A 56,995-nucleotide genomic window follows, 5' to 3' on the forward strand; every position below is an offset into this window, starting at 1 on the left:
CGGTAACCGCACCCGCAACACCCCAACCGACTGACGAGAGCCCCTTAGCCGAGCGCTAAGGGGCTCTCGTGCATCCCGACGGAGGACCCATGAGCGCAACGCTGCGCGACCCAACCTGTCTGCGGCCGACGTGCCGCTTCACCCCCATGCCGACGTTCACGGGGGGCGGAGAGCTGGACTTCTTCGCCTACTGTTCCCGCTCCTGCAAGGAGTGGTGCGAGGCAGCCGTGTCCGTCGCGCAGTCGGATTACTCACCCGTCATCGAGCGTCGCGCGCACCGCCTTGACGTCCTGTCGACGCTGCTGGACCTGCGGGAGCAGCCCGGAGAACTGGAGGACTTGACGGGGGGTGGGGAGTGACTGCCATCGTCGGTCAAGCCGGCGTTGACGTTGTTCCATACACCCGTGACTTTCACCCGCGGCTGAAGGCGGCGCTCCTCCCGGTCGCGGACCGTGTGGGGCGCGACGTCGGTGAACGCATGGGCGACGCCATCAGCCGCAACATCGTCCTCGCCATCCCGGACGCGATCCGTACCGGTGGGCGAGCAGGGGTAGTCGCAGCGGGACGGTCCGGTGACGATGCTGGAGGAGCGTTCTCCCGCAGCCTTCGCGCAAAGTTGGAGCTTGCTTTCAAGAGCATGCCCAAGCTTGACGTCCGCCTCGGTGATGAAGGCGTTGACGCCGAACTAGCGCGCCTTCGCGCAAAGTTGGAGCAACTGAGCGGCAAACGCATCGGCATTGACGTTGATGCCGGGGCGGCGCGCTCGGAAGTCCTCCGGATCGAGGAGCAGCTTCGCCGGCTCGGCGCTGAACACCCGAACGTGCAGGTTCGCGCCGACACAGCCGCCGCACGAGCGGCGCTCGTCGCGATCCGAGAAGAGATCGACAGCGTCGACCGGAAGCGGATCAACGTTCCCGCCCACGTCGATGCCTCGCAGGCCAGTTCGGCGCTGATGTCGCTCGGTATCCAGGTAGCCGCACTGACGGCCATCCCGCTGGGCCCGGTGCTCGCCGCAGGGCTGGGCGCTGTCGCTTCCATGGCTGTTGCAGCCGGGGCCGGCGTAGGTGCGGTAGCGCTGGCCGCCATTCCCGCCGTGAAGCAAGTCACGAGCGTGATTCAGCTCAAGACCGCCGCGGAAGACGAGGCGGCACGGGCGACGGACAACAGCGCCTCGTCGTCGACTGTTGCAGCATCGAAGGCGCTCCAACTAGCGGGCGCTCAAGCTACGTTGGCCACGGCTCACCGCAACGCCGCGAAAGCGATCGAGTCCGCAGAACGCGCTGTCGTACAGGCTCAGCGCGCGGTAGCCGACGCCGCCGAGCAGTCCGCAGAGCGACGCCAGCAGGCTGCGGAGGCCGTCAAGCGTGCGGAACAGAGCCTCGTCGACGCTCAGCGTTTGGCACGTCAGGCCGAGCAGGATCTCACCGCTGCACGGGCCGACGCCGCACAGCAGCTGAAGGCTCTGAACGATCAGCTCACAGACGGTGCCCTGGACCAGCGCGAGGCAACTCTCCGCGTCCAGCAGGCTCAGGAGGATCTGAACGCCACGCTGGCGGACCCTAAGGCCACTCAGCTTCAGAAGGAGTCCGCGCGCCTCACCCTGGATCGCGCAAGGCAGTCGGCCAAGGAGCAGGCGCAGAACTACTCTGACTTGCAGAAGTCCGCGGCCAAGCAGCAGAAGGCCGGCGTCGATGGCTCGGACGCCGTTCGTAGCGCGACGGTGCGTGTCAGTGACGCTCAGCACGACGTAGCTACGCAGACAGAGGCCGTCGCGAAGGCGCAGGATGCGGCGGCCAAGACGGCCCGTGACGGTGCGCAGTCCGTCACCGATGCACAGGAAAAGGTCGCTGACGCCGTACGGTCTGCGGCCGATGCGCAGGTCTCTGCGTCAGAGTCCGTGGCCAACGCGCAGCGCGGCTTGGCGTCCGCTCAACTCACGTCGTCGACGGCTACGACCACCGCACGCACAAAGGCCGATGAGTACCGTGAGGCACTTGCGAACCTGACTCCAGCCGGCAGAGACCTCTTCGACGCCATCGCAGGATCTGACGGACTCACCTCCGCCTTCAAGACATGGCAGACGTCGCTACAACCCGCGGTCCTTCCCCTCTTCACGACGGCCGTCGAAGGTGCGACGAACTCACTCCCGGGACTGACGCCGATCGTACTGGCCGCAGCTTCCGCAATTGGAGTCCTTCAGGCGAAGGCGAGCGGGGAACTCAAGACGCCGTTTTGGCGTGATTTCAAGGACGACATCACGAATAGCGTGAAGCCTGCCATTGTTGGAATGGGAACAGCGCTTGGCAACGTCCTAAAGGGTGCCGCAGGCGTTATCGATGCCTTCCTGCCGCATATGGACGGGATAGCGACGAAGTCGGACGGAATCACCGCTCGGTTCGCAAAGTGGGGCACGTCCCTTAAGGGAAGTCCAGGCTTCGAGAAATTTCTCGCGTACGTCAAGGAAACCTCTCCCGGATTGGCCCACTTCATCGGGCAAATTCTGATGGCCGCTCTGGACGTATCAAAGGCCGTAGCACCCCTATCGACGACGATGATGGCGATCGTTGGGCCCGTTTTCGCCGCGATCAGTAAGGTTGCGACGGAGAACCCCGGCGTTGTACAGGCGTTGTGGGGACTCTGGGCGGCACAGAAAGCCGTTGCCCTCGGAATGGTCGCGTTCTCCGCAGCGATGACCGTCTATCAATCGGTGATGCTGCTCTCCGCCATAGCAACGGCGGGATTCGGGACCGTTCTCAACGCAACGGGAATCCTCCCGATCATCCGAGCCGTGGTAATCGTCGTCGGACTGCTCGCCGCGGGTCTCATCCTCGCTTACCAGCATTGCGACTGGTTCCGTGTAGCTGTCGACGGCACGTGGGCCGCTCTGAAGGCCGGAACTCTGGGTCTCTGGGACAACGCACTGAAGCCCACATTCGATGGAATCTGGGCCGCCATGCAGGCTGTCGGGGCCGTCGCAGTCTGGCTTTGGGAAAAGGCCATCAAGCCGTCTTTCGACTTCATCGCGGAGGCGACTCAGCTCCTGTTCACGGCCCTTGTCACAGTCCTCCTCCTGCCCGCCTACCTGGCTTTTCAGGCTCTGGGAGACATCGGAACGTGGCTGTGGGAAAAGGCTATCAGCCCCGCATTCACGTCCATCGGTGAAGCAGCTAGCGCGCTGTGGACCGGAATCATCAGTCCTGTCTTCGGATGGATCGGTGATAGCGCGACGTCGCTGTACGACAACGCGATCAAGCCCGCCATGAAGAACTCCAAGGATTCGCTCGATACGCTGGGCACGGCGGCAAAGTGGTTGTGGAACCACATCATTAGCCCGGTCTTCGGGTGGATCGGTGAAGCTGCATCGACGCTGTATAACCGAGGCATAAAGCCGCCGTTCGACAACATCAAGGCCGCGATGGGGCTCGTTGTCGACGCGTTCAAGACCGCCAAGAAGAACATCAAAACTGCCTGGGACGGCGTCAAGGGCGTTGTCAAAGAACCTGTCCGAATCATCATCGATCGCGTCTACAACAGGGGCATCGTGCCGTTGTGGAACCACGTTGCGGCAATTACTGGCGCCTCAGATCTGAAGCCTATGGACCTAAAGGGCTTCGCAACCGGCGGCATCATGTCCGGGTATTCCCCGGGCCGTGACGATCGTGTTGTAGCCGTCGGTGGCGGTGAGGCGATCATGCGGCCGGAATGGACGCGTGCGATTGGCGCCGATAAGATCAACTCGTGGAATGCTGCTGCCCGCTCAGGCGGCGTCAGTGGGGTTCAGCGTGCGATCTCCAACGGAATGCCAGCGTTCAAGAACGGCGGAATTATCGACTGGGTCAAGGACAAGGCATCCGGAGCGGTGGATTTCCTGAATCCTGCACACCTCTTTGACAAGGCGAAGAGCTTCATCGGTAAGCAGATGAAGGGGTTGCTCACCAATCCTTGGGCGAAGTCCATCACGAAGATTCCGGGACAGATGCTCAGCAGCCTGAAGGATAGGGCGCTGGACCTCATCGGATTCGGAGGCGGCGGAGGCGGCAACGGCACCTGGGCCAAGCCAGTCAATGTCCCGTACGGTACGAGATTCGGCGCCTCCGGCTCCATGTGGTCGTCCGGACATCACACCGGGCTCGACTTCCCGGCGGCCCTGGGCGTGCCTGTCAAGGCTGTAGCTGAAGGCCGCGTCTCCATGGCGACGTCCGGCGGCCCGTACGGGAACCACGTCATGATCAACCATGGTGGCGGTCTCTCGTCGCTGTACGCGCACATGAGCCGCATCCTGACGACGGTCGGCACTGCTGTGAAGCAGGGCCAGGTCATCGGCAAGGTGGGCGCGACGGGCAACGTCACCGGCCCTCACCTCCATCTGGAGGCGCGGCTCAGGGGCAAGGCCATTGACCCCATGGGCTACCTGGAGAACGGCGCCGGTAGCGGCGGAAGCGGCGTGCAGCGCTGGCGCGGAGTGGTCAGCCAGGCACTTCGCCTGACAGGCAACCCGTCGTCCTACGCTGACGTGACACTCCAGCGCATGAACCAGGAGTCGGGCGGTGACCCCCGCGCGGTCAACAACTGGGACTCCAACGCGAGGGCGGGCTACCCGAGCACCGGATTGATGCAGGTCATCCGGCCGACGTTCCAGCACTACGCCGGCTCCATGAGCAAGACGGGACCGTTCCTGCACGGGGTCTCGATTGACCCCCTGGCGAACGTCTACTCCTCCATGCGCTACGCGAAGGCGGCCTACGGCAACTTGGGCAAGGCGTACGGGCGGCCAGGCGGCTACGCCAACGGCGGTTACCCGCCCGTCGGTCAGTTCTCCATGGTCGGTGAGAACGGTCCGGAGCTGGCGTATTTCAGCTCCCCGTCCCAGGTCATCAGCAACACGGACACGCGGGCAATGTTCCGCGAGGCCGCAGGCCAAAGGGGCGGCGGAACATCAGTGCCCAACATTCAGGTGATCTCCAAGACCTACCTGGACGGCCGTGAGGTCTCCGGCGTGATCGATCAGCGGATCGAGTTGTACGACGCCGACACCGGGCGGGCACTCGTCGCCGGCCGCTACGTCTGACGCACCCTCTACGGCCCCACTGGCGACATGCCGACGGGGCCGTCACACACTTCCCAACTCGCCCTGCACGAAGCCGACATGGATCCGTACAGGGCTTCCCCGTACACCACCAGGAGGACATCGCCATGGACTACACGCAGCCCGCCAAGAGCCTGCCCACGTCGTGCCTGCGCTGTGGTGCTGAGGTGGAACAGAAGCCTGGCCCCGGCAAGATCAAGCGCTACTGCTCAGCCTGGCACGGCAAGGCGTACCGTCAGCACGCTCGTGCGATGGGCTTTCCCGTCTGAAGTCAGGCCGCAAGCTCCCGTGCGGTTGCCGTTAGCCAGGCGGGGGCATCGCGGTCTATGGCGCGCAACGTCTGTGTGAGACGCGCTCTACTGCGCGTCGATGCGACGGTGTCCAGCATAGGAGTCATGCTAGACAGCAGCGTGTCACAGTCTCTCCATGCCTTGGCGGCCGTCAGCGCCGTCAGCTCTGCCACGCTGTAGTACAGATCCCCACGCCCTCCGGACTGAACGAGGCTCCTGGCCTTCTGAAGGTGCGGCACGGCGGCTGCGTGGTCTCCGAGTGATAGCAGGACTTCCCCATGGTGCCCGATCACTTCAGCCTCGTTCACCCACCATGTCCACTCCGGATCGCGGGCGGTGATCGAGTCTTGCAGTGCGCCAAGGGAGGTGCGCACCTCGGTGAGACTTCGCTGCCGGTGTCCTGCCTGCGCCAGCGCGCGCGCTCGGCGTACACGCGCGATCAGCGCCACCCGGGGAGGAACGCCGGGCTGGGACAGCAGATCGTCAGCAATCCGGAGAGCCTCCCCGGTTCGTCCCGTCTGGACATCCTGCATGGCGATCATGTCCAGTGCGAACCACGTACGGGGGCGATCTCCAGCCTGACGAGCCAGCATCTGTGACTCCATGAACGCCTGCCGTGCCTCATCAGTGCGGTGAGCGTCGAAGAGAATCCAGCCGGCCACTTGAGCGATCTCTCCGACGGCCGACAGGTGCCACATGGTTGGATCCGTCAGACGGTCTAGTTTCCGCTGTTCGGCGCGCCACACCTGGACCGCCGCATCAGCAATGTGCGCCCCGCCGTATCGATTATCGTGCTCCAGCAAATGAGCTACGGCCCCTTTGACGTACGTGGTCTCAGCCATGTCGGTGGGGGGCACGTCTGGCTCGGCCGGACCCAGTAGCGCATCTAAGGACTCGACTAGCTGCGGGGAGGGCGCTTGCTTACCCGACAGCACACGCGACAGGTAAGCGTGATCGTAGCTGAGCGCCTTAGCCGCAGCGCGAATAGACAGCCCGCGGCGACTTAGCGCCTCGCGGACACCGGCCACGAACTCCCCATCTTGCATAGCTCCAGGATAGTCGCAGTCACCGGTTAGTCACCGTCCAGTCACCACATGGGAGCGCATGCCTGAGTAAAGCTCGATGTCAGACGACACGGCTGATGTGGAGGAGCGGGTATGGACATCACAATGATGACGGGACCGGTCTTTCTGACGGACCCTGCGACGCAGTTGCCAGAGCCGATCCCGAACTTCGGATGCGACATTTGCGCGGCTCTGGGACGGCAGCGAGAAGAGGCCCGTAACGCAGGGGACTTGTCGACCGTCACGGACTGCAACGTCGAGATCACCAGGCACCCTCGCGGAGAGTCGGCGGTCCGGCAGCCCCACGGGAAGACGTCGGCCTGATGAGACCCCGGATGATACTTCGCAGCCTCGTGCACCGGATCGTCGCTCATCCCGACATCGCGCCGACGTACGCAGCCCGCTGCACCAACTGTGGGTGGACCGCCGAGCCGTCGACGGACGGGGAGCGCGTCGACGTGGAATGCATCGAGCACGCCGGCCGAAGCAACCACCGGCAGTTCACACGGACCGTGACGGGCAGCGCCTTCGTCGTCCGTGAGAGCGAACCAGGCTCCGCACCCCTGCCCGGGACGCCCGCAGCGTCCTCCGGTACGTAGGTGCGGCCTCCGCGCACTCGTCGGCGTGCGCGAAAGAGGGGGCAGGGTCATCCCACCCGACGGCCCTGCCTCCTCCTCATAGACCCGCGCGTCAGGGGCGTCACCTCCGTCGCGCGGAGGGCGGCCGGGGCTGGTCCTCCCCGTGAGGTCGACAGCCGGCCCCGGTCCGTCCTGTAGCCCCGTTCCCCGTCGATGGAAGACGGAGGACGGGGCGCTTTGCTGGTCAGAGACGTGAGTTAGAGTCATGACAGGGTGCGCAAACTACGTACATCAAGAACATGGTGACCGGCGCCGCCCAGCTCGACGGGGCGATCCTCGTCGTCTCCGCGCTCGAAGGGATCATGCCGCAGACCGCCGAGCACGTGCTGCTCGCCCGCCAGGTGGGCGTCGACCACATCGTCGTCGCCCTGAACAAGGCGGACGCGGGTGACCCCGAGCTGGCCGACCTGGTCGAGCTGGAGGTGCGCGAGCTGCTGTCCGCGCACGGCTACGGCGGCGACACCGTGCCCGTCGTGCGGGTCTCCGGCCTGCGGGCGCTGGAGGGCGACCCGCGCTGGACGGGGGCGGTCGAGGCGTTGCTCGACGCCGTCGACACCTATGTACCGATGCCGGTGCGCTACACCGACGCGCCGTTCCTGCTGCCGGTGGAGAACGTCCTGACCATCACCGGCCGGGGCACGGTCGTCACCGGCGCGGTGGAGCGCGGGACCGTCCGCGTCGGTGACCGTGTGTCGGTGCTCGGCGCGGACATCGAGACGGTCGTCACCGGTCTGGAGACCTTCGGCAAGCCGATGGAGTCCGCGGAGGCCGGCGACAACGTCGCGCTGCTCCTGCGCGGGGTCGAGCGGGACCGGGTGCGCCGCGGGCACGTCGTCGCGGCGCCGGGCAGCGTGACCCCGAGCCGGCGCTTCACCGCGCAGGTGTACGTCCTGTCGGGGCGGGAGGGCGGCCGGACCACCCCGGTCGCCACCGGCTACCGGCCGCAGTTCTACATCCGCACCGCGGACGTCGTCGGCGACGTCGACCTCGGCGCGGTGGCGGTGGCGCGCCCCGGTGAGACGGTCACCATGACCGTCGAGCTGGGCCGGGACATACCGCTGGAGACCGGCCTCGGCTTCGCCATCCGCGAGGGCGGCCGCACGATCGGGGCCGGTACGGTCACCGGCCTGCTCTGAGCCCGGAGCCGTAACGCCGCACGGCCCGGTCCGTCTCCCGAACCCGTGGGAGACGGACCGGGCACCGGGCGCAGCGGTCATGAACAGCCGTCCGGGCACCGCACAATGGGGAAGTGAACGAGTCGATACCGGTCATCCGCGACGTGGATATGGGCACCGCCAGACTGCTCCCCGACGTGGACCGGGAGCGGGCCTGGCTGCTGACCGTCGACGGGGCACCCCAGTCGTACGTCGACCTGGACGCTCCGGAACACCTGGAGTTCGAGTACACGAGACGGCTCGCCCACGTCGTGGACCGCGTCGCGGAACCGGGCGCACCGCTCGACGTGCTGCACCTCGGCGGCGGCGCCCTCACCCTGCCCCGCTACGTCGCGGCGACCCGCCCCGGATCCCGGCAGGACGTCGCGGAGGCCGACCGGGGCCTGCTCGCTCTGGTGGCCGAGCACCTGCCGCTGCCGGACGGCAGTGGAATCACCGTGCACGGCACGGACGCCCGTGAACACCTGGAGGCGACCCCGCCCGGCTCCGTGGACGTCCTGGTCGCGGATGTCTTCGGCGGCTCGCGGGTGCCCGCCCACCTGACCACCCTGCCCTACGCGCGGGCCGCGGCACGTGCGCTGCGGGCCGACGGGGTCTACGCCGCCAACCTCGCCGACGGGGCGCCGTTCGACTTCCTGCGCCCGCAGCTGGCCACCTTCGCGGCCGTCTTCGAGGAGCTGGCGATCATCGCGGAGCCGGCCGTCCTGCGCGGCCGGCGCTTCGGCAACGTCGTCCTGATCGCCTCCCGCACCCCGTTCGACACGGCCGCGCTGATCCGCCGTTGCGCCGCCGACGCGTTCCCCGCCCGCGTCGAGTACGGCGCCGCCGTGGCCGCGCTCGTCAGGGGCGCCGCGCCGGTCGGTGACGAAGAGGCGGTCGACTCACCCGAGCCGCCCGACGGCTCCTTCGGCATCGGCTGACGCCGGGGCGCCCTTCGCCACCACCTCGGTGGGGGAGCTTCTGCGCGTCAGGTTGCGCACGTCCGGTACGAAGAGCACGGCGCCGGTGACCAGGACGACCAGCGCCGCGCAGCCCCACAGCGCCTGGCTGCGCCCGACCAGCGACTCCACCGGACCGGCGAGCGCGGTGGCGAGCGGCACCATGGCCACGGAGCCGAACCAGTCGTACGCCGAGACCCGCGACAGCTTCTCCTCCGGAACCTCCTGATGCAGGGCCGTCATCCAGGACACGCCGAACACCTCGATGGCGGCGCCGCTGACGAACATCACCGCGCAGAGCCCGGCTACCGGGAGAGGCACGGCGAGCCCCGCCGAGGGCAGGGCCAGCGGGAAGACGCAGAGCGTCCCGGCCAGCAGCAGCCGGCGCGGCTTCCACCGCATCATCAGCACCGCCCCGCCCAGGGTGCCGACGCCGAACGCGGCGAGCGCGAGGCCCCAGGGGCGGGCGCCGCCGAGTTCGTCCCTGGCGACCAGTGGCCCGTACACCGCCTCCGCGGCCCCGACCGCGGCGACGACCACGGAGAACTGCGCCACGACGGCCCAGAGCCAGGTGCGGCCGACGAACTCCTGCCAGCCGTCCCGGAGATCGGCGAGCAGCCCGCCGCCGGGTTCGCGCGCGGGGATGTGGCTCACGTCGAGGAAGGAGCGCAGGGCTCCGGCCACCGCGAAGGCGGCGGCGTCGATGGCCAGTACCCAGCCGGGGTCCATCGCGGCGATCATGGCGCCGCCGAGCGCCGCACCGCCGATGGCGGCGCCCTGCATGGACATCCGGAAGAGGGCGAAGGCACGGCTCGCCTGTTCGGCGCTGACCGTGGACATCAGCATGCCCTCGGCGGCCGGGTTGAAGAAGGCCTGCCCGGTGCCGCAGAGCGCGGTGAGCACCATCATCTGCCACAGCCGGGCGTCACCGGCCAGGACCAGCCAGGCGAAGACGGCCTGTGACACGCAGTTGAGGGTGTTGGCCGCCACCATCACGCGGTGGCGCGGCAGCCGGTCCGCGACCGCCCCGCCGATCAGCAGGAAGAGGACCAGCGGCGCGGTCCTGGCGGCGGCCACCAGTCCCACGTCGCCGGCGTCGCCGCCCGACTCCAGAACCGCGAACGCCGCCGCGATCAGCGCGCCGTTGGTGCCCAGGCCCGTGATGATCGCGGCGGCGGTCAGCAGCCGGTAGTTGCGGCCCGCCCGGGAGGGGCGGTCCGATGGGGGTGCGAGGTCGGCGGCTGTCACCAGGGGACTATCGCTGGCTTGACCCCGTGGTGCCAAATGGATTGCCGCGGAGCGTCAGGACTCGGTGATCTTCACCAGGCGCACGGTGCTCAGGATCTTCATGATCGTCGTGTCCGGCAGCTCGTCCGGGACGGAGTCGGCACCGTACAGAACCCAGGAGGAGAACGCCCCGTTGCTGTTCTTGAAGGTGAAGGCGATGGACTTGCCGTCCGTGTCGCACTTCTTCTTCTTGGTGACGTGGGGCGCCTTGGCAGTCACCAGGCTGCCGGTCAGACCCGACTTGGTGGTGTACTGCTTCGGCTTGCTGATCTTGATGGTGCTCTTCGGCATGTGCTGCGCATAGGCGGCCCATGCCCAGGTGCCCGCCTCGTTCCTGGCGTTCACATCGGCGTCCGTGGCACCTTCGGCGCCGCGGGTGCCGGTTCCGGCCAGGCTGCTGTTCTCCTTGATGCCGTCGTGGTCGGAGTCGTCGACGCACCACTTGCTCTTGTAGTCGGCGGGCGCCGTGAAGCCGATCAGCGGTGAGCCGTCACCCTTCTTGTCGTCCTCGAAGAAGGAGGACGTGGTGGGGGACGAGACCTCCCAGTCGCCGGGCACGTCGAACTGCGTGCCCCACTTCGGGTTGGTCACCACCTTCCAGCCGGCGATGAGCGGCTTGGCGTCGTCTTCGGCACCGCGCGGGTTCTCCTCCGGCGACGACGCGGACCCGGAGGGCTTGGCGGGCGCGGACGACTTCTTGTCGTCGGCGACGTTCTTGCCGTCCTTGCCGTCGTCCTTCTTGTTCATCACGACGACACCGGTGACCACCGCGGCCGCGACGACCGCGATCGCCGCGACGATGGCGACGACGGTCGTCTTCTTCTTGTCGTTGCCGGGCTGAGGCGGACCGGGCGGGCCGGGAACCGAGTGCTGCGGAACGGTCGGCTGCTGGTACGGGTTGCCCTGCGGGTAGCCCGGCTGACCCTGCTGCTGTCCCGGCTGCCCCTGCTGCGGGTAGCCGTACCCGGGCTGCGGCCCGGACGCGCCGGGCTGCTGGTATCCCGGCTGCTGGTAGGGATTCGGCTGCTGGTAACCCGGCTGCTGATACGGGTTCTGGTTCTGGTCCTGCGGGTTTTGCTCGCCCCCGGGCGGCTGCTGTCCTGGCCACATGGCGAGTAACGATAGAGGTGCGCCGCTCGGGCGGCTACGGCCGCCCCCGTGAGCGGACGGTGAAGGACGTGACCGGGTGCGGACCCGGTGATCCCCTGGGCATGGCCAAACATGCCTACCGGCCGGTAACATCGGGCCCATGAGCGCTGAACAGATGACCGCGGGCGAGATGCTCGCCGCGACGGTTCCGATGGTCCGGACCCTCAACCTCGAATTCCTGGAGTCCACCGCGGAACGCGCGGTGGTCCGTCTGCCGGACCAGACGGACTTCCACAACCACGTCGGCGGACCGCACGCCGGAGCCATGTTCACGCTGGCGGAATCGGCGAGCGGCGCGATAGTCATCGCCGCGTTCGGGGACCAGCTGACGCGCGCCGTCCCGCTCGCGGTGAAGGCGGAGATCGGCTACCAGAAGCTGGCCATGGGCGATGTCACCGCGACCGCCACCCTCGGCAGGCCGGCGGCCGAAGTCGTCGCCGAACTGGACGCGGGCAAGCGGCCCGAGTTTCCCGTGGCCATCCGGATCCAGCGCGCGGACGGCGCGGTGACCGGCGAGATGACGGTGGTCTGGACCCTGCGCCCCAACGCCTGAGTCCGGCCGGCCCGGCAGGGGCTGCCTCCCGCCCGCAAGGGGTGCGGGGGCGGCCCTTCGCGCTGTCGGCGCCGCCGGGGCGGCCGGTAGGGTTACCTCCGTGCGCCGAGGGAGCTGTCCGGCGGCCGACAGGACATCACTACGGAGGAACCGGCGTTGCACATCCAGGAGTGGCTGGAGAACGTCCCCGCGATCAGCGTCTACCTCCTGGTGGGCATCGTCATCGGCGTGGAGAGCCTCGGCATCCCGTTGCCCGGTGAGGTCGTCCTGGTCAGCGCGGCTCTGCTGGCCGCGGGACACGACGGCATCAACCCGTGGATTCTGGGTGCCTGCGCGACGGCCGGGGCGGTGATCGGTGACTCGATCGGCTATGCCATCGGCCGCAAGGGCGGACGTCCGATGCTGGCCTGGCTCGGCGGGAAGTTCCCCCGTCACTTCGGCGAGAGCCAGATAGCCACGGCGGAACGCTCGTTCCAGAAGTGGGGCATGTGGGCGGTCTTCTTCGGCCGCTTCGTCGCACTGCTGCGCATCTTCGCGGGACCGCTCGCCGGTGTCCTGCACATGCCGTACTGGAAGTTCCTGATCGCCAACGTGCTCGGCGGGATCATCTGGGCGGGCGGCACCACGGCCGTCATCTACTCGGTGGGTGTCGTCGCGGAGGACTGGCTCAAGCGGTTCTCGTACCTCGGACTCGCGATCGCGGTCCTGATCGGACTCGGCTCGATGCTGGTCGTCAGGAACCGGGCCAAGAAGGCGGCCGCACGGTCCGCCGCGCAGCCCGCGCCCGAACCGGACACCGTACCGGCGGCCGACTGACACCCGCGCGGATTCTGGCCGGCCCGAGTCCCCCCGCAGGTTGTCCGCGCGGCGTCCGGCCGGTCTCCCCGTGCTCAGTTCTTGAACGCCTCGCGGTGTGCCTTCGCCAGCTCCACGTAGCCGACCGCGTTGAACTTCACGCCGTCGAGCTCCTCCTGGGTCAGCTGCCGCTTGACCTTGGCGGGCACCCCCGCGACCAGCGAGCCCGGCGGCACCCGCATCCCCTGCGGGACCAGTGCCTGGGCGGCGACCAGCGAACCGGTGCCGATGTGCGCACCGTTCAGGACGATGGCCCCCATGCCGATCAGCACGTCGTCCTCGACGGTGCAGCCGTGGAGCACCGCGTTGTGCCCGACGGAGACGCGCTCGCCGACCGTGACCGGGAAACCGGGATCGACGTGGACGCTGCAGTTGTCCTGGATGTTGGAACCGGCGCCGATGACGATCGGGCCGCAGTCCGCCCGCAGCACCGCGTGGTACCAGACGCTGGAACCGGCCGCCATGGTGACCTCACCGATCACGACCGACGTCGGTGCGGTGAAGGCGGACGGGTCGATGTCCGGCTCCTGACCTCCGATTGCGGTGATCAACGCCTGTTCTGCCATCGCGCGTTCCTCCGTGCTCCGGTGCTGTGGGTCGCGGTCGTCCGGCCGGGAGCCGTCCGGTTCCGCCGGGGAAACGGTATGCGACGGGTACGAGGCCCTGCGGCCGGGTGGGGTGAAGATCACAGGCCGGTGCGGATACCGGTCCCGGGCGCCCCGACTACCGTGTGCGGGTGCCGAAGAACAGAGACACGGTCTCCTCCCTGACCGCCTGGCGGCGGCGCGCCCTGTCAGGGGCCGTCCACCGCTGCTGGCGCTGGGTCCGGGAGGCGGGCGCGGTCACGGCCACGCACCCCGGCGGGCTGCGGTTCGGCCGGATCGGCGAGGGCACCCGGCTCGCCTTCCCGCAGGGCACGGTGTTCGGGGAGCGGTGGATCGAGCTCGGCAACCACTGCGTCATCGGCGAACAGGTCACCCTCACGGCGGGCCTCATGCCCGATCTGGACCTCGGCGCCGATCCGATCCTGACCCTGGGCAACGGAGTGGTGCTGGGCCGGGGCAGCCATGTGGTCGCGGACACCACGGTGACGATCGGCTCCGACACCTACTGCGGGCCGTACGTCTACATCACCTCGACCAACCACAGCTACGACGATCCGCAGCAGCCGGTCGGCCGGCAGTGGCCGCGGATGGAACCGGTCGCCATCGGCCCCGGCTGCTGGATCGGCACCGGAGCGGTGATCCTCCCGGGCGCCCGGCTCGGCCGCAACGTGGTCGTGGCGGCCGGCGCGGTGGTCCGGGGCGAGGTGCCCGACCACGCGGTGGTGGCCGGTGCCCCCGCCCGTGTCGTACGCAACTGGGACCCGGACAACGGCTGGCAGCCGCCGCTGCGCACGCCGGCTCCGGTGCCGATCCCGGAGGGCGTGACGCCCGAACAGCTGCTGGCCGTGGCGGAGCTCGACGAGAACTGAGGGCGGTCCACCACACCGTAGTGCGGTATTTTCGACTCCGGCATCCAGAATATTGGACGGAACGTGACTGATCTCGACCAGCTGACCCAGTCCCTCGCGCGCAACCTCAAACGCTGGCGCGCGGAGCGGGGCTTCACCCTGGATGCCCTCGCCACCCGCGCCGGGGTCAGTCGCGGCATGATCATCCAGATCGAGCAGGCCCGCACCAACCCGAGCGTCGGCACCACGGTCAAGCTCGCCGACGCGCTCGGCGTCGCCATCACCACGCTGCTCGACCACGAACAGGGCTCCCCGGTCCGGCTGGTCCCCGCGGACCAGGCCGTACGCATGTGGTCCACGGAGGCCGGGAGCGCCACCACCCTGCTGGTGGGCACCGAGGCCCGGGGCCCGCTGGAACTCTGGCACTGGCGGCTGACGCCCGGTGACGGCAGCACGTCCGACCCGCACCCCGAGGGCACCGTCGAACTGCTCCACGTCACGACGGGCGAACTCACCCTGGTCGTCGACGGCACCCCGTACACCGTCCCCGCCGGAACCTCCGCCACCTTCGAGGCGCACCACCGCCACACCTACCGCAACGACGGCTCCGAGCCCGTCGAGGTCACCATGGCCGTGTCCGTCCCGCCCGTCAGATGAGACGTCCAACCGGGCCGGTGCGCGCGGCTGTTAGCGTGGCGGGCATGCGCGCACCCATCGGCTCCTTCGAGGATGCCTGCCCCGCGGCCGAACGCCTCGAACTGCTCACCGCCCCGGTGGCCGCAGCGGTCCGGGAGGGCTGGGGCGGGTTCCCCGCCGAGCAGATCATCCACGTCGACACGGACCCCGAGATCGCTGACACGGCGGCGTTTGTCGAGCACCACGGGGCCGATCTACTGAACTGCTCGGCCAACTGTGTCGTCGTGGCCGCAAAGCGCGGGGGAGAGGTCACCCTGGCCGCCTGCCTGGTGCTGTCCCACTCCCGCGTCGATGTGAACGGAGTCGTCCGCCGGCACCTCGACGCCCGCAAGGTGCGGTTCGCCCCGATGGACACGGCGGTCGGAGACACAGGAATGGAGTACGGCGGCATCACACCCGTCGGACTCCCGGCCCACTGGCCCCTGTTGATCGATCCCGCCGTCGTGGACCAGGAGTGGGTACTGATCGGCAGCGGCAGCCGACGGGGCAAGCTGATCATGCCGGGCAAGGCGCTGGCGGCGCTGCCGGGCGCCGTCGTCGTCCCGGGTCTGGGCATCGGCGGCTGATGCCGCGGCCGGCCCACTCTTCTTGATGGGAGCTCCCGCCGTCCGGTAACAGAGGGCCTACGACACGGCGTCCGACGTCGGCGCGAGGACGCGGCCGCGGTGTACCGGCAACCACTCCATGGCGAAGGCGACCGCTGCCGGGAAGCGGAACAGCCGGCCCGTCGCGGAGCCCACCGCGGCGGTGCGGACGGCGGTACCCCGCTCGGAGCGTGCGAAGTCCTCGCCCAGTCGCGCGAAGTCCCCGTCGTCCAGGGCCACGTCCTCGTACTCCCACCACCGGCGCTCGCCGCCGTCCCGCACCACACAGCGATAGGTGCGCCGGGGCGGCGAGGGCACGCGGTACTCCGCGAGGTGGAACGCGGTGCAGGAGCCGAATCCGGTGCCGAGCAGCAGGACCTGCGCCCGCAGTTCGTGGAGGCGGGCCAGCGGGGAGTCCTCACCGAGATGGCAGTCCGGGCGGTGGTCCGCCACCACGTGTCCGGCCAGCGGGCCCAGCGCGGCGAAGGAGGTCTGCGGATGCGCGCTGCGAACGGAGCCGGGGGAGCGCCGCACCGCTTCCGAGAGCCGGCCCATCGAAGGGGCCGCGGTGCTCACCGGGTCGAACGCGGGCATCGCCGCCCGTACCTCCTCCCGCTCCCGCTCACCGAGACCGTGGACCCGGGCGCGGTACTGCGGGGAGGTGTCGGAGTTCTCCGGAGTGAAGGACGGGACCACCAGCGTGCCCTCCGGACCCAGCGCCTCCCGCAGCGCGGCGCCGACCGCGTCCGCACCACCGTCGACCGCACCCACCGCGCTCAGTGACGCGTGCACCATCAGCACGCCGCCCCGCTCGACGCCTAGCGCGGCGAGCTGACGGGACAGGCGGGCCCGGCTGTGGGGGACGGCGGACACGCTCGTGGCGCAGGCGGTACTCACAGCGGGCCATCCTCCCAGCCCGGAGCGGAGCGTGATACCCCGCACATATGGACGCCGGGTGGTCTCAGCCGTCCAGCGCGGGGATCTCGATCGCAGGGCAGCGGTCCATGACCATGTCGAGCCCGGCGGCCCGGGTGCGCTCGTACGCCTTCTCGTCGATCACTCCCAGCTGGAACCAGACCGCGGAGGCGCCGATCGCGACCGCCTCGTCCGCCACCGCGCCGGCCAGCTCGCTGTTGACGAAGACGTCCACCACATCGACCGGGAAGGGGATCTCGGCCAGCGAGGCGTAGCCGTCCTCGCCGTGCACCCGCTCCGCCCTGGGATGGACGGGCACCACCCGCTTGCCGAAGCGCTGGAGCACCTCGGCCACCCCGTAGGCCGCGCGCGAGCGGTTGTCGGACAGCCCCACCACGGCCCAGGTGTCGCCCGTCCCGGTCAGAATCCTTCGGATCGTCTCCGTGTCTGCGTACATGATCCACACAACGGACGGCCGCCCCCGACCATTCCCGGGGCTGCGCATAGGCTGGCCGGATGCAGGAGCAGTACCGGACAGTCGCCCGCGCGGGCGTGCACGAGACCGAGATCAACCGGTCGCGCTTCATCTGCGCGCTCGCCCCCGCCGCCACCGAGCAGGAGGCCCAGGACTTCGTCGCCCGCGTCCGCAAGGAACACCCGGCGGCCAACCACAACTGCTTCGCCTACGTGATCGGCGCCGACGCCTCCGTACAGAAGGCAAGCGACGACGGCGAGCCGGGCGGCACCGCCGGGGTGCCGATGCTCCAGATGCTGACCCGCCGCGAGATGCGGTACGTCGTCGCGGTCGTCACCCGCTATTTCGGCGGAGTGAAGCTCGGCGCCGGCGGGCTGATCCGGGCGTACGGGGGAGTGGTCGGTGAGGCCCTCGACGCGCTGGGGACCCTCACCCGGCAGCGGTTCCGGATCGCGACGGTCACCGTGGACCACCAGCGGGCCGGGCGGCTGGAGAACGAACTGCGGGCCACCGGACGCAGTGTGCGCGAGGTCCGGTACGCGGAGGCGGTGACCATCGAGATCGGGCTGCCGGACGCCGATGTGGAGGAGTTCCGCCGCTGGCTGGCCGACGCGACGGCGGGCGAGGCGCAGCTGGAGCTGGGCGAAGAGGCTTACGGGGACGCCTGAGTACTGTGGTGCGGGCGCGGGGACGCGCCGGTGTGACGATCACCGGCCGCGGGGTCCGGGCCGCTCCGCATCGCGAGGGACGCGGCCGCACGGGTGGAGGAAACGGAACATGCAGGTCGGAGCCGGGTCTTGAAGATTTTGCACACATCGGACTGGCACCTGGGGCGCTCCTTCCACCGGGTGTCACTGCTCGAAGCCCAGGCCGCCTACCTCGACCACCTGGTGGCGACGGTCCGCGACCACGAGGTCGATGCCGTGCTCGTGGCGGGTGATGTGTACGACAGGGCGGTGCCGCCGCTCTCCGCCGTCCAGCTCTTCGACGACGCGCTGCACCGGCTCGCGGAGGCGGGTGTGCCCACCGTGATGATCTCCGGGAACCACGACTCGGCCCGCAGGCTCGGCGTCGGCGCCGGTCTCATCGGACGCGCCGGCATCCATCTGCGCACCGACCCCGCGCACTGCGCCACCCCCGTCGTCATCCCGGACGCGCACGGCGACGTGGCGTTCTACGGGCTCCCGTATCTGGAGCCCGCCCTCGTCAAGGACGAGTTCCGGGCGGAGCGGGCCGGGCACGAGGCCGTGCTGAGCGCTGCCATGGACCGGGTCCGCGCCAACCTCGCGGCACGGCCGGACACCACCCGGTCCGTCGTCCTCGCCCACGCCTTCGTCGCGGGCGGCGAGCCGAGCGACAGCGAACGCGACATCACCGTGGGCGGCGTGGCGGCCGTCCCCGCCGGGGTCTTCGACGGCGTCGACTACGTGGCACTGGGGCACCTTCACGGCTGCCAGACCGTCTCCGAGCGGGTCCGCTACTCCGGCTCCCCGCTCGCGTACTCCTTCTCCGAGTCCGGCCACCGCAAGACGATGTGGCTGATCGAGCTGGACGGCGCGGGCGCTGTCACCGCCGAACGGATCGACTGCCCGGTGCCCCGCCCGCTCGCCAGGCTCACCGGCCGGCTCGACACCCTCCTCGACGACCCCGCCCTCGAACGGCACGAGCACTCCTGGGTGGAGGCCACCCTCACCGATCCGGTCCGCCCCTCCGAGCCGATGGCCCGCCTCGTCGAGCGGTTCCCGCACACGCTCGCCCTCGCCTTCGAACCGGAACGGGACCCGGAGGACCCGCGGACCTCCTACGCCGAGCGGCTGCGGGGACGCGACGACCAGAGCATCGCGGAGGACTTCGTGGCGCATGTGCGCGGTGGATCCGGCATCGACGAGTCGGAGCGGACCGTGCTGCGCGGCGCCTTCGACCACGTACGCGTCGACGACAGTGTGCGCGAGGTGAACCGGTGAGGCTCCACCGACTCGGCATCACGGCCTTCGGACCGTTCGGCGCCACTCAGGAGATCGACTTCGACGCACTCTCCGCAGCCGGGATCTTCCTGCTGCACGGACCGACCGGCGCCGGCAAGACCTCGGTCCTGGACGCCGTCTGCTACGGCCTCTACGGCGCCGTGCCCGGCGCCCGGCAGAGCCCCGGAACCTCGCTGCGCAGCGACCACGCCCCGGCGGACCTGCCGACCGAGATCCGGCTCGAACTCACCGTCGGCGGACGCCGGCTGGAGATCACCCGGAGCCCCGCCCAGCCCCGCCCCAAGAAGAAGGGCGACGGCTACACCACGGAGAAGGCGCAGAGCCGGCTGCGCGAGTACGTCCCCGAAGGGGGATGGCGGGCGCTGAGCCGCTCCAGCCAGGAGATCGGTGAGGAGATCACCCAGCTCATCGGGATGAGCCGGGACCAGTTCTGTCAGGTGGTCCTGCTGCCGCAGGGCGACTTCGCCCGCTTCCTGCGCGCCGACGCCGAGGCGCGCGGGAAACTGCTCGGACGACTCTTCGACACCCGCCGTTTCGCCGCGGTCGAGGAGCACCTCGCTGAGCTGCGCCGGGCCGCCGGGACCCAGGTCAGAGCCGGGGACGAACGGATCCTGGCGGTCGCCCAGCGGATCGCCCAGGCGGCCGGGCCCGCCGCCGAGGAGCACCCGCTGCCCGGCATCCAGCCCGGCGAACCGGGGCTCGCGGACGCCGTACTGGAGTGGGCGGCCACGGCCCGCAGCGGCGCCCGGGAACGGCTCGACATCGCTGGCTGCGTCCTGTCCGCGGCCGAGGCCCGCCAGTCGGCCGCCCGGCAGACCCTGGACGCCGAACGCGAACTGGCCGGGCTCCAGCAGCGGTACGCGGAGACCCGGCGGCGCGCCACCGAGGTGGAGGCCGGCCGGGACGAGCACGACCAGGCACAGGAGCTGCTGCGCCGCGCCCGCAAGGCGGATCTCGTCGCCCCCGCGCTGGAGCTCCGCGAGGAGGCCGGGCGGGCGCACCGGCGGGCGGGCGCGGCCCGCGACCGCTCCCGGGCCGCTCTGCCCGGCGAGCTGGCAGACGCGGGCGCGGAGCAGCTGACCGCGCTGGAACGACGGCTTCGGGAGGAACTCGGCGCGCTGGACGCCGCCCGTCGCGCCGAGCGGCGCAGCGCCGAGATCGACAGCGAACGGGCCGCGCTGGAACGGCAGGCCGGGGCGGACGACGAACTGATCCGGGACGCCCAGGGCTGGCTGGCCGGCTGGGAGGCCACCCGGCAGCGTCTGCACGCCCGCATCGAGGCGGCCCAGGAAGCGGCGACCCGCGCCGAACTGCTGGCCGGCCGGCTGGACCCGGCCCGCCGACGGCTCGACGCGGCCAGGCGCCGCGACACGCTGGCCGCTCAGGCATCGGACGCGGAGGACCGCCTGACCGCGGCTCGGGAGGACGCCCTCACCACCGGCGAGACCTGGCTGGGCCTGCGCGAACGGCGGCTGCGCGACATCGCGGCCGAGCTCGCCCGGGAACTGATCGAGGGCGAGGCCTGCCCGGTCTGCGGATCGGCCGGCCACCCGGAGCCCGCACGGGCCGGGGACGGACACGTCGACCAGGCCACGGAGGACGCCGCGCAGGCCGCCCACCGCCGCGCCGAGCAGGCGCGCACCGAGGCGGAACACGCGCTCGCAGCCGTACGCGAGCGGTACGCGGCCGCGCGCGCGGAGGCCGCGGACACCCCGGACGGGCAGGCCGCGGCCGGTGGCGGCGAGGCGGGGGACGGCCCGTCCGCAGCCTCGGAGCCGACCGTCGGAGCGCTCACCGAACTCGTGGACACCCTGACCAGGGAACACGCGGAGGCCTACCGGACCGCCACCGGGACGCACGCGGCGCGCGAGGCCCTCGCGGCCGCCGAACGCGAGCAGGAGCAACGGGCCGGAGACCGGCAGCAAGCCGAACGCCGGGCCGCCGCCCGCACCTCCAGGCGCGAGGGACTCGACGCGGAACAGGCGGCCCTGGCGGAGGTGCTGGCCCAGGCGCGCGGCGGCTCCGGCAGCGTCACCGAGCACGCCGCGCTCCTGCAGCGCCGGGTCGCCCTGCTCGTCGAGGCGGCCGAGGCACTGCGTGAGGAGGAGAGCGCGGCCGCCCGGCTCAAGGAGGCCGACGACCGGCTCGCGGACGCGGCGTTCCGGGCCGGCTTCGACACTCCGCGGGACGCCGCCGCGACGATGCTCCCCGACTCCCGGCAGCGGGCGCTCCAGCACCGGATCGACGCCTGGCAGGCCGAGTCCGCAGCCGTCACCGACCGGCTTGCGGAGGCCGACGCCCGCACCGCCGCCGGCCGGCCCCCGGCCGACCCCGGCGCCGCGCAGTCGCTGTACGACAGGGCCGAGCGGCTGCTGCGGGACGGGGCTGGTGCCCACACCGCCGCCCGGGAGCGCTGCGCCGAACTCGGCCGGCTGTCCCGGCGCGCGGCGGACGAGGTGCGGGCCCAGGGACCGGTGCGTGAGGAGTACGAGCGCATCGCGCGGCTCGCCGGTCTCACCGCCGGCACCTCGGCGGACAACGAACGCAAGATGCGGCTGGAGTCCTATGTACTGGCGGCCCGCCTCGAACAGGTGGCCGCGGCCGCCACGGCCCGGCTGCGGCGGATGTCGTCCGGCCGCTACACCCTGGTCCACTCCGACGCCCGGACCGGCGGCCGCAGGGCCGGTCTCGGACTGCACGTCATCGACGCCTGGACCGGCCGGGAGCGCGACACGGCCACGCTCTCCGGCGGCGAGACGTTCTTCGCCTCGCTCGCCCTGGCACTCGGCCTCGCGGACGTGGTCACCGACGAGGCCGGCGGCGTACGCCTGGACACCCTCTTCATCGACGAGGGATTCGGCAGCCTGGACGACCAGACGCTCGACGAGGTGCTCGACGTGCTGGACTCGCTGCGGGAGCGGGACCGCAGCGTCGGCATCGTCAGCCATGTCGCGGACCTGCGCCGGCGCATTCCGGCCCAGCTCGAAGTGGTGAAGGAGCGCCACGGATCCGCGGTACGCCACCGGGCGGCGGACGGAGTCAGCGGCTGACCGCCCGGCGCGGCAGCGGCGAGGAGTAGACGACGCTCGTGGTGACGGACCCCAGGGTGCCGATCCTGCCCGAAACCGCTTCCAGATGGCTCATGGAGCGGGCCGTCACCTTCAGCACGAAGCAGTCGTCGCCGGTGACATGGTGGGCCTCCAGGATTTCCGGCGTGGCGGCGACGAGATCGTGGAACGGCTTGTAGTTGCCGTTGGGATAGCGAAGCCGGACGAAGGCGAGGATCGGCAGTCCGAGCCGGTCCGGATCGACCACCGCCGCGTACCCGCTGATGATCCCGGCCTCCTCCAGCCTGCGGACGCGCTCGGTCACGGCGCTCGACGACATCGCGACCGTCCGGGCGATGTCGGCGAAGGTGGCGCGCCCCTCGCGCTGGAGGACATCGAGGATGCGCCAGTCGGTGTCGTCCGGGGAATAGTCGGTCATACCCAGAGGGAACAGGGAAACGCCCGGCAGATCAAGCCGGGTGCCGGGGATCTCCTCTTCCGGCGGGGCGCCGCCGGTCATAGATTTTCGACCATGACTCCACCGCCCGCCATCACCGCGGAAAACCCGGTACTCCGGGTTCCGCCCGCCGCTCCGGCCGAGGCAGCCGCCTACTTCGGCGCCTCGCTCGCCTTCCACGCCGACGTCTCCGATGTCGCCGCCGCACTGGCGGCCGACGGGGACCCCGGCTTCGTACTCCTCGACTCCCGCTCCACCACGGCCTGGGACCAGGGGCACATTCCCGGCGCGGTCCACCTGCCGACGCCGCTCATCGCCGGGCAGGCGCCCGGACTGCTCGATCCGGCCGTCCCCGTGGTCACCTACTGCTGGGGTCCCGGCTGCGACGGCGCGGCCCGTGCCGCGCTCGCCCTCGCCGGACTCGGCTACCGGGTCAAGGAGATGCTCGGCGGCTTCGAGTACTGGGTGCGCGAGGGCTTCGCGTTCGAGACCCGGCAGGGACCCGGGCGGCGCGCCGCCGACCCGCTCACCGCACCGGCCGGCTCCGGGGACTGCGGCTGCTGACGACGGCGGGCCGGGCCCGGATCCGTACCCGGGTCCGGCCCGCCAACCAGGTCAGAGCCTGGAGAGCTCGTCGACCAGGTCGTCCAGACCAAGCGGCCCCTGCGAAAGGGCCGCCATGTGCCAGGACTTGAGGTCGAAGGCGTCCCCGTGCGCCGCGCGGGCGTTCTCCCGGCCGAGCAGCCAGGCGCGTTCACCCAGCTTGTAGCCGATGGCCTGCCCCGGCATCGAGAGGTAGCGGGTCAGCTCGCTCTCCACGAAATCGGCGGGCCGGCCGCTGTGGTTGCCGAAGAAATCCTGGGCCAGCTCGGGCGTCCACCGCTCGCCGGGGTGGAACGGGGAGTCGGCCGGGATCTCCAGCTCCAGGTGCATGCCGATGTCCACGATCACCCGGCAGGCGCGCATCATCTGCGCGTCCAGGTAGCCGAGGCGGCGCTCCGCGTCGGGCAGGAAGCCCAGTTCGTCCATCAGCCGCTCCGCGTACAGCGCCCAGCCCTCGGCGTTGGCGCTGACGATGCCGATGGACGCCTGGTAGCGCGAGAGGCTCTGAGCGACGTGCGCCCACTGGGCGAGCTGGAGGTGATGACCGGGAACGCCCTCGTGGTACCAGGTGGAGACCAGGTCGTACACCGGGAAGCGGGTCTCGCCCATGGTCGGCAGCCAGGTGCGGCCGGGGCGGGAGAAGTCCTCGGACGGACCCGTGTAGTACGGCGCGGCGGCGCCGCCGGGCGGAGCGATCCGGGACTCCACCTTGCGGACCCGCTCGGCGAGTTCGAAGTGCGTGCCGTCCAGGGCCTCGATCGCCTCGTCCATCAGCCCCTGCAGCCAGGCCTGGACCTCGTCGACGCCCTCGATGTGCTTGCCGTGCACGTCGAGATGGGCCAGCGCCTCCCAGGGGCCCGCGCCGGGCAGCACCTTCTCGGCCTCGGTCCGCATCTCCGCGAGCAGCCGGTGGTACTCGGACCAGCCGTACGCGTACGCCTCGTCGAGATCGAGGTCGGTGCCGTTGAAGTAGCGCGACCAGCGGGCGTACCGCTCGCGGCCCACCACCTCGGGCGCGCCCTCGACGGCGGGGGCGTATACCTCGCGCATCCACTGCCGCAGCTCCTCCAGAGCCCGCGTGGCCTGCCGGGCTCCGTCGTCGAGGCCGTCGCGCAGCGCCGCCGGACCCGCGGCGGCGAAGTCCTCGAAGAACCCCGTGGTGCCGTCCCCGATCCACTCGTCGAGCTGGCCGATGAAGGTGGCCGTGGCGCGCGGACCGCCGTAGAGCTTGCGCTCCAGACCGAGCGCGAGGGACTCGCGGTAGCCGGCCAGCGCGGCCGGAACGGCGCGGAGCCGGTCGACGACCGCCGCCCAGTCCTCGTCCGACTCGGTGGGTGTCACCGTGAACACCTCACGGACCGAGTGCGCGGGGGAGTGCAGGTTGGAGACGGCGCGCAGCGCCTCATCGGCCTCATGGACCGCGAGTTCGGCCGTCAGCCGCTCACGGAGGAGACGGCCGCAACGCCGTTCGGCGTCGTCGGCCGCACCTGGCAGCTGTTCCGCACGGTCGAGCCGGGCGAGTGTGGTGCGGGCCAGCGCGGCCAGCTCTTCCTGGCCGGCGGGGGAGAAGTCGGGAAGGCGGCGCGAGCTTTCCGCGACACCCAGAAAAGTGCCGGAAATCGGGTCGAGCCGGATGAACGCGTCGACGTAGGCGTCGGCGACCTGGCGGGGCAGCGCGCTGCTAGGAGTGTCTGACATGTGGACATCCTCATACGGAGAGGGGCTCCCCGTCACCATCAACCGGGCTCCGGGGCCTGACCCGTACCTGCCCCGGCCGTGATGGCGGCGGGCGGCAGCAGCGGTCCGCACTCCCATTGCTGGAAGATCAACCGGGTCTCCACCCGGGCCACTTCGCGGCGCGAGGTGAACTCGTCCAGCACCAGTCGTTGCAGGTCGGCGGTATCGGCGACAGCCACATGGACCAGGTAGTCATCCGGACCGGTCAGGTGGAACAGGGCCCGGGACTCGGGCAGCGTCCTGATCCGTTCGACGAACGGGCCGATGAGCTCCCTGCGGTGCGGCCGCACCTGTACGGACAGCAGCGCTTCCAGTCCGCGTCCCATTCTGGCCGGGTCCAGTCGCAGCTGATGGCCGAGAATGACGCCCGTGCGGCGCATCCGGGCGACCCGGTCCAGGCACGTCGAGGGGGCGACCCCGACCTCGGCCGCGAGATCGCGGTAGGTGGTCCGTGCATCGTTCTGCAAGAGGCGCAGAATGTGCAGATCCACCGTGTCCAGGGCGATGGAATCGGTCATCTGCCGAACGTAACACGGCTCTTGGTGCCGATTTCCCGGCAGCTGTTCAGAGTGGTGACATGGACACCGAATCCTCGATGGCGCCCTCGACGACAACCCGGTCCAGGGCGCTGGCCACCGAAGCCGTACACGCCGGACGCGACGATCTCGCGGCTCTCGGCCTGCACGCCCCGCCGATCGACCTGTCCACCACCTACCCCTCGTACGACTCCAGGGCGGAGGCGGAGCGGATCGACGCCTTCGCCGCCACCGGCGCCCGGCTCGACGGGCCGCCGGTCTACGCCCGGCTCGACAACCCGACCACCGCCCGCTTCGAGACGGCCCTGGCCCGGCTCGAAGGGACCGCGAGCGCCGTGGCGTTCGCCAGCGGGATGGCCGCGCTCACCGCCGTCCTGCTGGCCCGCGCGAGCATCGGACTCCGCCATGTGGTGGCCGTCCGCCCGCTGTACGGCTGCAGCGACCATCTGCTCGGCGCCGGGCTGCTCGGCACCGAGGTGACCTGGACCGATCCGGCGGGCATCGCCGACGCGATCCGCCCCGACACGGGCCTGGTGATGGTGGAGACACCGGCCAACCCGACGCTCGGCGAAGTGGATGTCCGGGCGGTCGCGCACTCCTGCGGCTCCGTGCCGCTGCTCGTCGACAACACCTTCGCGACCCCGGTCCTCCAGCGGCCCGTCGAGCACGGGGCGCAGATCGTGCTGCACAGTGCGACGAAGTACCTGGGCGGTCACGGGGACGTGATGGGCGGAGTCGTCGCCTGTGACGAGGAGTTCGCCGCCCGGCTGCGCCAGGTGCGCTTCGCCACCGGCGGGGTGCTGCATCCGATGGCCGGATACCTGCTGCTGCGCGGTCTCTCCACGCTGCCGGTCCGGGTGCGCGCCGCGTCCGCGAGTGCCGCCGAACTCTCCCGCAGGCTGGCCGCCGACCCGCGGATCTCCCGCGTCCACTACCCGGAAGTGGGCGGTGCGATGGTGTCCTTCGAGGTCTTCGGGGACCCGCACCGGGTCATCTCCTCGGTACGGCTCATCACGCCCGCCGTCAGCCTCGGCAGCGTGGACAGCCTGATCCAGCACCCCGCCTCGATCAGCCACCGCATTGTGGATGAAGGAGACCGGCGGGCCGCGGGGGTGGGCGACCGGCTGCTGCGCATGTCGGTCGGCCTGGAGGACGTCGAGGACCTCTGGGCCGATCTCTGCCAGGCGCTCAGCAGCGGGGAGCCCGTGGTACGTCAGGGATTCAGTGACGTGCCCGCAGGTGCGGGGGCAGCGGCAGGGACCGTTCCGGAGCCGAGCTCAGCCGGGCGGTGATCACCAGCGTGCCTTCCTCGATCTGGTAGTCGAGCGGCAGCGAGAGCGCGCGCATGGCGGCGACCATGCCGGTGTTGGACGCCTGGGTGACGGCGTAGACGCTCTCGCAGCCGGCCTCGACGGCGAGCGCGACCAGCCGGGCGAGCAGCTCGGAGCCGATGCCCCGGCGCTGCCAGTCGTCCTCTACGAGGAGGGCGACCTCCGTCTCGTCGCCGTCCCAGAGCAGATGGCCGAGGGCGACCAGCCGCCCGGAGGCCGTCTGCACGGCGAGGGTGCGGCCGAAGCGGGGGCTCAGCAGGTGGTCCAGGTAGCGGTCGGCGTCGCGGACCGGGCCGTGGTAGCGCAGCCGCAGTGTCTGCTCGGTGCAGCGGTCGTGCATGGCGCGGGCCGCTTCGAGGTCGGCCCGGTCCGCCCGGCGCACGGTGATCTCGTTGCCCTCGGGGAGGGTGAGCACGTGCTCGCTGCGCGGGACCCGGGGGCCGAGCCGGGCATCCAGCTCGACCAGGGCGCGGGCCCTGGCGAACTCGGTGGGGGTGAACGGGAGATAGGGGCGCTCCACCGTGATGGCTCCGCCCGACGGGTCGCGCAGTCGCATCACCGTCTCCTCCAGCACCCCTTCGACGGGCGCGGTCTCCCCGGTGGCACGCCCGGTGACCGAGACGGCGGGCAGCGAGTGGATGGTGCACCGGCCCAGCAGCTGCCGCAGGGCGAGCGGGAGTTCGGCGGCGTCCAGTGCGGTACGGGTGGCGAGGCCGAGCACCCGGGTCGGAGCGTCCACCAGGTCATGGGCGTCGGCGCGCTCGATCCAGGTGGAATTGCCGCCGGCGGCGGAGATCGCCCGGGTCAGCCGCGAAGCCGGCAGTTCGGCGGGGGCGCGCAGCAGGAACTCGTCGACCGTGCCCTGGGCCAGTGGGTGCGTCTGCAGGGTCAGGATGTCGATCCGGTGCTGGGCCAGCACGATGCAGAGGGCGGCCAGACTGCCGGGCGCGTCCCTGACCGTGGTGCGCATCCGCCACAGCGTCGTCTCGGTGGTCTCGGTGGTCTCGGTGGACTCGATGGTCTCGGTGCCCGATGCTGCCTCGGATGCCGGTCCTGATACCGGGCCCGGGTTCAGGTGGACGGCCGCCGCGGCCGGCCGCGGGGCGGCGTCGTGGCCGGCCACCCCGTCGGTATCCGGCGGCGGCGCGTGGCTGTGCCGCCGGGCCCACCAGGTGTGGAACGCGGCGGTCGCGGTCAGCGCCAGGGCCGAGGCGATGAGCAGATACGGCCCGTCCGGCTGGTGCCCGATCAGGTTGGCGATCGCGTCGGCCACGGCGACCGCGGTGAACAGGGCGGCGAGTTCGATGAGATCCCGACGCCAGTGGTGCGGGCGGCGGGCGCTCTTGGCGGATGTCACATCAGTCATGTCTTCACTGTGACGGAGCGGTGTTGCCTGATCACGAACGCCTTGTGACCGATGGGTTAAGTGTGGATCTAGTCGCCTTTCGTCGGTTTTTGGTCGGCCGGCCGGGGCGTTCGAGTCACGCCCCGGCCGGTGCTCAGGCCGACTCCGACCGGTCCCAGACGGCCTGGAGCCGCGCCGCCTGCCGTACCAGTTGCGTCGATCCGCCGCGTGCGGCGGTGGAGGCGAGACCGGCTATCGGTCCGGTCTCCTGCGCACCGCAGCGTTCCGCGCACTGCGCGGCCACAGCCAGCAGATCGCTCAGCCCCCGGGGCGCCCGCTCGCGGGGCAGCAGCGCGGACAGCACCGGCACCAGCACCGCGAACACGGTCCGACAGGCGCCGGTGTCGGCCGCGGCCGCCGCCGAACTCGCCAGCCGTCCGGGTTTCACCAGCTCCCGGTCGATGAGTACGGTCAGCTCCCCGCCCAGGAGCGCCGCATCGAGCCGCCCCCGTGCGGCGAGGACCAGCAGGGCGTCCACGGCCGACAGCCGGTCCTCCGGATAGCGGGCTCCGAGCCCGTACCCCAGCGCGAGATGGATGGCGCTGCCGACGGGCGCTCCGGTCTCGACGAGGGCCGGCAGGGGCGACGCGCCGCCGCGCTGGTCCTCGGCACATGTGGCGACGAAGGGCAGCAGCCACGCCGCCAGCGTCTCGCTGTCCTCGGGCAGCACGGCCGTCCACTGCGGGGAGCCGCTGCCCCAGTGGTAGCAGGTCTGCGATCCGGGGGAGTGCGGGCGCCCGAGCCAGTGGAAGGCGCGGGGAAACTCCTGCTGGATGACCAGGCGCTCCCTGGTGGCCAGCAGGACGCGCCGGGCTCCGGCCGCGGACTGCCGCAACCAGCCCCGCTCCGCGGGCGCTTCGGTCTCCACAGGCCGGCGGAGCACCGGCGCCACGGGATCGTCGGCCCGGATCCAGGCGGCCAGCCGGTCACCCTCCGCGGTACCGAGCCCGGCGGCCCGGCCGGCGGCCTCGTCACCACCCGTGCGCCGGACGCGCAGCAGGGCCTGCGCGAAGTCCGCAGGTCCGGGCTCGATCCCCAGCTCCCGGTACCGGTGGAGCCTGTCGACCAGCTCCACCGGGTCCAGGGAGCCGGTGTGCCAGGTCGGGGTGGCCAGCAGGAAGGGCAGCTCTCCGGCCCGTATCGCGGCAGCGGCCTCCCACAGCCGCGCGTACGTCACCCCGTTGAGGGCGGCGTGGAAGCAGGTGGCCGCTCCCGCCGACCGGGCCCGGCCCTCGGCAAAGGCCTGTTCCGGGACCTGTCCGAGCAGCGACGCCACGACCACGTGCGGGCCGTCATGATTCCTGATGAACCGCCAGTCGATCTCGTCCTGTTCACCCGACGATGCCCACCACATCCCGGCGAGCGCCGGGCGCAGGGCTTCGACCAGGGCAGCCCGGTCCGTGTGGGCACAGCGGATCAGGCCGTCCAGGGCCCGCTCGAACGCGGGGACCTCCCGCGACCCGGACCGCACCAGGGCCACCACTTCCTCGACGAGCTCTGCGGTGTTCTCCGTGGCCGGGGCGAGGCGTTGGGGGACGGGAGCCGGTGGCAGGATCTCCTCGTAGGCGTCGGCTTCCTGTCCGTCGTCGAGCAGATCACCGAACAGGGTGACGGCTGCCGAGCGGTGTGACGGACCGAGCTGTGCTGCCATGTCCGCCAGTGCCCGGTGAATGGCGGGCGGGGTTGAAGCCAGATGGCGTGCGATGAGCTTGAGCGCCCGTTCCTGGATCCCGATGTCCGGGTGGCCGAAGGCCTCGCCCACCACGGGCAGCAGCTGTCCGGCAGCCGACGGGTCGCGGCGCAGGACCTTTCCCAGCAGCACCAGCTGGGCGCGGACCAGCTTCTTCTCCGTGCGGAAGAGCACCGGACCTGAGGCGTCGGCCAGCTGGGCTACGGACAGCAGGCCGTGGCCGTCCAGCCGGGCGAGCACCTCCTGCGCGTGTCCGGCCACCGGCGAGGGACCGTCCGCGGCCATGGCGATCCAGTCGGCGGCCCGTTCCGCCTCCTCCTGCGAGGTGGGTTCGAGACCGCGCAGCAGCAGTAGACAGAAGCGCAGGTCGGAGCTCTTCCCGCCACGCAGCAGGCGGGTGGTGCAGCGCTCCAGGAGGAGGGTCCGGTCGAGCAGACCCTCCGCGGTGAGGGTGGCCAGTGCGGACGGCCAGCTGTCGTCCGGGTCCGGGTAACCGGCCCAGGTCACGGGAGCGGGCAGCTCCGGCAGGTCCAGGAGATGCGGCGCGAGGACGCCGAGGTGCGGTTCGGCGCGCAGGACACCGGTCAGTGGCGGGTGCGGTCGTCGCTGCCACCGTGCGGAGTTGATCCGCTCGGCCCAGCCGCGGACGATGCCGTCGGAGGCAGGGAGCGGGCAGTCCGCCATCCGCACCAGTTCGACGACGAGCCGGTACTCCGCCTCGGAATCGACGGAGCGGGCGGCCAGCCGGTGGGCGAGATCGGCGAGCCAGACCGGTTCACGATCGGCCAGCGCTTTCAGTACCCACGGATAGGGCGAATGCTCCCACTCGCGCAGTTCCCGGGCACCGATCCAGGCCGCACAGCCCGCCGCCCCGGTGTGGCAGCCGGCGCCCGCGACCAGCACGGCCTTCAGCGTTCTGGTGCGCTCGCGCCCGTCCCGGTCCCGGGCTTCCTTGCGCACCGCCTTCAACTCGGCCAGCGCCAGCCTGCGTTCGGCCCGGTCCAGCGGGGCCACCAGGCCGGGCACGTCCCGATGGCGGCCTTCGCGCACGGCCGTGAGCAGCTCCTTCATCGCGCACCTGCGACGACCGTCGTGCCCCGGCCGGTCATCCGGACCGCGAGCGCGTGTTTGCAGGGACCACGCCGGCCCCGGTAGTCGGCCCACCATTGGCAGGTGCAGCTCAGTGCGCCGCCGTCGCTCCGGCGGACCTGGTAGCGCTGGTCGCCGGAGGTCACGGACGCCAGATCGCCGTCCAGGACGACCGCGCCGGCCTCGGCCAGCCGCCGCGCGGCCACCAGGCGCGGGTTGTGCCGCTCGGCCCGGTCCGCGTCGTACGGCAGCTCGCGGTGGAAGTAGGCCGCGTCCGCGAGGTCGTAGCCCACGCGGCCCGCCGTTCCCAGCCGGACGAGCGCCGCCCGCACCCGATCCACCGGCAGGCCCGACTGCTCGGCCAGCTCTGCGGGGTCGATCCGGGGCTCCCAGGCCAGCAGTACGGAGATCAGCTCGGCGTCCGCCGCGGCGTCGTCGGTGGCGAGTGCCTCCAGTACGCCGCCCTCACCGGAGAAACCGCGAGAGGCGTCCGGCGACAGCGTCAGCGTGAGCCGCATGCCTGGGAGCACCACCTCCCAGGCACTCGCGGTCGCCGCGCCTTCCGCCGCCGGTCCGTACACCCGCAGCGCCGTCGCGTGCCGAAGAACGCGCTGGAGCGCGACCAGCCGCTCCGGGCCCGGCAGGCAGACGGCCCCCGCCACCGGCCGCGTCGTCGGCCGCAGGGTCTTCCCGGCGGGAATCACCCACTGGGCGCCCCGCGAAGCCCTGCCCGGGGATCGGGGCAGCGACCGCAGGAACCGGACGGCTTCCGCAGCGGGGAGCTCGGCCCGGAGATCGAAGGCGGCGGAGGCCACCTGAGCCTCGGCGAAACCCCGCAGCCACCGGTCCGGCAGCGGAACCTTCTTCTCCACGACACGGCCCTCCAGCGTGGTGACCGCCAGCTCCTGAGGCCCCACCCGCAGATGCAGCGGATCGTCGCCCGCTATCCGTGAAAGCGCCTCGCGCAGCGGATTGTTCACATCGACATTGGTCGTGCCGTGTCCCGTCTCCGCCCCGTCCAGTCCGTCCCGCAGCACGTCCAGGCGGGCGTACACCCCGCAGCAGCCGGAGAACGACTCAAAGCGCAGCCGGTCGCCGTTTCCCGTCACCACAGGGTCCAGCGAGGACATCAGCGTCCGCTGGTAGTAGCGCGCGGCCGCCACGTCCGCCACCGCGAGCAGCCCGCGGGCCGCGATCCGGGGCGAGGTGAGGAAACCCTCGAAGAACCGGGGATGCGGCTCGGCGCCGCGCGGCGTGAGACCACCCGCCGTCTCCAGACCGAGCAACTGCCCGGCCTGCGAGGACTTGAGAACGGACGGACGTGAGTAGGCCAGCGCCTGTACGGATCGGGTCATGAACAAAACGGTAGGACCCACCACTGACAACGGACCCGGAGCGAGACCGGAGGGCACGGTTCCGGAGCTGCCGGCCGGCAGCCGGACGGATGGATGAGCGCGAGGCGAACGGCCCATTCCGGATTCCCCTCAGCACAGCCCCTGCTGAGCCTGCGCCAGCAGCCGTACCCCCCGCGCGATGTCCACCGGTGCCAGTTGCGCGTAACCCAGCACCAGGCTCACCGAACGGTCCGCCGGACGCACGGTTCCGCAGTCGCTCATCAGCCGCAGCGCGATTCCGGCCTCGGCGGCGCGGGCGGCGAAACCGGCCTCGGGACCGTACCGTTCGGGCAGCCGGGCGATGATGTGAAGCCCCGCGGCGATACCGCTCACCTCGGTACCGGGGAAGTGCTCGGCCAGCGCGGCGGTCAGGGTGTCGCGGCGCGCCCGGTAGGCGCGCTGGCAGCGCCGCAGCTGACGGTCATAGCCGCCCCGGGTGATGAAATCGGCGAGAACCGCCTGGTCGACGGCAGGATTACCCAGATCCATCGTGCGCTTGCGGTCGACGATCTCGTCCGTCATCGAAGCCGGTGCCAGCAGCCAGCCCAGCCGCAGGCCGGGTGCCAGCGATTTGCTCACGGACCCGGTGTACACGACATGTTCCGGATCCAGCCCCTGCAGCGCTCCGACGGGCGCCCGGTCGTAGCGGAAGTCACCGTCGTAGTCGTCCTCCATGATCACCCCGTCCACGTCCCTCGCCCAGTCCAGGAGCCGGCTCCGGCGGGCGGCGGAGTACGCGATTCCGGTGGGGAACTGGTGGGCCGGAGTGGTCATCACGGCACGTACCCCGGAGCGCGTCAGCGGCTCCGTGGCCAGTCCTTCGTCATCGAGCGGCAGCGGGGCCGTGGCAAGGCCCGTCGAGGCGAAGAGCGTGGCGTGTTCGGGGCTCCCCGGATCCTCGACACCGACCGTGCGCAACCCGCGTTCGCGCAGTACGAACCCGAGCAGCGTCGTCGCTTGCGCCACCCCCGAACAGACCAGCAGGCGCTCCGGATCGGCCACCACCCCGCGACGCCTCGCCAGCAGAGCGGCCAGCGCGACCCGCAGCTCGGGCAGTCCACGAGGATCGGGATAGCCCAGGGCGCTGTGCGGCAGCCTGCCGAGCACCGAACGGTGAGCGGCGGCCCAGGCACTGCGCGGAAAGAGCGAGAGGTCGGGCGTACCGGGCCGGAAGTCGACGAGGGTGCCGGGGCCGCGCGGCGCGAGATCGCGGGCCCGGTCCGCGGCGGCCCGCACCGAACCGCTCACCCAGGTACCCGCCCCGCGCCCGCTGTGCAGGTAGCTCTCGGCGGTCAGCTGCTCGTACGCCTCGGTGACCAGACCCCGTGAGACGCCGAGATCGGCCGCGAGCTCACGACTGGACGGAAGCCGGGTCCCCGGCGTCAGACGGCCGGAGCGGACGGCGTCGCGCAACGCCGACTGGAGGGCGCGACCACGACCGCGGGCCGGGGCGGACGCCGCCGGAAGCAGCAGCTCCCAGGCGGCGGAGACCGGTTCCCGTCCACCCTCGCCCCCGCTGCCGTCGCTGTCCGGTCCTGGATTGGTCCCCGAAGACGTCATGGAAGTGGACCTTAAACCGGACCGCCGCGCTCCCTAGCGTTGGCACCATGAATTCGACAAGTCTGCGCGGCGCACTGCTCGCCGCCTTCGCCTGCACCCTCGTGGGTGCCTCCTTCACCGCCAACAGCGTCCTCGGCGACTACCCGTACGCGGGCGGCCAGGCGCTGCGCTACGGACTGGCGGGCCTGCTGCTCCTGCCTCTTCTGCGACGGGGCGGGGCGCCCCCGCCCACGGCCACGCTGCGCACGCTCAGCGGCCGCCAGTGGGCGCGACTGGGCCTGCTCGCGGCGGTCGGAATGGTGGGCTTCAACCTGGCCGTCCTGACCGCGGAGCGGAGTGCGGAACCCGCTGTTCCGGGCGTCTTCGTCGGGTGCGCCCCGATCGTCGTGGCGGTGCTCGTGCCGCTGCTGGACGGGCGCCGGCCGACGCGCCCCGTGATCTACGCGGCGGGGCTGGTCGCCGCGGGAGCCTTCACCGTGCAGGGCTGGGGCCGTACCGACCTGGCCGGCATCCTCTGCTCCGTCGGCGCGCTGGCCGGTGAGGTGGGCTTCGCGGTCATCGCCGTACCCGTCCTGCGGCCGCTCGGTCCACGGCTGCTGTCCGCCACGGTCTGTGTGATCGCCGCGGTCGAGTCGGTCGTACTGGGTCTGCTGCTGGACGGCGGAGGCTTCCTGCCGATGCCCACGGGCGGTGAGGCGGTGGCGCTCCTCTGGCAGGCCGCCGTCGTCACGGTCATCGGGTTCGTCTGCTGGTACATGGGCCTGCAGCGCATCGGTGCCGAGCGCGCCACGCTCTTCTGCGGGCTGGTCCCGGTCTCCGCCGCGCTCACCGCCCCCCTGGTCGGCACCGGCTCCTACGGTGTCGCGCAGGCCGCCGGCAGCTGCCTGGTCGGGCTGGGCGTGGCCTTCGGCTCCGGTGTCCTGAACCGGCGGAAGGCCGTGCCCGTCCCGGACTCAGCGGCTGGTGTCGAGAACGACCCGCGCCACAAGAGCGGGGTCGTCGCTCATCGGGACATGCCCGCAGCCGGGCAGCCGGACCAGCCGGGCACCGGGAACGGTGTGCTTGGCCCGGATCCCCTGGCGGCGCAGGAGCAGCCGGTCGCCGCTGCCCCACGCGATGGTCACCGGCAGCCCCGGCACGTCGTCGGTGAACATGACATCGCGGCCGGCGGCCAGGGTCTGGTGGAAGCCGGCAGCCTCGCGCAGGGCGACCGTCTCCCGTACCGCAGCCTCAGGTGAACGGCGGCCGGGCCGGGCGTAGATGGTGCTGGTCAGCACCGCCCGGCCGGCCGGTGTGCGGGAGAGCCGCTCCATGAGCGGCAGTGGTAGGGAACCGGCGGCCAGCCGCATGGCGCGCAACGTGCCGAACGCGTAGCGCCGCTCGCGCTCGGTCCAGAACCCGGCGGGCGAGAGCGCCGTCACCGAGCGCACGCGCTTCTCGCGCCCCAACTCCAGCGCCAGCAGCCCGCCGAGCGAGTTGCCCGCGACATGGGGGCGGTCCAGGCCCAGCTCCTCGCAGAAGGCGCGCAGCAGTGACGCCACGGTCGTCAGGTCGTACGGGAGACCGTCGGGCAGCGCGGGCGAGGCGCCGAAGCCCGGCAGGTCGACGGCGATGACGTCCCGTTCCACGGCGAGAACGGGGATCACCGGGTCCCAGGCCTGGCGGTGGTGACCGATGCCGTGGAGAAGCAGCAGCGGTTCCCCGGCACCTGTGCGCTCGTACGCGAGGGACACCGGCCGGGGCCCGCCGGGTGTACCGACGGTGAACGAGGCCATGGTTGCCATGGGGATACTCCCGGATGCTCCGGCACGGCTCGGCCGCACCTGCCGACGACTTAGACAAGTCGTCAACAACAATTACCGTCAGGTAGCTTGGAGTTCAAGAGGTCCTCACGATTCGAACTGGACACCGCGCGGCCCGTCGGCTGGGATGGGGCGGTGACAACCGACATCGTGACCGACGTCTTTGAAGAGCACAGACCCGTGCTCACCGGGGTCGCCTACCGCATGCTCGGCCGGATCGCCGACGCGGAGGACGTGGTCCAGGAGGCGTGGCTCCGCTGGTCGTCCGTGGTGCGGGAGGACGTCCGCGAGCCACGCGCCTTCCTGGTGCGGACCGTTACCAGGCTGGCCATCGACCGCTTGCGTCAGCTCCGGTCGCGGCGCGAGGCGTACGTGGGGCCCTGGCTGCCCGAACCCCTCGTCACCGACTTCGGTCCCGCGGTGCCCGATACGGTGGAGCGGGCCGTACTCGCCGACTCCGTCTCCGTCGCGGTGCTCGTCGTCCTCGAATCGCTGTCCCCGCTGGAGCGCGCCGTCTTCGTGCTGCGCGAGGCCTTCGGCTTTCCGTACGGCGAGATCGCCACGGCACTTGACCGGACAGAGGCGGCAGTCCGCCAGCTCGCCGGGCGGGCCCGACGCCATGTGGAGGAGCGCAAACCGCGCTACGACGTCGACCCCGTCCAGCGCCGCGACCTGACGGAGCGATTCCTCGCGGCGGCCGCAGGCGGAGACATCGATGCGCTGCTCGCGCTCCTCGCGCCGGACGTACGCCTCGTCGGTGACAGCGGCGGGAAGTCGAAGGCGCCGCTTCGGATCCTGGAGAGCGCGGACAAGGTCAGCCGCTTCCTCCTCGCCATCGGGCAGGAACCGGTCCCGGACCTGGAGATCCGGAGCCTTGAGTTGAACGGCGGGCCGGCGCTGCTGGTCCTCATCGGCGGCAACCCCGATTCCACCATGCAGGTGGATGTACGGGACGGACTTGTCCAGTGCGTGTATATCGTTCGAAACCCTGACAAACTCACGTCTTTCGCCGGATCATAACCGGCTCTATCGCGGCTGCCTCTGTGTGAAGTCGTCGCCCGGGCGCTGCCGTCGGCCGCCAGTGCGCAGAACGCTCCCGAAGCCCCACGGACCTGCTCGGACGTGGGGCTTTGTGCTGCGTACGGCGCACCGGTCCGCGAACGCCCTGTGAACGCTCTGCGACAGCGACCCGTTTCACAGGGTTACCGGCTAAGGATTGGTCTTGACCAAGGGGGTGCGTCGTCCTATGGTCGCAACGTTAAGACAGGAACCTTTAATAAATAACGTCGCGGAAAAGCCGCCCGCTGGGCGATTGCGGAGGACAAGGGTGGGGACCACGCAGCTGGAATCGGTACCGGAGCCGAAGTACTGGCACCTGAAGACCGTGCTCAGTGAGGCACTCGACTCGGACTTTGCGGTGGGGGAGATCCTCCCCAACGAGCGGGACCTCGCCGCCCGGTTCGGCGTCGCCCGAGCCACGCTCCGGCAGGCGCTGGAGCAGCTCGAACTCGAAGGCAGACTGCAGCGCCGGCGGGGGGTCGGGACCACGGTCGCGCCGCCGCGCGTGGGTGTGGCCGTCTCCACCGCTCAGCACGACTGGAGCGGAGGCGGCGCGGGCGAGGCGTGGCAGCCGGTGGACTGCCGGACCGCGACCGCCCCCGCGGCGGTGGCCGATGTGCTCGACGTGGCAGGCGACGAGCTCGTCCACGTCGTGCGACGGATCCGCGTCTCGCACGGGCAGGCCGTCGCGGCGGAGCTGCTGTACGTGCCGTCGTCCTCCGTTCCCGAGCTCTCCGCGATAGACGCACCGTCCGGCTCCGCCAGGGCCCGTGGTGTCGTGCGTGAACTGCACCGGCTCGGGCTCGACGGGCAGGACCGCTCGGTGGAGCTCGGCTCGGCCCGCGCGGACGATGCCAAGGAGCTCGACCGGCTTCCGGGGGCCCCCGTCCTCGTCGTCACCACCCGCTACCTCGCCGCAGGCGGCACGGCGGCCGTTTCCATCGCCACCTACCGGGCCGACACCTGCCGGCTCACCTTCGGTGACTCGGGCGACGTGGAGATCAGCCACCACGAGCAGGAGCGCCAGGCCTCCTGACCGGCTGCCTCCCGGCGCGCCCGCCGGGACTCGCGCCCTACGGCCCGTCGCGTTCAGCGGCGGGCCGTCACCGTTCCCTCGACCGCGAACAACTGCTCTTCCACGTGGTCGAGCGCCAGCCGCAGCGCCCCCGTCGCCACAGCCGCCTCGCCGAGCAATGACAGCGCCACCCGTGGGGGCCGCAGACAGTAGCGGGCCAGCTCACCGCGGAGCGGGTTGAGCACCCCGTCCAGACCGGCCGCCCACCCTCCGACGACCACCAGCTCAGGATCGAGCGCCAGCACCAGCGCGGCGACATCGTGGACCAGCCGCTGGATGAAGCGCTCGACCGCCGCCTGCGCCTGCTCGTCACCGTGCCGCGCCTTCGCGAACACCGCAGCCACCGCATGCTCGTCAAGCGGGTCCAGAGGAGTGTCCGTCGTGGACAGCAGCCGCTCCGGTGTGACGTCACGGCCGAGCAGATGCAGCGCGCCGATCTCGCCCGCCGCACCGCCGAAGCCGCGGTGCAGTCGTCCGCCGATCAGCGACCCCGCTCCAGGACTCAGCCCCGCCAGCACGAACACGATGTCGTCGGACTCGGTGGCCGCGCCCTTCCAGTGCTCCGCGACCGCCGCGGCGTTCGCATCGTTCTCCACGAGCACAGGGCAGCGGAAGGACCGCCGCAGCCGCTCACCGAGGGCCAGCCCGGTCCAGCCCGGAAGCGCGGTGCCCAGCCTGACCGTGCCGTCGGCCTCCACGATGCCGGGGCTGCCGACCCCGACCGCCCGCAGGCTGCTGCGGGCCACGCCGGTCCGCCGCAGGACTTCGGCGACCACGGCCCGCACCTTGTCGAGGCGGTCGTCGGCACAGGCGGTCTCGGACACCGCACGTGAGCCGGCGCCGATGATCCGGCCGTCCAGGCCCGACAGCAGCGCCGAGACCCGGTGCGGGCCGATCTCGATGCCCAGCAGGTGCCCGGCCTCGGCCCGGAACCGGAAACGCCGGGCCGGGCGTCCCTGGCGTCGTGCCTCGGCGCCGTCGGGCGCCGACTCGACGACCAGGCCGGCTTCGAAGAGCCCTTCCACGACGCCCTCGACCGTCGGCCGCGAAAGCCCGGTGATCCGCGTCAGGTCCGTGAGGGTCGGGGAACCGGCGCCCCTGAGGGCGTGCAGTACCACCGCGGAATTGATCCGACGCAGCAACGACGGGTCCCCACCGGTCAGCCGGCCCACGGTGTGTCCTCCCAGCTCGTGCGCATGTCAGGCGGATGGTACTCGTTGCGCAGGGGCGGGGCGACCGCGGGACGCGACGCCGCCCGCGAAGGCCCGGGACCATCCTGCGCTCGGCCCGGTTCCGCGCCGGTCCCACCCCACTGCCGGCCCGGGTTCAGCGCGGGGTCGGCCCGGGTTCAGCCCGGCTTCGGTCTGTGTTGTGGTCCTGCTTCGGCCTGTGTTGGAGTCCTGCTCCGGTCCGGCTTCGGCCTGCGTTGTGGTCCTGTTCTGTTCCTGGTGCGGTCCGGGCTCAGCTGGGTGCGACGAATCCGGACTCATAGGCGGCGATGACGGCCTGCGTGCGGTCCCGGGCGCCCAACTTCGCCAATACGGAGCTGACATGGGTCTTCACCGTCTGGACACCGACCACGAGCCTGTCCGCGATCTCCGCGTTGGACAGCCCCCGGGCCATCAGCCGCAGCACAGCGGCCTCGCGCTCGGTGAGCGAAGCCCGGTCCATGGCCTCGCGCGCCCTGTTCGTCCCGTACTCGGAGGCCAGCTGACGGACCGCCGCCGGGAACAACAGGGACTCGCCCTCCGCCACCAGCCGCACCGCGTTCACGATCTCGGCTGGCCGGGCTCGCTTCAGAAGGAAACCGTCCGCCCCCGCACGCAGCGCCTCGTAGACGTACTCGTCATTCTCGAATGTCGTCACCACGAGGATCTTCGGCGGATCGGGCACCGTGCGCAGCACCACTCTGGTCGCCTCGATCCCGTCCATCAGCGGCATCCGTACGTCCATCGCGACGACATCGGGCCGCAGCTGACGGACCAAGGGGATCACCGCGGCTCCGTCTCCCGCCTCGCCGACGACCTCGATATCGGGCTGGGCCTCCAGGACCGCGCGCAGACCCGCGCGGACCAGGGGCTCGTCATCGACGAGAAGAACGGTAACCGGCATCCGGTCAGCGTATGCGGTCCAGCGGAAGGCTCGCGTGCACCATCCATTCCCCCTCGTACAGGCCCGTCTTGGCGTTTCCGCCCAGCAGGGCCGCTCTCTCCCGGATTCCCCGCAGCCCGGTTCCACCCCCAGGTGTACCGGTCGAACCCGTGAACGGGTTGGTTACCTCCAACTCCAGACGGCCCTCCGCCACGCTGATCCGGACCCGGACGGGGGCGGCCCGCGAGTGCCGAAGGGCATTGGTAAGGGACTCCTGAAGGATGCGGTACCCCTCACGCGACACCGACCCCGGAACCTGCTCCAGGGGACCGGACACCTCGGCATCGACTTTGGCCCCGGCTCCCCGCGCCGAGTCCAGCAAGCGGTCCGCCTCGATCAGGGACGGCCGTTGCCCCGGCGGCGTACCCGACTCGCGCAGCACCCGCAGCACCCGCTCCAGGTCTTCGAGCGCGCAGCGGCCGGTCTCCTCGATCGCCACCAGTGCCCGTTCGGTGAACTCCGGGTCGCGCGCCGCCCTGGCGGCCCCCGCCTGCACCACAGCCACCGTCAGGGCGTGCCCGATCGAGTCGTGCAGTTCGCGCGCGATCCGGTTGCGTTCCAGGAGCTGTTCGGTGCGCTCCTCCAGCACGGTCAGTCGCTGGACGGGTGTCGGACCCAGCAGCCAGCGGGCCGCCGCAGTGATCAGCTCCCCGCAGCCCACGATCACCGGAAACATGATCAGCAGGGGGACGGGCGCGAGGAACACAGCCCACCAGTGCGGTCCGAGGCCAGTGGCGAACCATTCGTCGCTCGGTTCCGAACCGAGCGCCGCACGGACGAGGTCGACTGTCGTGGCCGGCAGCCACACCGTCGCGAGACCGGCCAGGCCCGCACACAGCAGTCGCACCTCCAGCCAGAGCGCGGTCCGCCAGCGCTCGGACCAGGAAGTGGAAGGCGCTGCAGAGATGGTCGCGTCGGGGGCGCCGCGCTCCGCAGGCGTGAGCAGGAGCTGCGCCTGGATCCCTTCGGCGAGCCGCATGCCGGGTATCAGGCCGACCAGCGCCGCGAGGACGACGGGAACCCACGGCGTGTCCATCGAGATGAACAGCCACACGCTCACGGCGGCGGACGGCATGAGCAGATGCAGCCAGCGGGTGTAGGTGACCTGCGCGGTCAACGGGTGGAGGAAGCGGAGCATGCGGCCCATCGTGCCAGCGTGCACCGGGGCGGCGGCTCCCCCGAGCGAGGGAGATGATCCACTCCTGCGGGGGAGGATCGTCGCCGGCCGGGCGGCCAGGCTGAGGACATGACCAGTATCGACGTCCACGAGCTCACGAAGGACTACGGCGGGACCCGCGCCGTGGACCATCTCACCTTCAGCGTGCGGCCCGGCAGGGTCACCGGATTCCTCGGGCCCAACGGGGCAGGCAAGTCCACCACCATGCGGCTGGCCATCGGGCTGGACCGGCCCACAGGCGGCTCCGCCACCGTCGGCGGTCAGGCCTACGCGGCCCTCAACGAGCCCTTGCGCCGGGTTGGGGTACTCCTCGATCCGCAGGCTGCTCACGGTTCGCGGACGGCCCGCGACCACCTGCTGATGCTCGCGACGAGCAACCGCATCGGCCACGGCCGAGTCGAGGAGGTGCTGGAGGAGGCCGGCCTCGCCCAGGTGGGCGGACGCCGGATCAAGACGTTCTCTCTCGGCATGCGCCAACGGCTCGGCATAGCGGCGGCGCTGCTCGGTGACCCGGACGTGATCATGCTGGACGAGCCGTCGAACGGGCTGGATCCGGAGGGCATCGTCTGGATCCGGGAGCTCATGAAACGACTCGCCCGTGAGGGCCGTACCGTGCTCGTTTCCAGTCACCTGATGAACGAGACGTCCTCGTTCGCCGACCATCTGATCGTGCTCGGGCGCGGCCGGCTCCTCATCGACCTGCCGATGCAGGAGTTTCTCGACTCCCGTAGCCGGCCCAGGGTGCGGATGCGCACCACGGATGCCTCCCGGCTCGGCGAGGTCCTGGCACGCAGCGGATACCGGGCGGCGCAAGGTGAGGACGGCCGCTGGACCGTCGAGGGCGTCAAGGCGCAGGAAATCGGAGCGATGGCAGCCAGGGAGGGCATCGCGGTCCTGGAGCTCATGGACGAGCAGGCCACCTTGGAACAGGCCTACCTGGATCTCACCGCTGGTGCCGCGGAGTTCGCTTCCGCCGCCGCGCCCACCACACCTCAGGAGGCCTGACCATGTCGACAACCGCACTCCTGCGCTCCGAGTGGATCAAGATCAGATCGCTGCGCTCCGTCGGGGGATCCCTGATTGCCGTCTTCCTCGTCACCATGGCCGTCACCGTGCTGACTTCCGCCACAGTCGGTCAGGCCGAGGCCGACGAAGCGGACGCCGAACTCGTCTTCGGCGCCTTCTACGCGCTGAACTTCGGTCAGATCGCGGCCATCAGCTTCGGCGCGACGGCGATTTCATCCGAGTACCTCAATGGCGCGCTGCGCATGTCGCTCGCGGCGGTTCCGCACCGCACCCACTTCTACACGGTCAAAATGGCGCTCATCGGAGGAGCGGCGCTGGCGGTCGGCCTCATCACCACCTTCAGTTCGTTCCTGTCGGGACAGCTCTTCATGGGGGAGTACGCCATCGGCCTCGGCGAACCAGGCGCCCTGAGAGCAGCCTTCGGAGGAGCGATATATCTGGCGCTGATGGCACTGTTCGCGGCGGGGCTGACCGTACTGCTGCGCAGCGCGATTGCCGTGCTCAGTCTGCTCATCCCCTTCATCCTGATCGTCTCGTTCGTCGTCGGGGACGTAGCGGGCGGCGCGGCCGACTATCTGCCGGACCGGGCCGGACAGCTGGTGCTTCACCAGCACCCGGAAGGCAGCCTGGGCCCATGGACGGGACTGGCCGTCACCGCCGGCTGGGCCGCGGCGATGCTGTTGGCCGGATGGTGGGCGCTCCGACGCCGCGACGCCTGAGCACAGGAGTCTCGCCAGGGGGGAGGATGAGGCAGCGGTGCGCGCATCGCTCCAGGCCTCTGAGGGGCGGACAGCCTCGCCCGTGCTGATCACGTCGGGCCCCGGCCCCGGCCCCGGCCCCGGCCCCGGCCCCCGGCCCCCGGCCCCGGCCCCCGGACCCTGGCCCGGACTCCGGCCGGAGCTCAGGCCCCGGACTCAGGTCTCGGCGGAGTTGGTGAGAGAGCCCGCGGTGACAGCACCGCGGAGCCGTCCGTACTCCGCGGCCATCGTCTGAGCGGTCCAGTGGGCGTTGAGCCCACTGGGGTTGGGCAGAGCCCAGACGCGGGCACCGCCGATCGTCCGTTCCTGCCGCCCGATCTGGGCCCGCCGTTCACCGAATGCCGTCCGGTAGGCCGTGATGCCGACCACCGCCAGCCACTGCGGTCGTAGCCGTTCCACCTTGGCGGTGAGGATCTCTCCCCCGGCGCGGAACTCCTCGGCGGTGAGTTCGTCGGCACGGGCCGTGGCCCTGGCGACCACGTTGGTGATACCCAGCCCGTACTGGAGCAGCTCGGACTGCTCGGAGGGCCTCAACTGCCGCGATGTGAAACCCGACAGATGGAGTACCGGCCAGAAGCGATTGCCGGGGAAAGCGAAGTGGTGGCCCGTGGCACCAGTCATCAGGCTCGGATTGATTCCGCAGAACAGCACGCGAAGGCCGCCCGCAGCCACATCGGGAACAGTGCGGCCACGGGCGGCCTGGAGCTCTTCGGGTGTCATCGTCCGGGGCCGCGCGACATCAGAGGATGGAGCCGGGCGCGTACCCGGCAGCCTCCGGGTGCTGCTTCGTGATCTCCTCGATCCGGGAGACGAGCGCCGTGACCTGGTCACCGGCGGCGCCCGTGAACGAGAGCTTGTCGGCCATCAGCTCGTCCAACTGGGCGCGATCCAGCGGAATGCGCTCGTCGGCGGCCAGCTTGTCGAGCAGTTCGTTGCGCTCCGTGCCCTGCTCACGCATGGCCAGGGCGGAAGCGACCGCGTTCTCCTTGATGGCCTCGTGCGCGACCTCACGCCCGACGCCCGCACGCACCGCGCCCATCAGCACCTTCGTGGTGGCGAGGAACGGCAGGTACCGGTCCAGCTCACGGGCGACCACGGCGGGGAAGGCGCCGAACTCGTCGAGCACCGTCAGGAAGGTCTCCACCAGACCGTCGAACGCGAAGAACGCGTCCGGCAGCGCCACCCGGCGCACCACGGAGCAGGACACATCGCCCTCGTTCCACTGGTCGCCCGCCAGCTCGCCGGTCATCGACGCGTAGCCGCGCAGGATCACCATCAAACCGTTGACGCGCTCGCAGGAGCGGGTGTTCATCTTGTGCGGCATCGCGGACGAGCCGACCTGACCGGGCTTGAAGCCCTCGGTCACCAGTTCGTGGCCGGCCATCAGCCGGATGGTCTTCGCGACCGAGGAAGGAGCGGCGGCCAGCTGTACCAGCGCGGTCACCACGTCGTAGTCGAGCGAGCGCGGGTAGACCTGGCCGACGGAGGTGAAGGCCTGCGCGAAGCCGAGGTGTCCGGCGATGCGCTGCTCCAGGTCGGCCAGCTTCCCGGCGTCGCCGCCCAGCAGGTCGAGCATGTCCTGGGCGGTGCCGACGGGCCCCTTGATGCCGCGCAGCGGATAGCGGCCCAGCAGATCCTCCAGCCGGCCGTAGGCCACCAGCAGTTCGTCAGCCGCTGTCGCGAAGCGCTTGCCGAGCGTCGTGGCCTGGGCGGCGACATTGTGGGAGCGACCGGCGATCACCAGCTCGCGGTACTCGCCGGCCAGCCTGCCGAGCCGGGCCAGTACGGCCACGGTGCGGTCACGCATCAGTTCCAGGGAGAGCCGGATCTGGAGCTGCTCGACATTCTCGGTGAGGTCCCGGGACGTCATGCCCTTGTGGACCTGCTCATGGCCGGCGAGGGCGTTGAACTCCTCGATGCGGGCCTTGACGTCATGCCGGGTGACCTTCTCGCGCTCAGCGATGGAGGCCAGATCGACCTGATCGAGGACGCGCTCGTAATCGGCGAGAGCGGCGTCGGGTACCTCGATCCCGAGGTCCTTCTGGGCGCGCAGCACCGCCAGCCAGAGCTGACGTTCCAGCTTCACCTTCTGCTCGGGGGACCAAAGGACAGCCAGCTCCGTGGAGGCGTAGCGGCCGGCCAGGACATTGGGGATGCGAGGCTTCGCAGACACAGCAGTCACGTGTCGTGAGCTTACCTGTCTTCTCCAGCGGCTCGTGAGCGTGCACCGGCTCCAGAAGGTCCAGGTCGGAGGCTTCTGGGCCCGGCCGCACGCGCGGCGAACGAGACATCCGTGAGACGAAACGGCCCCAGGGGCGGTGATCACGGCCCCGGCGGGATCGTGAGGGGAATCCACTCCGGGCAGAGGAGCCGGACCCGGGCCGGTCCGTTGCCGACGCACAGGAACAGGCACCCGGCTCCGTGCGCACTACCTGCAAGCGCGGCGCCGCCATGAGCGATGTCGTTCCGGGCTTCCGATTCGAGCACCTGGAGTGACGGGGTGGAAGCGGAAAGCGTGGTGTGTGGTGTGTTTCGGTGCGCTCGGCGCTCGGCGCTCGGCGCTCAGGTGCCTCGGTGTGCATCTGTGTACCTGTTCAGCCGCGCTACTGCCTAGCCTGCGGCATGGAGATCCGAAGACGATCGTGGGCTACGCCCCCGCGTGGACGTACGTTGCCCAGATGTGCGGTTTCTCCGGGATGCGGCGTCGTAGCTGGCGGACCGTGTCGTGCAGCGCGTGCGCGGCATTCGGACAGTCGGGGGCGGTCGTGCGGCGGTAGAAGTCCCGCGTCATGTGGTCCGCGTGCACGCTGTCGATCTTCCACAGCGTGCCGACCGCCGTTGGGAATCCCGCAAGGAGGAATGAGCTCGTGATGTGGATGGCCTCGTCCACCAGGCGTTCTGCCGTGCGGGCGGTGCCGCAGGCCGCGAGGAAGACGAGCTGTGCCGAGCGCGGGCGGACCCGGCAGATTTCCAGGACCGAGACCGGCTCGCCACTGGGCAGATGAAGCAGGGCGCCGGAGGGCTCCGCCGGGTCCGACGCCGCGTGGCAGCCGAAATGCGCCCACGAGGCCTCGTGCAGTGCGGCGAGCACGGCCTCGCGAGTGGCGGCCGGGCCGATCAGCGGTGGCCGGGCACCGAGAAGCTCGGCCGCGTGGGCCGCCGCGGCCGCCACGCCGGGGAGATCGTCCTCGGCCGCGGCGACGAGGAGCGCGCTGCCGTGGTCGGCCGTATCGCGCTGCCGGGCGCGTGCTCGCGCGTAGGCGAGGGTCTGCAGGCCGGGCGCGTACGACGAGATCACCGTGTCGAGGGCGGCGCCGCAGCCGTCCTCCGAGCAGTCGGGCGCCGTGCATTCGGCCGCGTGGAGCGGCAGGGCGCTGAACGCACCGGTCGCCACCCACCAGACGCGCGGCCACGCGCCGCCACGGGGGACGGGTTCCACCGGTCCGACGGACTCCAGGACCGGGCGCACGATCCGGTGCCAGGTCCAGGCCAGAGTCTCGCGGACCGTCCGGGCCGCGGCGACGAGCTGAAGCGGGGAGGGGCGGGACATCCCCCTGGCGTTGATGGCGTCGACGGCGTCGCGCAGCCGGCGCGCCGCGTCGGTGATCTCGCCGGCCCCGGGTGCGAGGGGCAGCGAGGCGACCGACTGCTGGGTGATGACGAGGGCGTGGCACCGGTTCTTGCCGTGATTGAGGACGACGATGGGGCCATCGGAGGCGAGCGCCCTGAGCCCCTCCGTGGTCAGCGGCCGCAGGAAGCCCTCGAACCCCGGCCGTGTGCGGATGTGCCGTACGAGATCGTCCAGTTCGTTCGACGCGCGCAGGGCTGCGAGGCGGGCCCACTCGGCGGCCCCCGGTGTCCCGGCATCAGGTTCGGAACGGGTGTCGAGCCGGTCGGTCAACCGCTGGAAGGATGCGGCAAGTTCCGGGAACGCGGCCTGCAGATCGCTGATGTCGGCGCGGGCCTCGATGCGGCGCGCCAGCAGCAGGCCACGGCCCCGCTCCAGCAGTTCGGCGGTGCGTGCCACGTCCGGGCCCCGGACCGTGTGGTCCAGGGCGGGGAGGCCGTCGGGGCCGGGCGCCTGTCCCGCCCTCGGGGCTCGCACGTTCCCTTCCATGAGCCGCGTCCGCTCCGCGATCTGCGCTGCGGACTCGCGCATTTCGAGGGTGGAGAGGATCAGCTCGACGAGTCCTCTGATGTCGCCCTCGAAGATGGACAGGCCGTGCTCGGCGGACGTCTGGTCACTGCCCCGGTCGGTGATTCCGGTCATCGCCTCGACGGCCGCTTCGAGGTGCGTCAGCGCCGGGCCGATCCCCTGCTCCCCGCGGCCGATCTCGCGGGCCGCCGCGCCGATCTCGCCGTTGGCGCGCATCCACGCGGAGCCGACGAGGTCGTCCCAGCCCGCGGCGGGCTCACGGCCGGCGAGGCGGGAGCGGAGCCCGTCCGCGAAAGCGGCGAGCGGGCCGAGCAGCACATTGGCACCCCGCGCCGGCTCGGAACCGTCCGGGGCTTCGTCGTCGGCGCTGGATGGCCCCGAGCCGGGTACGGGACCGGAGGCGTGGTCCGTCCCCGGTGTCTCCGGGGGGTGCACGGGGCCACGGGCGTCTGTGGCGGACATCTCCGGCAGGCGGTCCAGGCCGATGAGGTCGAACATGGGCCCCATCACGTCGGCCAGGTCGACGGGTGACTCGTCCGGCGTCACGTCCTTCAGGACGCTCTCCAGGGCCCGTGCCTCGGTGAGCAGTGCTCGCGCCCTCTCCGGTTCGCGGGTGCGGAGAGCCACGGAACGCTGCATCAGGACCCTGACGAGCGTCATCGCCGTCATGGGCCGCATCGGATGTCCGACCGGACAGGCGGCGAACGTCCTGCGGCACTGTTCGACCACCGCGTCGTCGAGGTCGGGCCGAGGGCCTCCCGGCCCCACGGATTCGACCAGGTCGACATAGGCGTCGCCCATCAGGTCGTACCAGGGCGGGCCCGCCCCGTCGGACGCCCCTGTCCGGGTGAGGTCCCGCAATGCGTGGGCGATGCGCCGGGCCCGTTCCAGCTGTGCGGGGTCATGGCCGAACACGTAGTTCTGCAGGGCGTTGTGGAACTCCGCGCGGGCGGCCAGCACTTTCTGATCGGTCCGGGTCAGGCCCGCGCCCTCGTGAAGCGCCGCTTCCTCGGGAGTCGGCGGGGGTGCGGAGGCGAGCAGGGCCGCCGCCTCACGTGCGCCCTCCGCGTCGTGTGAGCCGAGGGACAGGATGTTGAGGGCGTGCGCGAGCGTCCGGTCGTACTCGCTGGGTGAGCCGCCGGAGTTGGCGCCGGCCTCGCGGAGCAGTCGTACGACCTCTTCGAGGACAGCGGGATCGGGCCGTTCCGCGGTCCCGGCGGACAGGGCGCTGCCGAGGGCTCCCGCCAGGTGCCGGCGCAGCTCGGGGTCGTCATCGTCCGTGGAGTCGAGGATCTCGCGGAGGGTCGCGATGGCGGAGTCGAGGTGTTCCGGGCGGTCGAGGCGGATGCCGGACATCCGGGACAGTGCGTCGAGCGTCCGGCGGATGTCGTCGGGCATGTCCTCCTCCCGCGTGATGTCCGCCGTGACGGCGAGGACCGCGACGGGCAGCGCCACGTCCAGGATTCCGCGGCGCAGCAGGTCCGTCGCGGGGAAGCCGGGCGGGGCGGTGGTGAGCACCTCCTCGGTCAGCTCGCGGGACTCGATGTCGAGCAGTTCGGCGCGGGCCGGCGCGCTGGAGCGTAGGGCCTCGGCGCGCAACCCGGTGAGGGCGGCCAGGACCGCGATGTGCGCATGCCGCTTGGGGTGATCGGCCGGGAGGGAGACGAGGGCGGAGCGGTAGCGGCTGATGCGCTCGTCGGCGCGTTCTGCGCCGTGCTCCGCGGCGTCGGCCTCGGCGAATTTCCCAGAGCCGGCGTCGCCATGGTCGCTGAAGCCGGTGTCGGCGCGTGCCGCGGGGTTGGCGCCGGCTGCGACGTCGGCATCGTCGGTGGAGTCGGTGGAGTCGGTGGGGTCGGTGGGGTCGAATCCGCCGATCAGCGAGAGGGCTTCGATGTCGAGGTCGATCGGCCGGCCCTCGCGGGCGGCACTCTCCCTCTCCTGTACGGCGAGGCGGTCCAGGAGAGGCGCGGCCCGTCTCAGGGCGTTCGGATCGTCGCTCTCGCGCAACGACTCGAACTCCTGGTACGTGGCCAGCATGTCGCTGTGCTCGTCGTTCAAGGCACCGGCCGAGGCGAGCAGCAGGGCCGCCTCCAGGGCCGTGTCGTCGTCCTCGCACGCCTGGGCGAGCGCGCTGAGCGCCCGGCCGAGGGCTACGGCGACCGTGCCGTGTTCGGGGTGACCGGCCGGAGTGTCGGCGTAGGCCGCCCGCAGCCGGCGTACGCCGCATGCGACACGTCCCGCGTCCTGCTCGGCGATGCCCGCGTCAGCGATCGCCGTACCGACGTGCAGGTCGAATTCACCGGGCCAGGTGACCGGCTGGGCATCCAGCATCCGCAGGAACCGAAGCCCTTCCGCGGTCTCCGGGGTAACGGCATCCTCCGGCACGGCCGCCACCAGCCGCTCGACCCGCGCGAGCCCGGGAGAGCCGAGGAGCCGGGCGGAGTCGACCACCGTGCGCAGACAGGCCGAGGTCGCGGCGCGTGCCGAGTCGGAGTCGAACAGGCCGGGCGCGACGGCCATTCGCCTGCACACCTCCCGGCCGTAACGGGCGGCATTGGCCAGTCCGTCCGGGTCGGCCTGCGTCTGGAACCGGAGCATCCACAAGTCGTGTGCGTAGATGGACAGTTCAACGAACGCTACCTGCTCTTCGGCACCCACGAGTTCAAGGGCGGCGTCCGACCAGGCGAGCGCGCGGTCGAGCGCGGCCGGCCGCTCCTGAGGCGCCCCGTCCACCGCGACGCCGGCATGGACCGAGCACACCAGGTGCGCGAAGCGCGCTTCGTGGGACGGGTCGGTGGCGTCGAAGCCCTCCCTGAGGGATTCGGGGAGTCCGGCCTCCGGAGGAAGACGCGGGCACAGGAAACCGAAGGTGCAGACCGCGACCTCGGTGTTCTGCACGGCGTCAGGATCCTCGGCGCCCTGGTGGCGGCCCCAGAACGTCCAGAACACGGCGGCCACCGCGTCGAGATCGATTGATTCCTCCGGTGAAGATGTCACCTCGGCGAGCAGGGCCAGTGCCTCGGCCACCGCCTCCCGGCCGCGCAGAGGTGTGACATCGCCGGTGCCGAACGCGGCGGTGAGACGTTCGACCACTCGTTCCCGAATCTCGGACATCACGCCTACATTAGTCTGATCAACAGTCAGGAAGCTTGGGCTGCACCGGATTAACAGGGGGTCCGCGTGGGTGACGGGGCGAAGGCGCACGGCGTGTACGAGGACGCCGTGGAGTACCTGTGCCGCAACGTGGAGGAACTGCGTCCGCTCATCTCGTCCGCCGTATGGCAGTCGGCCTTCCCGGTCGTACGGGACGCCGATCCGGCCGGTGCCGAGTGGCGGGACGCCGTACGAGCGCTGCACGACGCGGTCGAGGCGGCCGGCGTGCCGAACGGGCTCGGACTGCCCGCCACCATGGGCATCGGTGACTGGCCCGGCGCCCCCACCCCGCAGTCGGTGGGCTGGGTCTGCCCCACGAGCCGCTGCGGTCGGGTCGAACTGCGCGCCGGGACGGCAACCGCCACACCGGCCTGTGACCTGGCCGGAGGTCCGATGCGACTGGTGGACGGCTGACGGGCGATGGGCCTGCTCATCGAGTTGCAGAAGCGCATACCCGACGGCTGGTTCCTGCGACGGCTGCTCCCCGCCGCGCTGTTCGTCATCGTCGCGGTCGTCGGCGGCGGGGATCTGGGCCATGCCCACTGGAACGACATCGCCCTCGCGCGCGAGCGGATGGCCGATGCCCTGCGAACGGGTGGCGGCCCGACAGCGGACACCGTCGCCTCGCTCGTACTCGTCGCGGTGCCGGTGCTGGGAGCCGCCTTCGCGGTGCCCTACGCGGCAGCCTCGATCGGCTCTCTCGCGGCGGGCGCCTGGCCGTGGTGGCTGATGCCGGTGGGCCGGCGGGTGACCAGGTGGCGGGTGCGGCGCTGGGCCGAACCGGATGTGCTGGCCAGGCGCTCCGTGCGCGCCCGCGCCGACGGCCACGCGCTGCGTGCCGACCGCCTCGACGCACGGGCCGCACGGGCCGGAACGGGCGGACGGCCGAAGTCCCCGACCTGGTCGGGCGACCGCCTCCGCCACACCGAGGAGAACGTCGGACGGCAGACCGGCGGGGACGTCGCCGGAGGCTGGACCGTCCTCCTGCTCAGTGCGGCCGACCAGCCCCGCGCGGCGCTGGCCCAGGCCCGCGACGCCTATGACGCGGCCTGCGAAGGCCTCGTCTGGAGCGCGGCATTCACGGTGCTCGGCGCCTGGTGGTGGCCCGCGGCTCCCTTCGGTGTCCTCCTGGGCCTGGCTTCCTGGCGCTCCCTGCGCCAGGCGGTGCAGGCGCTGTGCCGTACGACGGAGGCGGCGTTCACGCTGCGCGGGACGGGGGAGCCGGGCACGCGGCCATGAACCGGGAGGCTCGGGCACACGACAGCGAAGCCGCCGGCGTGCACACCGCGCGGGAACGGCGTGCACACCGCGTGGGAACGGAGCCGCCCGGTGCCCAGCGCCGGGAGTGGCCGGTCTGCAGCCCCCGCCGCGCCACTGAGCCGGCCTGAACGGGGCTTCGGGCGTCGACGACCAGTGCGCTGACGACCAGTGCGCTCATGACGGCTGCCCGTCATCCTCGGTCATCATGGCGATCCAGCTGTGGGGTGCGCCGTCGCCGAGCATGATGCCGTAGACGTCCTCGCCTGCCGCTTCGGCGGCGCGCGCGAACATGGCCTGCTCGTACTCGGCCAGCGCCTTCTCGATGTCGTCGGGATACCGGGCGACGGCCCGGCCGAGCTCGGCGCCGTCCAGCATGGCCAGATTGGCGCCTTCACCGTTCGGCGGGGCGAGGTGGGCGGCATCGCCCAGCAGCGTGATCCCGGGCATCGGATCCCAGCGGTGCCCCACCGGGAGGGTGTGGAGGGGGCGCAGGAACGGCGCGGTGTCGCTGTCGGTGAGGAGAGCGGTGAGCTGCGGGGCCCATCCTTCGAACTCCGCGACGACCCGTGCCGTCAGGGCCGCGGCGTCGGAGGCGTCCGTGTCGGCGGGCCAGCCGAGCGGTTTCACGAGCTGGGCGTAGGAGTGCAGGCTCCCATCGGCCTCCCGCATGGCGAGGAATCCCTTTCCCGGCGCGAGCGCGAACAACGAGCCGGGACCCACTGCTTCCGCGGCGGCGGGGTGACGGCTGGCCGCGTCGGACAGGAAGGTCTCGACGGAGGTGACGCCCGCGTACGTCGGGGTGGCGTCCGACAGGACCGGCCGGACCCGTGACCACGCCCCGTCGGCCCCGACCAGCAGGCTCGTGGTGACGGTGCCGCCGTTGGCGAAGCGCACCTCGTGGCGGCCATTGCCGAGGGCCCGTACACCAGTGACCTTGTGCCCCCACCGGACGGTGCCGTCCGGCAACGAGTCGAGCAGCAGCTGCCGCAGCTGACCGCGCTGTACCTCCGGACGTGAGCCCGTCCCGTCGTCGGGCAGGTCGAGCAGTACGGACCCCGTCCGGTCCAGGACCCGGTAGGACTCGCGCCCCTCCAGGACGAGGCCGCGGAACTCCTCGATCAGCCCGGCAGCCGCCAGCGCGGGCTGGCCGTTCCAAGGGTGTATGTCGAGCATGCCGCCCTGAGCGCGTGCGGTCGCGGAGGCCTCCGCTTCATAGACGGTGGCCGCAATACCGTGAACGTGCAGGACGCGGGCCAGCGCGAGACCGCCGAGGCCGGCTCCGACGACCGTGACTACCGGTGCTGTCATCATCCTTCTCCTTCTCCTTCTTCTGCTTCTTCTCCAGAGCTGACCCAATGGCCAGAGTCTCTTTGGATCGCCAATCCAAGAGAAGGTACACCTTGGGGCGTCCCTTTGGAGCGGCGATCCAATATGGCAGAATGAAGAACATGACAACCGAGGGCCCTCGTGCAGCGCGACGCACCGACGCACTGTCCAAAGAGGTGATCGTCCAGGCCGCGACCGAGATCCTTGACACCGGCGGCGAGGCGGCGCTGACCTTCCGCGCGCTCACCCGCCACCTGCACACGGGCTACGGGGCGATCTATCACCGAGTGGCCAACAAGAGCGACCTCCTCGCGGCGGCCGCCGACGGTGTGATCGACCGCGTCGTGGCCGGCCCCGCTGCCGACGCGAAGCCCCAGGAAGCGCTGAGAGCCCTCGCCCTGGGCCTGTTCGACGCGATCGACGCGCACCCCTGGGTCGGTGCCCAGCTCACCCGGGAGCCCTGGCGTCCCACACTGCTGGAGGTCTACAAGAGCGTCGCTGAGCAGTTGCAGGCACTCGATGTGCCCGAGGAGGCCGTGTTCGACTCGGCGGGCGCGCTCGTGAACTACATCCTCGGGGTCGCCGGGCAGAACGCCGCCAACGCCCGCGTGCTCGCCGGAGCCGAGGTGGAGCGGGACCGTCTGCTCGCGGAGATCGCCGCGCAGTGGGCCAAACTCGACCCGGTGCAGCACCCCTGGGCGCGCGGTGCGGCGAAGCGACTGCCGGATCACGACGACCGTGCGCAGTTCCTCGCCGGTGTCGACCTCATCCTCGCCGGCATTGAGGCCGTGAACCGTGGGCGCGGAGCCGGAGCGGACTGAGGGCTGTCCGGCGGATCGAGTGACTGCCGAATTTCCGGGATCGTCGTTGTCGGCATGGGGTGGGGTGATCTGAGGGCAATCGCATCTGCGGCCAGACAGGACACCCGTGAACCGGTGGACCTTCCCGGTCGCGGCGCAATCGTGTTGACCGTCTCGACAGGCAGTGCTTGAGTCGGCGCGTGGACAGTATTTCGGCCAACCGGCAGTTCTGGAACCGGTTCAGCGGCGCCTACCAGCACAAGCACGACCCGCAGATCGGCGCAACGCCCCGGCTGTGGGGCACGTACGCCATCCCCGACGCGCACCTGAACGCCCTGGGCGACGTCACCGGCAAGCGCGTCCTCGAACTCGGCTGCGGTGCCGGCCAGTGGTCCAGGGCGCTCGCCGCCGAGGGCGCCACCGTGGTCGGGCTCGACCTGTCCGAGGCCCAGCTCGCCGCGGCAGCCCGCGCGATGGGAGCGGCCCGCTACCCGCTGGTGCAAGGAGCCGCCGAACACCTCCCGTTCGCCGCCGACAGCTTCGACCTGGTGTTCTGCGACTACGGCGGGCTCAGCTGGGCGCCCCCGCAGCTGGCCGTCCCGCAGGCCGCACGCGTCCTGCGCCGCGGTGGGCGGCTGGTGTTCAACGTCGCCAGCCCATGGTTCGAAGCCTGCTACGACGAAGCCGCCGGCCGCGCGACCACGACGCTGCACCAGGACTACTTCGGGCTGGACAGCATCGCCGAAGACCAGGGCGCGGTCAGCTATCAGCTCACCTACGGCGACTGGATCAGGGTCCTGCGCGGCGCGGGTCTCGTCATCGACGACCTCATCGAGCCGCGGCCCGGACCCGGAACAGCCAACGGCTACAACCAGACCGACCCGCCCGACTGGGGACACCGCTGGCCGGCTGAAGTGCTCTGGGTGACCCACAAACCGTAAGCAGCGCCGCACCGAAGCGTGGAAGTAACCCCTCCCCGGTTGATCGGTAGGCGGTGAACGAGCGGAAGAAGCGGAGCGGCGGGCAGGCGTCAGCCGGGGCCGGGCAGTCGGTGGGGATAGTCCGGTACGGGGCCGGGCGTGAGGCGTGTGAAGTACTCGGTCCGGATGATCTTGAGGCGGGACTCCGCCAGCTGACGGGCGAGGATGCCGGGCAGAGACCGTTCGCGGGCGGCTTCGATCCGATGGGCAAGGATCGCGCGCCATTTGGCCGCGGCCCACGGGGTCACGTCGACGGTCGTGCTCACATACGCGTCCGGGACGCTGAGCAGGGTTTTGCCGACCCCCGTCAACAGGGGCCCGAGTTCGCCGATGCCGCTGTCGGGGTGGGTGGCCGCGTACAGGGCGCGAGGCTGCCAGGGAGGCCCCGCTTCAGGATAGAGCGGCCCGACTCCTGCGGCTTCGACGGCGAGGAGGGTGACCTGGTGGGTGCGGCGGTGGTCCGGGTGCCCGGTTTCCCTGATGATTGAGCGTGTTCAGGCACCAGGGGAGGCGCAGGTTGAGTACGTGGCATGTGGTGCGGGTACCGGATCCAGAGCGGTGGGGGACGCTCCCAGTAGGTGGCGTGCTGGGGGTACAGGACCTGCCGACGGCGGTATCCCAGATTCGGTTGATGCCGGGGGACCCTGTATTCGTGCGACCGGACGGCATGGTTGATTCGGGCCTGCTGGATTTTGTCCGTTCGAAGGAGTTCCGGAACCTGGAACGGGAATCCAAGCGAAATTACGCGACGGATATTCGCATTCTTCTTGACTTCCTGTCTTCGCGCGGGGTGTCGTGGCAGCGGGCGACCGAGCAGGATCTCGTGGACTTCCGTGACTGGCGGTGCCGAGCTCAGGAGAACCCCCAACGGGTCGGTGGTACGAAGTGGAACCGTGAGGCGGCGGCGTTCACCAAGCTGTTCAAGTGGGGCAAGGTCTATCCTCTGCCGGTAGACGTGTCTCGGCGAGAGGACCGGGCCGCAGACTCGGTCAGTGCGCGGGTGTCGTGGCTGACGCCGCGGACATGGGGCCTGTGGTCGGACGTCGGGCTGCGCGGCCACACCCGGGCCGGGGTTGCGGCGCCCGGGTGGGAGTCGCGGACGGAGATCCGCAACACCAGCTTCGTGCAGCTTCTGCTGAGCTCGGGCCTGCGTCGGCAGGAGGGCGGTTCGCTGCTGACGTTCGAGTTGCCGACCCAGCAGCTGCGGCACGGCCGCTACCTCCATGGCCGTATCGCGGGCGCGGTGACGAGGGCGAAGAACACTCGCACGTTCTACGCGTCTGTGGACGCTGTCGGCCAGGTCGAGGCGTATGTCCAGTCGGAGCGGGCCTGGGCCGTTCAGCGGGCCCAGGCTGCGGGCTGCTACGACCGACTGGCGACGATGCTGCTGGTCACGAGCGTGACACGCGGGATCAAGCCGAAGGTGGAATGGGTGGATGCCAACGGCGTCGTCGGCGGGCAGGAGCTGAGTCTCTTGGGCTGGCGCGAGCGACGGTGGTTGTTTCTGGAAGGGCCGGACGGGCCGGAGCCGGCCTGGCTGTGGCTGACTGAGCAGGGCCTGCCCATGGAACCGGAACGCTGGAACGGCGTGTTCAGGAACGCGAACCTGCGCTGCGAAGATGTCCTGCTCAACGAGGAGGAACGGAAGGTCGACCGGAGGTTCCGGCTGGCGAACGTCCGCGGCAAGAGCCCGTACGCCACCCCGCATGCCGCCAGGCATTCCATGGCGCTCTACATGCTGATCCTGTTGAACGAGCTGTTCGAGTCCCGGTACGGTCTGACGAAAGGGGACCTGCGTGACTTCGCCATGCTGTTCGGCGATCCGTGGTGGTTGGTGAAGACCCTCCTCGGTCACTCCGACGTGGAGACCACGAAGCGGCACTATCTCGCACCCGTGTCGCACCTGCAGCTGGAGTCCATCCTGGCGGCCGCGGAGACCACTGCCGACGGCCAAGACGTCGAGAGTCTGGACGACGTCTTCGCGCGCCTCGCTCGGGAGACGCAGGGTATCCAGGATATTGACAGCCTCCTCGAGGCGGCTCCGTGAGCCCCCGCGGGCGTCGTGCTGCCCGGCCGCCATCTGGGCACCGCGCCGAGGCCCCGCTGGCTCAAGGCACACTGGTGGTGACCGTACTGAACAAAGCGGGCCACGCAAAGGAGTTCGACTTCGCGCAGTTGGCCGTGGCCGCGCCGATGCAGCAGTCCCTGGCTGCCCTTTTCGCCGCCCAGTCCGTCCGGTGGACGAGCCACGGAACGGCGGAGAGTACGTGGAAAAAGCTG

47 protein-coding genes and 2 pseudogenes (1 of these 49 cut by a window edge) are annotated in these 56,995 nt (G+C 70.9%); 27 read left to right on the plus strand and 22 right to left on the minus strand.

Annotated elements, in window-relative coordinates:
- Positions 1 to 89 precede the first annotated feature (89 nt).
- From ACZ601_RS15950 to ACZ601_RS15960, 3 genes are all read left to right on the plus strand, one after another.
- Positions 90 to 359, plus strand: coding sequence for a hypothetical protein (locus ACZ601_RS15950; protein ID WP_469537925.1), 270 nt, complete (start codon positions 90 to 92; stop codon positions 357 to 359).
- Positions 356 to 5,068, plus strand: a complete 4,713-nt coding sequence (locus ACZ601_RS15955; RefSeq protein WP_469537928.1) for a peptidoglycan DD-metalloendopeptidase family protein — start codon at positions 356 to 358, stop codon at positions 5,066 to 5,068. The genes ACZ601_RS15950 and ACZ601_RS15955 overlap by 4 nt, the downstream gene beginning before the upstream one ends.
- A 125-nt stretch (positions 5,069 to 5,193) precedes the next feature.
- A complete protein-coding gene (locus ACZ601_RS15960) occupies positions 5,194 to 5,355 on the plus strand; it encodes a hypothetical protein (protein ID WP_469537931.1) in 162 nt (53 codons plus the stop codon).
- Positions 5,356 to 5,357: 2 nt separating this feature from the next.
- Here the strand turns inward: ACZ601_RS15960 and ACZ601_RS15965 are convergent, their stop codons facing one another.
- On the minus strand, positions 5,358 to 6,422 hold the full coding sequence (locus ACZ601_RS15965; RefSeq protein ID WP_469537934.1) for a helix-turn-helix domain-containing protein: 1,065 nt from the start codon (positions 6,420 to 6,422) through the stop codon (positions 5,358 to 5,360).
- A 353-nt stretch (positions 6,423 to 6,775) separates the two neighbouring features.
- Here ACZ601_RS15965 and ACZ601_RS15970 point away from each other — a divergent pair, with 353 nt between their 5' ends.
- The 3 genes and pseudogenes from ACZ601_RS15970 (at position 6,776) to ACZ601_RS15980 (ending at position 9,173) form a co-directional block, all read left to right on the plus strand.
- On the plus strand, positions 6,776 to 7,039 hold the full coding sequence (locus ACZ601_RS15970) for a DUF7848 domain-containing protein (protein WP_469537935.1): 264 nt from the start codon (positions 6,776 to 6,778) through the stop codon (positions 7,037 to 7,039).
- 266 nt (positions 7,040 to 7,305) lie between these two features.
- Positions 7,306 to 8,214 (plus strand): annotated as a pseudogene (locus tag ACZ601_RS15975) (EF-Tu C-terminal domain-related protein); the annotation flags it as partial.
- Between the two features lie 113 nt (positions 8,215 to 8,327).
- Positions 8,328 to 9,173: a spermidine synthase gene (locus tag ACZ601_RS15980; RefSeq protein WP_469537938.1), complete on the plus strand. Its 846-nt coding sequence runs from the start codon at positions 8,328 to 8,330 to the stop codon at positions 9,171 to 9,173.
- On the opposite strand, the gene ACZ601_RS15985 is transcribed toward ACZ601_RS15980, so the two are convergent.
- Both ACZ601_RS15985 and ACZ601_RS15990 read right to left on the minus strand, forming a co-directional pair.
- Complete coding sequence (locus ACZ601_RS15985) at positions 9,135 to 10,439, minus strand: MFS transporter (RefSeq protein WP_469537940.1); 1,305 nt, start codon at positions 10,437 to 10,439, stop codon at positions 9,135 to 9,137. The two genes, ACZ601_RS15980 and ACZ601_RS15985, sit on opposite strands and share 39 nt — an antisense overlap.
- 54 nt (positions 10,440 to 10,493) lie before the next feature.
- Positions 10,494 to 11,588: a DUF8017 domain-containing protein gene (locus ACZ601_RS15990; RefSeq protein WP_469537944.1), complete on the minus strand. Its 1,095-nt coding sequence runs from the start codon at positions 11,586 to 11,588 to the stop codon at positions 10,494 to 10,496.
- A gap of 154 nt (positions 11,589 to 11,742) precedes the next feature.
- Here ACZ601_RS15990 and ACZ601_RS15995 point away from each other — a divergent pair, with 154 nt between their 5' ends.
- Together ACZ601_RS15995 and ACZ601_RS16000 are read left to right on the plus strand one after the other, a co-directional pair.
- The gene (locus ACZ601_RS15995) at positions 11,743 to 12,180 is read left to right on the plus strand and encodes a DUF4442 domain-containing protein (RefSeq protein ID WP_440573080.1); all 438 of its coding nucleotides are present in this window, start codon (positions 11,743 to 11,745) and stop codon (positions 12,178 to 12,180) included.
- Between the two features lie 156 nt (positions 12,181 to 12,336).
- Positions 12,337 to 12,996, plus strand: coding sequence for a DedA family protein (locus ACZ601_RS16000; protein WP_469537947.1), 660 nt, complete (start codon positions 12,337 to 12,339; stop codon positions 12,994 to 12,996).
- A gap of 74 nt (positions 12,997 to 13,070) precedes the next feature.
- On the opposite strand, the gene ACZ601_RS16005 is transcribed toward ACZ601_RS16000, so the two are convergent.
- Positions 13,071 to 13,601, minus strand: coding sequence for a gamma carbonic anhydrase family protein (locus ACZ601_RS16005; protein WP_469537949.1), 531 nt, complete (start codon positions 13,599 to 13,601; stop codon positions 13,071 to 13,073).
- A gap of 170 nt (positions 13,602 to 13,771) precedes the next feature.
- On the opposite strand from ACZ601_RS16005, the gene ACZ601_RS16010 reads away from it, so the two are divergent.
- From ACZ601_RS16010 to ACZ601_RS16020, 3 genes are all read left to right on the plus strand, one after another.
- Positions 13,772 to 14,509, plus strand: coding sequence for an acyltransferase (locus tag ACZ601_RS16010; RefSeq protein WP_469537952.1), 738 nt, complete (start codon positions 13,772 to 13,774; stop codon positions 14,507 to 14,509).
- A 63-nt stretch (positions 14,510 to 14,572) separates the two neighbouring features.
- Positions 14,573 to 15,145: a helix-turn-helix domain-containing protein gene (locus tag ACZ601_RS16015; protein WP_469537956.1), complete on the plus strand. Its 573-nt coding sequence runs from the start codon at positions 14,573 to 14,575 to the stop codon at positions 15,143 to 15,145.
- 44 nt (positions 15,146 to 15,189) lie between these two features.
- Complete coding sequence (locus ACZ601_RS16020) at positions 15,190 to 15,750, plus strand: YbaK/EbsC family protein (RefSeq protein WP_469537959.1); 561 nt, start codon at positions 15,190 to 15,192, stop codon at positions 15,748 to 15,750.
- A 57-nt stretch (positions 15,751 to 15,807) separates the two neighbouring features.
- Here ACZ601_RS16020 and ACZ601_RS16025 read toward each other — a convergent pair whose 3' ends face one another.
- Positions 15,808 to 16,665, minus strand: a complete 858-nt coding sequence (locus ACZ601_RS16025; RefSeq protein ID WP_469537963.1) for an AAC(3) family N-acetyltransferase — start codon at positions 16,663 to 16,665, stop codon at positions 15,808 to 15,810.
- A gap of 64 nt (positions 16,666 to 16,729) precedes the next feature.
- On the minus strand, positions 16,730 to 17,140 hold the full coding sequence (locus ACZ601_RS16030; protein WP_469537966.1) for a CoA-binding protein: 411 nt from the start codon (positions 17,138 to 17,140) through the stop codon (positions 16,730 to 16,732).
- A gap of 59 nt (positions 17,141 to 17,199) precedes the next feature.
- Between ACZ601_RS16030 and ACZ601_RS16035 the strand changes: the two genes are divergently transcribed.
- The 3 genes from ACZ601_RS16035 (at position 17,200) to ACZ601_RS16045 (ending at position 22,193) form a co-directional block, all read left to right on the plus strand.
- On the plus strand, positions 17,200 to 17,826 hold the full coding sequence (locus ACZ601_RS16035; protein WP_469537967.1) for a YigZ family protein: 627 nt from the start codon (positions 17,200 to 17,202) through the stop codon (positions 17,824 to 17,826).
- Between the two features lie 129 nt (positions 17,827 to 17,955).
- The gene (locus ACZ601_RS16040; RefSeq protein ID WP_469537970.1) at positions 17,956 to 19,122 is read left to right on the plus strand and encodes an exonuclease SbcCD subunit D; all 1,167 of its coding nucleotides are present in this window, start codon (positions 17,956 to 17,958) and stop codon (positions 19,120 to 19,122) included.
- Positions 19,119 to 22,193 carry an AAA family ATPase gene (locus tag ACZ601_RS16045; protein ID WP_469537972.1) on the plus strand — a complete coding sequence of 1,025 codons (3,075 nt, stop codon included), beginning with the start codon at positions 19,119 to 19,121 and terminating at the stop codon, positions 22,191 to 22,193. The genes ACZ601_RS16040 and ACZ601_RS16045 overlap by 4 nt, the downstream gene beginning before the upstream one ends.
- Here the strand turns inward: ACZ601_RS16045 and ACZ601_RS16050 are convergent.
- On the minus strand, positions 22,183 to 22,629 hold the full coding sequence (locus tag ACZ601_RS16050) for an Lrp/AsnC family transcriptional regulator (RefSeq protein ID WP_469537974.1): 447 nt from the start codon (positions 22,627 to 22,629) through the stop codon (positions 22,183 to 22,185). The two genes, ACZ601_RS16045 and ACZ601_RS16050, sit on opposite strands and share 11 nt — an antisense overlap.
- Before the next feature lie 93 nt (positions 22,630 to 22,722).
- Between ACZ601_RS16050 and ACZ601_RS16055 the strand changes: the two genes are divergently transcribed.
- A complete protein-coding gene (locus ACZ601_RS16055) occupies positions 22,723 to 23,211 on the plus strand; it encodes a rhodanese-like domain-containing protein (RefSeq protein WP_469537976.1) in 489 nt (162 codons plus the stop codon).
- A 51-nt stretch (positions 23,212 to 23,262) separates the two neighbouring features.
- On the opposite strand, the gene ACZ601_RS16060 is transcribed toward ACZ601_RS16055, so the two are convergent.
- Both ACZ601_RS16060 and ACZ601_RS16065 read right to left on the minus strand, forming a co-directional pair.
- Positions 23,263 to 24,948: a DUF885 domain-containing protein gene (locus ACZ601_RS16060; protein WP_469537978.1), complete on the minus strand. Its 1,686-nt coding sequence runs from the start codon at positions 24,946 to 24,948 to the stop codon at positions 23,263 to 23,265.
- Positions 24,949 to 24,986: 38 nt separating this feature from the next.
- Positions 24,987 to 25,505, minus strand: a complete 519-nt coding sequence (locus ACZ601_RS16065) for an Lrp/AsnC family transcriptional regulator (protein ID WP_469537980.1) — start codon at positions 25,503 to 25,505, stop codon at positions 24,987 to 24,989.
- A 59-nt stretch (positions 25,506 to 25,564) separates the two neighbouring features.
- On the opposite strand from ACZ601_RS16065, the gene ACZ601_RS16070 reads away from it, so the two are divergent.
- Entirely contained in the window at positions 25,565 to 26,815 is a 1,251-nt protein-coding gene (locus ACZ601_RS16070; RefSeq protein WP_469537982.1) for a trans-sulfuration enzyme family protein, read from the plus strand.
- Here the strand turns inward: ACZ601_RS16070 and ACZ601_RS16075 are convergent.
- From ACZ601_RS16075 to pdxR, 4 genes are all read right to left on the minus strand, one after another.
- Complete coding sequence (locus ACZ601_RS16075; protein ID WP_469537985.1) at positions 26,745 to 28,220, minus strand: GNAT family N-acetyltransferase; 1,476 nt, start codon at positions 28,218 to 28,220, stop codon at positions 26,745 to 26,747. The genes ACZ601_RS16070 and ACZ601_RS16075 overlap by 71 nt on opposite strands.
- 133 nt (positions 28,221 to 28,353) lie before the next feature.
- Positions 28,354 to 31,020 (minus strand): DUF7824 domain-containing protein, encoded by a 2,667-nt coding sequence (locus ACZ601_RS16080; RefSeq protein WP_469537986.1) that lies wholly within the window; start codon positions 31,018 to 31,020, stop codon positions 28,354 to 28,356.
- A complete protein-coding gene (locus ACZ601_RS16085) occupies positions 31,017 to 32,393 on the minus strand; it encodes an SWIM zinc finger family protein (RefSeq protein WP_469537989.1) in 1,377 nt (458 codons plus the stop codon). The genes ACZ601_RS16080 and ACZ601_RS16085 overlap by 4 nt, the downstream gene beginning before the upstream one ends.
- Positions 32,394 to 32,522: 129 nt before the next feature.
- Positions 32,523 to 33,992 carry a MocR-like pyridoxine biosynthesis transcription factor PdxR gene (gene pdxR, locus ACZ601_RS16090; RefSeq protein WP_469537991.1) on the minus strand — a complete coding sequence of 490 codons (1,470 nt, stop codon included), beginning with the start codon at positions 33,990 to 33,992 and terminating at the stop codon, positions 32,523 to 32,525.
- Between the two features lie 47 nt (positions 33,993 to 34,039).
- Here pdxR and ACZ601_RS16095 point away from each other — a divergent pair.
- Positions 34,040 to 34,888 (plus strand): annotated as a pseudogene (locus tag ACZ601_RS16095) (DMT family transporter); the annotation flags it as partial.
- A 57-nt stretch (positions 34,889 to 34,945) separates the two neighbouring features.
- On the opposite strand, the gene ACZ601_RS16100 reads toward ACZ601_RS16095, so the two are convergent.
- Positions 34,946 to 35,776, minus strand: a complete 831-nt coding sequence (locus ACZ601_RS16100) for an alpha/beta fold hydrolase (protein WP_469537994.1) — start codon at positions 35,774 to 35,776, stop codon at positions 34,946 to 34,948.
- Between the two features lie 153 nt (positions 35,777 to 35,929).
- On the opposite strand from ACZ601_RS16100, the gene ACZ601_RS16105 reads away from it, so the two are divergent.
- A complete protein-coding gene (locus tag ACZ601_RS16105) occupies positions 35,930 to 36,814 on the plus strand; it encodes an RNA polymerase sigma-70 factor (RefSeq protein ID WP_469537996.1) in 885 nt (294 codons plus the stop codon).
- A 307-nt stretch (positions 36,815 to 37,121) separates the two neighbouring features.
- Complete coding sequence (locus ACZ601_RS16110) at positions 37,122 to 37,889, plus strand: GntR family transcriptional regulator (protein ID WP_311306996.1); 768 nt, start codon at positions 37,122 to 37,124, stop codon at positions 37,887 to 37,889.
- A gap of 53 nt (positions 37,890 to 37,942) precedes the next feature.
- On the opposite strand, the gene ACZ601_RS16115 is transcribed toward ACZ601_RS16110, so the two are convergent.
- The 3 genes from ACZ601_RS16115 to ACZ601_RS16125 all read right to left on the minus strand — a co-directional run bounded on the left by ACZ601_RS16115 (position 37,943) and on the right by ACZ601_RS16125 (position 41,217).
- Positions 37,943 to 39,100, minus strand: a complete 1,158-nt coding sequence (locus ACZ601_RS16115; RefSeq protein ID WP_440573042.1) for an ROK family transcriptional regulator — start codon at positions 39,098 to 39,100, stop codon at positions 37,943 to 37,945.
- Positions 39,101 to 39,389: 289 nt separating this feature from the next.
- Positions 39,390 to 40,040, minus strand: a complete 651-nt coding sequence (locus ACZ601_RS16120; protein WP_469538000.1) for a response regulator — start codon at positions 40,038 to 40,040, stop codon at positions 39,390 to 39,392.
- 4 nt (positions 40,041 to 40,044) lie between these two features.
- Positions 40,045 to 41,217, minus strand: coding sequence for a sensor histidine kinase (locus tag ACZ601_RS16125; RefSeq protein ID WP_469538003.1), 1,173 nt, complete (start codon positions 41,215 to 41,217; stop codon positions 40,045 to 40,047).
- Positions 41,218 to 41,325: 108 nt separating this feature from the next.
- Here ACZ601_RS16125 and ACZ601_RS16130 point away from each other — a divergent pair, with 108 nt between their 5' ends.
- The gene (locus ACZ601_RS16130) at positions 41,326 to 42,261 is read left to right on the plus strand and encodes an ATP-binding cassette domain-containing protein (RefSeq protein WP_469538005.1); all 936 of its coding nucleotides are present in this window, start codon (positions 41,326 to 41,328) and stop codon (positions 42,259 to 42,261) included.
- Between the two features lie 2 nt (positions 42,262 to 42,263).
- The gene (locus ACZ601_RS16135; RefSeq protein ID WP_469538008.1) at positions 42,264 to 43,001 is read left to right on the plus strand and encodes an ABC transporter permease; all 738 of its coding nucleotides are present in this window, start codon (positions 42,264 to 42,266) and stop codon (positions 42,999 to 43,001) included.
- A gap of 195 nt (positions 43,002 to 43,196) precedes the next feature.
- Here ACZ601_RS16135 and mug read toward each other — a convergent pair whose 3' ends face one another.
- The 3 genes from mug to ACZ601_RS16150 form a co-directional block, all read right to left on the minus strand.
- Complete coding sequence (gene mug, locus ACZ601_RS16140; protein WP_469538010.1) at positions 43,197 to 43,760, minus strand: G/U mismatch-specific DNA glycosylase; 564 nt, start codon at positions 43,758 to 43,760, stop codon at positions 43,197 to 43,199.
- 19 nt (positions 43,761 to 43,779) lie between these two features.
- The gene (purB, locus tag ACZ601_RS16145) at positions 43,780 to 45,222 is read right to left on the minus strand and encodes an adenylosuccinate lyase (protein WP_073736229.1); all 1,443 of its coding nucleotides are present in this window, start codon (positions 45,220 to 45,222) and stop codon (positions 43,780 to 43,782) included.
- A gap of 465 nt (positions 45,223 to 45,687) precedes the next feature.
- Positions 45,688 to 50,310, minus strand: a complete 4,623-nt coding sequence (locus ACZ601_RS16150) for a CHAT domain-containing protein (protein ID WP_469538013.1) — start codon at positions 50,308 to 50,310, stop codon at positions 45,688 to 45,690.
- 66 nt (positions 50,311 to 50,376) lie between these two features.
- Between ACZ601_RS16150 and ACZ601_RS16155 the strand changes: the two genes are divergently transcribed.
- Positions 50,377 to 50,763 carry a hypothetical protein gene (locus ACZ601_RS16155; protein ID WP_440573035.1) on the plus strand — a complete coding sequence of 129 codons (387 nt, stop codon included), beginning with the start codon at positions 50,377 to 50,379 and terminating at the stop codon, positions 50,761 to 50,763.
- A gap of 6 nt (positions 50,764 to 50,769) precedes the next feature.
- Positions 50,770 to 51,588 (plus strand): hypothetical protein, encoded by an 819-nt coding sequence (locus ACZ601_RS16160; RefSeq protein ID WP_469538016.1) that lies wholly within the window; start codon positions 50,770 to 50,772, stop codon positions 51,586 to 51,588.
- 195 nt (positions 51,589 to 51,783) lie between these two features.
- Here ACZ601_RS16160 and ACZ601_RS16165 read toward each other — a convergent pair whose 3' ends face one another.
- On the minus strand, positions 51,784 to 52,917 hold the full coding sequence (locus ACZ601_RS16165) for an FAD-dependent oxidoreductase (RefSeq protein ID WP_469538019.1): 1,134 nt from the start codon (positions 52,915 to 52,917) through the stop codon (positions 51,784 to 51,786).
- 131 nt (positions 52,918 to 53,048) lie between these two features.
- Between ACZ601_RS16165 and ACZ601_RS16170 the strand changes: the two genes are divergently transcribed.
- On the plus strand, positions 53,049 to 53,756 hold the full coding sequence (locus ACZ601_RS16170; protein WP_469538022.1) for a TetR/AcrR family transcriptional regulator: 708 nt from the start codon (positions 53,049 to 53,051) through the stop codon (positions 53,754 to 53,756).
- Positions 53,757 to 53,935: 179 nt separating this feature from the next.
- On the plus strand, positions 53,936 to 54,676 hold the full coding sequence (locus ACZ601_RS16175; RefSeq protein WP_440573031.1) for a class I SAM-dependent methyltransferase: 741 nt from the start codon (positions 53,936 to 53,938) through the stop codon (positions 54,674 to 54,676).
- 89 nt (positions 54,677 to 54,765) lie between these two features.
- On the opposite strand, the gene ACZ601_RS16180 is transcribed toward ACZ601_RS16175, so the two are convergent.
- Positions 54,766 to 54,981: a hypothetical protein gene (locus ACZ601_RS16180; RefSeq protein WP_469538024.1), complete on the minus strand. Its 216-nt coding sequence runs from the start codon at positions 54,979 to 54,981 to the stop codon at positions 54,766 to 54,768.
- A gap of 251 nt (positions 54,982 to 55,232) precedes the next feature.
- Between ACZ601_RS16180 and ACZ601_RS16185 the strand changes: the two genes are divergently transcribed.
- Positions 55,233 to 56,762 (plus strand): site-specific integrase, encoded by a 1,530-nt coding sequence (locus ACZ601_RS16185; RefSeq protein WP_469538026.1) that lies wholly within the window; start codon positions 55,233 to 55,235, stop codon positions 56,760 to 56,762.
- A gap of 74 nt (positions 56,763 to 56,836) precedes the next feature.
- Positions 56,837 to 56,995, plus strand: partial view of a hypothetical protein gene (locus ACZ601_RS16190; protein ID WP_469538027.1) — the 5' end (the start) only. 1,497 nt of this gene lie beyond the right edge of the window; the window shows 159 of its 1,656 coding nt (coding positions 1–159); the start codon lies at positions 56,837 to 56,839; its stop codon lies off the right edge, out of view.

This window comes from Streptomyces sp. NPDC104307 (assembly GCF_055584045.1).

What these genes read in the sequence shown, in the direction of transcription:
- ACZ601_RS16150 (WP_469538013.1), bottom strand. Translation starts at nt 50,310, where the DNA reads ATGTCCGAGATTCGGGAACGAGTGGTCGAACGTCTCACCGCCGCGTTC.
- ACZ601_RS16125 (WP_469538003.1), bottom strand. Translation starts at nt 41,217, where the DNA reads ATGCTCCGCTTCCTCCACCCGTTGACCGCGCAGGTCACCTACACCCGC.
- ACZ601_RS16165 (WP_469538019.1), bottom strand. Translation starts at nt 52,917, where the DNA reads ATGACAGCACCGGTAGTCACGGTCGTCGGAGCCGGCCTCGGCGGTCTC.
- ACZ601_RS16130 (WP_469538005.1), top strand. Translation starts at nt 41,326, where the DNA reads ATGACCAGTATCGACGTCCACGAGCTCACGAAGGACTACGGCGGGACC.
- ACZ601_RS16035 (WP_469537967.1), top strand. Translation starts at nt 17,200, where the DNA reads ATGCAGGAGCAGTACCGGACAGTCGCCCGCGCGGGCGTGCACGAGACC.
- mug (WP_469538010.1), bottom strand. Translation starts at nt 43,760, where the DNA reads ATGACACCCGAAGAGCTCCAGGCCGCCCGTGGCCGCACTGTTCCCGAT.
- ACZ601_RS15970 (WP_469537935.1), top strand. Translation starts at nt 6,776, where the DNA reads ATGATACTTCGCAGCCTCGTGCACCGGATCGTCGCTCATCCCGACATC.
- ACZ601_RS16060 (WP_469537978.1), bottom strand. Translation starts at nt 24,948, where the DNA reads ATGTCAGACACTCCTAGCAGCGCGCTGCCCCGCCAGGTCGCCGACGCC.
- ACZ601_RS16120 (WP_469538000.1), bottom strand. Translation starts at nt 40,040, where the DNA reads ATGCCGGTTACCGTTCTTCTCGTCGATGACGAGCCCCTGGTCCGCGCG.
- ACZ601_RS16135 (WP_469538008.1), top strand. Translation starts at nt 42,264, where the DNA reads ATGTCGACAACCGCACTCCTGCGCTCCGAGTGGATCAAGATCAGATCG.
- ACZ601_RS16020 (WP_469537959.1), top strand. Translation starts at nt 15,190, where the DNA reads ATGCGCGCACCCATCGGCTCCTTCGAGGATGCCTGCCCCGCGGCCGAA.
- ACZ601_RS16075 (WP_469537985.1), bottom strand. Translation starts at nt 28,220, where the DNA reads ATGACTGATGTGACATCCGCCAAGAGCGCCCGCCGCCCGCACCACTGG.
- ACZ601_RS15950 (WP_469537925.1), top strand. Translation starts at nt 90, where the DNA reads ATGAGCGCAACGCTGCGCGACCCAACCTGTCTGCGGCCGACGTGCCGC.
- ACZ601_RS15965 (WP_469537934.1), bottom strand. Translation starts at nt 6,422, where the DNA reads ATGCAAGATGGGGAGTTCGTGGCCGGTGTCCGCGAGGCGCTAAGTCGC.
- ACZ601_RS15990 (WP_469537944.1), bottom strand. Translation starts at nt 11,588, where the DNA reads ATGTGGCCAGGACAGCAGCCGCCCGGGGGCGAGCAAAACCCGCAGGAC.
- ACZ601_RS16005 (WP_469537949.1), bottom strand. Translation starts at nt 13,601, where the DNA reads ATGGCAGAACAGGCGTTGATCACCGCAATCGGAGGTCAGGAGCCGGAC.
- ACZ601_RS15960 (WP_469537931.1), top strand. Translation starts at nt 5,194, where the DNA reads ATGGACTACACGCAGCCCGCCAAGAGCCTGCCCACGTCGTGCCTGCGC.
- ACZ601_RS16030 (WP_469537966.1), bottom strand. Translation starts at nt 17,140, where the DNA reads ATGTACGCAGACACGGAGACGATCCGAAGGATTCTGACCGGGACGGGC.
- ACZ601_RS16160 (WP_469538016.1), top strand. Translation starts at nt 50,770, where the DNA reads ATGGGCCTGCTCATCGAGTTGCAGAAGCGCATACCCGACGGCTGGTTC.
- pdxR (WP_469537991.1), bottom strand. Translation starts at nt 33,992, where the DNA reads ATGACGTCTTCGGGGACCAATCCAGGACCGGACAGCGACGGCAGCGGG.
- ACZ601_RS16080 (WP_469537986.1), bottom strand. Translation starts at nt 31,020, where the DNA reads ATGAAGGAGCTGCTCACGGCCGTGCGCGAAGGCCGCCATCGGGACGTG.
- ACZ601_RS16050 (WP_469537974.1), bottom strand. Translation starts at nt 22,629, where the DNA reads ATGACCGACTATTCCCCGGACGACACCGACTGGCGCATCCTCGATGTC.
- ACZ601_RS16085 (WP_469537989.1), bottom strand. Translation starts at nt 32,393, where the DNA reads ATGACCCGATCCGTACAGGCGCTGGCCTACTCACGTCCGTCCGTTCTC.
- ACZ601_RS15995 (WP_440573080.1), top strand. Translation starts at nt 11,743, where the DNA reads ATGACCGCGGGCGAGATGCTCGCCGCGACGGTTCCGATGGTCCGGACC.
- ACZ601_RS16065 (WP_469537980.1), bottom strand. Translation starts at nt 25,505, where the DNA reads ATGACCGATTCCATCGCCCTGGACACGGTGGATCTGCACATTCTGCGC.
- ACZ601_RS16170 (WP_469538022.1), top strand. Translation starts at nt 53,049, where the DNA reads ATGAAGAACATGACAACCGAGGGCCCTCGTGCAGCGCGACGCACCGAC.
- ACZ601_RS16100 (WP_469537994.1), bottom strand. Translation starts at nt 35,776, where the DNA reads ATGGCAACCATGGCCTCGTTCACCGTCGGTACACCCGGCGGGCCCCGG.
- ACZ601_RS16070 (WP_469537982.1), top strand. Translation starts at nt 25,565, where the DNA reads ATGGACACCGAATCCTCGATGGCGCCCTCGACGACAACCCGGTCCAGG.
- ACZ601_RS16055 (WP_469537976.1), top strand. Translation starts at nt 22,723, where the DNA reads ATGACTCCACCGCCCGCCATCACCGCGGAAAACCCGGTACTCCGGGTT.